Below are 55,308 nucleotides of genomic sequence, written 5' to 3'. Positions count from 1 at the left end.
CGGGCCGTAGGAGCGGCTTCCAGCCGCGATCCCCACCCACCGCCGCATCGCGGCCAGAGGCCGCTCCCACCACCCACAGCCGCAGGAACGGGCCGCAGGAGCGGGCTGTAGGAGCGGCTTCCAGCCGCGATCCCCGCGCCCCCCCACCACCGCATCGCGGCCAGAGGCCGCTCCCACCACCCATCGTCCCTGGCACCCCAGACCGGAACCAATAAAAAAGGGTCCGGGCCTTTGCCAGACCCGGACCCTGCCACACACCTCTGAAACCGGATCAGAAGCCCTTCGACCAGCCCACCCAGGTCTTCAGGTCGTCGGAATTGACCGTTCCCAGGGCGTCGCCCTCATCGATATCGGCATATTCGAAGTTGAGCGAGAACTCGCCAAGATCGCCGGCATCCTTCGCCAGATTCACCGCAAAGTGCGAGTAGCTGGCATCCCCCACATCGGCGCTGCCGTCGTTATCGAAGTCGTAGTATCCCAGGGTTAGCCCGAGCGAGAAGTCCTCGGGAAGCGGGAGGCCCGCGCCGACATAGTAATAGGCATCCCCGGAATCGAACAGACCGTCGTCATTGTCGCTGTTGATGGTGTACGCAAGGCCCGCGTAGAACATCTCATAGCTGAGCTCGCCGTAGATCTCGCCGAAATCGATACTGTCCGGCGCATCGGGGTAGGCATAGTAGACATAGCCCACGTCATAGCCGATGCCATTGGCCACCTCACCCGCGAACCCGAGATAGAGGTCCAGCTCGTAGCTGGTTCCATCGTCGAAGTCGACATTGGAGGTCCAGGCGCCGGCATAGAACCCGGAGGCGTCCTCGAAGTCGACGCCGCCCTGAACGGCTGCGGAGTCGAGGGTCTGCGTCACACCGCGGAAGTAGTAGTTGGAGACCACACCGATATTGGCGGACATCTCCGCGGTGGCGGTGGCGGTCATCGCAAGGCCGCCGGTCGAGACCGCCGCGACGACAGCGGCGGAGAGGGCGGAACGGGTCAGTTTCTTCATGGGTCGTGCTCCTGATGGAAGTGTTGTGCAGTGACCAGTCGGCGGTCGGTTGTCATCTGTCGTTCATCGACGCCCAGACCCCTGCATGAGCTGTGCCAACCAGTACCGGGCCCCGAAAATCGGCTTCTTACAACACATGTCGCCCTGGTACGACACCCTGATGCCCCAAGCCGGGGCGGCTGTCCCGGGAATGCGCACCGTTCCAGTGCATCTGCGCCCGCAGGCCTCGGCTGCGGGCGCCAGACGCCGGATGCGGCCATCCACCCATGCGGCCGTCGCACGCGGCGCCAGACCGATTGTCTCTCGGCCCCTTTTCGCCCAGACTCGAAGCCCTTATGAAGCCAGACGCACGTTCATGAGCGACACTTTGCCCGGCTACGACGAGATCCCCTACGAGAGCTTCCCGATCACCGAGACCCACCCCGACCGGCTGGCCGTGATCGGCCGCCTCTTCGGGCTGGCGGCCCCGGATCCGGCCCGCTCGCGGATCCTGGAACTAGGCTGCGCCGCCGGCGGCAATCTCCTCCCGATCGCCTTCCATCTTCCGGACACCCGCTGCACCGGGGTGGAGCTCTCCCGCGCGCAGGCGCTCGAAGGAGCGGAAACCAGCCGGGCGCTGGGCCTCGATAACGCCGAGATACGGCATCAGGACATCCTGCAGGTCCCGCTGGCGGGCGAGCCGTTCGACTACATCGTCGCGCACGGCGTGTTCTCCTGGGTGCCCACTGCGGTGCAGGAACACATCCTCGCCCTCTGCGGCGCCCGGCTCGCTCCCGGGGGCATCGCCTACGTCAGCTACAATGCGCTGCCCGGCGGACGGCAGCGCAGCATGCTCAGGGACATGCTGCTGCATCACGTGCGCGACATCACCAGTCCGCGCGAGCGCCTGGCCGGTGCGCGCGAGATGCTGGCCTTCCTCGCGACCCCGCTCAGGGACACGCCGCCGGGCCACGACTGGCTGCGCAAGGAGCTGGAGCGACTGCAAGCCGCCCGCGACAGCTATCTCTACCACGAGTACCTGGAGGAGACGAACGAGCCGGTGCTGTTCCGCCAATTCGTGGACCGCGCGGCAGCGCACGGACTCCAGTACCTCGCCGACACCCGTCTGCACACGATGTTTCCGTCCACCCTGGGGGCGGATGCGGAGGCGAGCCTCGCGCGCTTCGATGACCTGACGGTTGCGGAGCAATATGCGGATTTCCTGACGCTGCGCCCGTTCCGCCGGTCCCTGCTGTGCCGGAGTTCGGAACCGCTGACGCGCGAGATCGATCTGGACCCGCTGTTCGCCCTGCCCCTGTACACGGATCTCGCGCCGGACCAGGAGGGGGTCTTTCGCAACGCCGCCGGCCGGTCCTTCCGGGTCGAACCCCCGCTGCTCCGCGCCGTGATCGAGTCGCTGAGCGAGGCCTTTCCGCGCGCACGACTCCTGGAGGAGATCATGCCCGAGGCATCCGAACGGGCGGCCCGGTCCGGACATGCACCGACGTCCGGAGATCTCCGGTCCCTGCCGGAGCAACTCTTCAGTCTTTTCGCGTCCGCCGGCCTGCAGGTCACGCTCTGCCCTCCGGATCCCGTGATCAGCGCGATGCCTGCCGGATCAGGACCCCGGGCCACAGACCTGGCGCGAACGCTCGCGGAACGGGGCGAGCGCCTGATCCCGACCGCCCGGCACCAGTCTCTCCAGCTCGATCCCGTTTCCACCCGCATACTGGCCCGGCTCGACGGAAGCCGCGAGCCGGCGGCACTGGTGGAGGACCTGATCGCGGCCGCCGCGCGTGATCCCGAACTGACGCGGGAACTGGGCGCCGCCACACCGGACCGCCAGCGCGAACGGCTGGAGGCACGCGTGAGCGGCCTGCTGGCGCTGCTGGAGCGTCACGGCCTGCTGGTTGCGCTACGATAGGGGCAGTCGCAGACACGCAAGAGACCTTCCAACCATTATTCAGGGATGGAGACATGACACTATTCGGGCTCCTGGAAGAATACCTGCGCGAAGGAACCCTGAACGTGCAGCTGCCGGACGGTACCCGGCGCCGCTTCGGATCCGGACAACCCGAGGCGGGCATCGTGCTCAACGAGCCCTCGACCCTCCGGCGCATCGCCGCGGATCCCGGCTTCGAGTTCGGCCAGACCTACATGGAGGGCGGCTGGACGCCAGGTGACGAGGGCCTGCGCCCCCTGCTCCACCTGACCATGAGCAACTTCGCGGAGATGTTCGCCCAGCAGCGCCGGCAACCGCTGGGGCTGGTGCGCAAGGTCCTGCAGCAGGGAAACCGGGTGCGCCGGGCCTATCGCAACGTGTCCCATCACTACGATATCGACGAATGGCTCTTCCGCCGCTTCCTCGACGACGGGATGTTCTACTCCTGCGCCTACTTTGCGCAGCCGGACATGAGCCTCGAAGCGGCGCAACAGGCGAAGTGCCGCCACATCGCGCTGAAACTGCGCCTGGAGCCCGGGATGCGGGTGCTGGACATCGGCTGCGGCTGGGGCGGGCTTGCGATGTACCTCGCCTCCGAGTTCGACGTGTCCGTGGACGGGCTGACCCTGTCCCAGGAGCAGCTGCGCGTCGCGCGGGAGGAGTGCGCCCGGCGCGGCCTCGACGACCGGGTCGCGTTCCACTTCCGGGATTACCGTGAACACCGGGAACAGTATGACCGCATCGTCAGCGTCGGCATGTTCGAGCACGTGGGGCAGCCCTATTACGGGGCCTTCTTCCGGCAACTCGGCGAACTGCTGAAGGAGGACGGCGTCGCGCTGTTGCACACCATCGGCCGCACCTGCGGCCCGGGCACCACCAATGCCTGGCTGCGGCGCTACATATTCCCCGGCGGGTACACCCCGGCCCTGTCCGAACTCTCCGCGGCGCTCGAGCAGACCCCGCTGATGGTCACCGACCTGGAGGTCTGGCGATTGCACTACGCGGAGACCCTGGCAGAGTGGTATCGGCGCTTCCAGTCGGTGCGGACGGAGGTCGCCGAGCGCTTCGACGAGCGCTTCTGCCGGATGTGGGAGTTCTATCTCGCCTCCTGCGAGGGCACCTTCCGCTTCTGGGACCAGGTCGTCTTCCACGTCCAGATGGCGAAGCGGCACGACGCGGTGCCGATCACCCGTGATTACCTGTGCCGCCCCTGACCAGGTCGAAGAGATGAACCGGCGGCGAATCGACGAGGGGCTGGTGATCGTTGGGCTGGTGCTGATCGGCATCGGAACCTACGCGCTGTACACCGGCGAGGTCTTCATCAGCCGACTCACCGTCAGCGAGGGACAGAGCCTTGGCGGAATCGGCGCGCTCGCCATCGGCGCGATCTTCATCGCCGCCGGCGTCTACTTCCTGATCCAGTCCCGGAAGTGATGGATGGCGGGGCCCGAACCCGCCGCCTCAGGACCCGGGCCCCGAAGCGGGCTCGCGCCCGGTCAGCAGATCGCGCAGCGTCAGGGAATCCAGGACCTCTGAGCGCCTGCGTTCAATCCGCTCGACCAGGGACTCCACCGTGCCCGGACCCTCCATGCGCCGATAGAGGTAATCGTCTTCCTGGTGGCGCAGAGCGTTCAGGATCTCGTTGACCGGGATCGCGGCCAGATCCCGACCGGGCAGATAGCGCGGATCGTCCTCGCCCGTGACCACCAGCAGTCCCGAACGCTCGAGCGCATCCGCCGGCCCGGCCAGGACCCGGCTGGGCACTTGCAGCCGGTGGGCCAGATCTTCCAGCGCCGGCGCGCTATCTCCCTCCAGGAAGCGATGACCCACCTCGGCCATCAGGTGCATCCCAAGGCGCTCGCGCATCGCGGCCGAGGGCGGCTCGCCGGCGCCGCGTACCCGGATGTACTCGGGATTCTGTATGTAGAAGGCGATCATCGACCCGACCAGCAGGATCAACCAGGCAAGGTAGACCCAGATCAGCAGCATGATCACGATCGCAAAGCCCGAGTAGATCGCGTCATAGCGCGTGGAGCCGGCCACGATCGTGGCGAAGCCCCAGCCCACCGCCTGCCACAGGATCCCGGCGATCAACGCGCCGATCAACGCGGGCATCAACCGCACGCGCGTATTCGGAACGAACATGTAGATGAAGGTGAAGGCACTCACGATCAGCGCGAACGGGAGCAGGGTGGAGGCCGTCTCGAACAGCATGCCGAGCGGCTCGACCGCGGTCACCCGCTGCATCAGCGTCGAGGACATTACCGTCGCCGTGACCCCCAGCGCGGATACCACCAGCAACGGCCCGATCATGATCACCGACAGATAGTTGCTGAAGCGCTGACCGAAACTGCGCATGCCCTCAACGTGCCAGATGCCATTGAAGGCCTGTTCGATCTTCTGCACGAGCGCGATAACGGTGTAGACGAGGAACATCAGGCCAACGAACCCGAGGACTCCGACCCGCATGTTGTCGACGAACTCCAGCACGTTCCGGGTGATCTCCACGCCCTGTGGGCCGAGTGGCTGCAGCAGGTTCAGCATCACGGGCTCCACCGCATTGTGGGCACCGAAGGCCTTCAGGACCGAGAATGACAGCGCCAGTAGCGGCACCATCGACAGCAGCGTGGTGTAGACCAGGCTCATCGCCCGCAGGGTCAACTGGCCTTCCGTGGCCTCGCGCACGATGCCGCCGATTCCGCGCACGACACCGATCGCCAGCGCCTGGCTGCGCGGGAGCGTCGCGAGGTCCGCGCGGTTCAGCAGCTCGTCGGCCCGCTCGCGCCAGCGGCCCAGGCGCCCCGGCTCGGCCTTCCCCCGGCTCACTTCTGACGCCAGTTGCCGTTCCCGTCCTGGTACCAGTATCCGGATGGCGCCTCCTCCACCCACACACGGGCAAAGGTCTCGCGGATCTGGTCCTCCCAGTCCGGACGGTCATTGGCCCGGGCGATCTCCTGGTACAGGGCCCGGCGGTCCGCATTCTCCTCGTTCACCAGCCGCTGAACCCGGGAGCGTTCCCGCAACGGCACGTCGGAGAGATCCCGGACCTCGACGAAACCGTCACGTGCGAACCCGATGGCACCGCTACGCAGGTAGGGGACCAGTTCCGCACTGCGCGAGCGCATGGATGCCCGCAGCCGGTTGATGGCGGGACTCTCCGCGCGCAGGTCGGGCGTCTGCGCGGAGGCCGGCGCGACCAGCCTGTCGAGGCCCCAAGCGACCGCCGGCATGATCAACGGCGTGATGCCGCGGCTCGTCGGCTCGGGCCCGGCATCCGGCTCGTTTGGTGGCTTGGCATCGGGCGCCTCGAGGACATCCCGGACGATGGTCCTGGCGGCCTCCTCGGCGGCAGCGGCGGGGAAGTAGATGTGGATCGTTACGCAGGCGCTGGCCACCAGCACCACCACCAGTATCGCGAACATGCGACTCAGGTCCCTCATTACGCTTCTCCTCTGCGCAGGGCGCAGCCACGGGGGAACTCCCTTTTCTGCGATTACTGTACAACAGCCGTGTGACCTTCTCGAACGGTGTTCAGGCGCCGCATCAGTTCCGGCCAGTCCACCCGCCGGTTGTGGCCGATCACGTCGATTCGCGGCAGTCCCCCGCCCTCCACCAGCACAAAGGTACCGTCCGGGCGCTCCCCGACCCCCGAGGCCAGGCAGACGTCGCCGTCGAGATCGCAGTCGAACCCCAGTCTGCGGTAGGCAAAGGCGTCGAACAGGCGCAGGAAGGTCGCCGCCAGCCTGCCCTGGACCCCACCGCCGATCGCGGTGAGATTCTCGACCGCACGCTGGCTGATCCGGCGGCGTCCCGGATCTTCTTCGGGTGTGGCCAGAGACAGGTGCATCCGGTGCGGCCCCCACTCGACCAGCAACAGGTCCTCGACGGTCCCGGAAAGACGCCCCTCGATCCGGCCGAAGTCCAGGGCGCTCGTCAGAAGATCCAGTTCGAGCCGCCGCACCTGTGCCGAGACCTCCAGTTCGGGGGTCACCCCGAACAGGTTGCGGATGCGCAGACCACTGAGCACGATCTCGCCATCGAAGACCTCCACCAGCAGCTGGCCATCGACGCGCAGGCCGTCGATGTCATAGAACACGCGCGGGACGATGCCGGCCAGCGTGCCGGAAAACCGGGGCCAGCCAACCGCCTCGGTCAGCCGTTCCAGGCTCAGGGCACGGATGCCGCCCTCGAACTCGATCTCCGGCCCCTCGGAGCCCCAATGCAGACGGAAGTGATCCACGCCCGCACCGCCGTCCAGCACCGGAACGAACAGCGGCTCCAGCAGCCGAAGGCCGCGAGGCTCGAGCTGGAAGTCCATCCGGAAGGGGCCGACCGGCAGACCACGGACCTCGCCGGCGGCCACGGCAATCGACGATTCCCGGGCCACCCCCTCATCGCTCCAGGCGACACTGCCGGCGGAACCCGTCAGCCCGAAGCGGCCGAACTCATCCCTCAGTCCCAGGTCCTGCCAGAAGGCCGTCAGCGCCCGGGCACGACCCTCCGATAGGCGCAAGCGGCCGCGGGTCTCGCCCTCGAAACGGCTGCGGCCAAGGACGGTGCCGACAAGCAGTGGTTCAACCAGTATCCTGCCCGCGAGATCCAGGCGTCCGATCTGCCACGCGATCTCGCCACGCTCGAGCCGGTCGCCCGAGTGCACCAGCCCCGTGCCCTGCAGAAGGGTGTGCCCTGCGAGCGCCGCTTCTGCCGAGGCCGCGCGCCACGCCCTGGGGCGCGGATGCCGGGGGACGGGCTGCAATGAAGAAACCGACAAGGCCACCGGTCCTGCCTCTCCGAGATCCAGAAACCAGGGCTCGAAGAATGCCGCGCCCTCCGTGAACCGGGCCTGAACATCGTAGCCTCCCGCGCCGTGGGCCAGTCTCCCGGACCCGGACAGGCCCTCCGCGGCGTGCAGCCCGGCGGGATCACTGAAGCCCAGGCCCGAGACGGACAGATCCAGCTCCACGATCGGCAGCCGCCCGCGGGTATCGATACGGCCGGCAGCCCGCGCGAACCCGGCGTCGATTGCGACCGGCATCTTCAGCGGCAGCAGGCCGGAGTCCGCCAGCATCGGCAGATCCAGCCCGTCCAGGTCGAGGTCCACGCGCAGCCCGGCAGCCCCAGCGACACCGCTGACGTGTCCGTGACCGCGGAACAGGCCCGGCCAGGGTGCCGAAAAGCGCAACGAGTCCGCCTCCCGGTCCCAGTCGAAGTTCAGCCTTGCCGCGTCGAGACGCCACCCGTCTCCCCGTGCGGTCAGGCGGCCATCGGCACAGGCCAGCCGCCTCGCGGTGACCTCCACGCGCGGGCAGTCGAGGCGGAGGCCCTCGACCACACCCACCGGGTCGGCGAGGCGCAGGCGGTCGGCCCGGACCTCGAAGCGGGGCTCAGGCCCGACCCAGGAGACATGGGCACGCAGGTTGCGTGCATCGAAGGCCTCGTGGACCATCGAGCCGATGTCCACCTCCAGCGAGAGGCCGGACTCGGGCCAGCCCGGGGCCGGCACTGCGGCGAACAGCGGAATCGAGGCCAGCACCCCCAGGCGGCGACGGCCGGCTCCGTTGATCATCCCGGATGGGACGAACCGGAGATCCCGACCCCGTCAGCGGTCAGCAGCGTGACGTGCATACCGCCCCCTGCTCCGTCAGCGCCGACCCGATGCGGACCCCGGACGGTGAACCGCAGCATGGCTCGACGCAGAAACGCCCATCTGACCCGTGATCGCAAGGAAGGCGTCCATCAGCCCTGCCGGTCCAGCTCGCAGAGCCGCTCCTTCTCCGGCGGCAGGTTGTCGGGGCAGACGCCGCAGCCCACGTTGCCCGGCAGGGCCCAGTCGATCTTCTTGGGATAGGGCAGATCCATGCCGTCCATGATCTGCACGAACTCCTCCAGGCTCTTGCCCTTGCCCAGCCGGGGATTCCGGAGCTTCTCCTGACCGATCGTGGTGATCTGCCGCTCCTCGTAGTCGTGTGCCGGATACACCAGCGTCTCGTCGGGCAGCGTGAAGAACTTGTCGTGGATGGAGTGATACAGGGTGGTGGCATCACCCGACTGGAAATCGGTACGCCCGCAGGCCTCGATCAGCAGCGCATCGCCCGAAAACAGCATCGGCAGGCCCCCGTGATCCAGCAGATACGCGTGGTGGGCATCGGTGTGCCCCGGGGTGAACAGCGGGTTGAGCACCAGGTTCCCGATGCGCATCGGTTCCCCCTCGCGCAGCCCGATGTCCCGACAGGGCAGTTCGTCCAGTGCCGGACCCGCAAGCTTGCAGCCGGTGTGCTCGCGCAGCATCCGTCCGCCGGTAATGTGATCGGCGTGGATGTGCGTCTCGATCGCGTAATCGAGGTGCAGGCCCAGCTGCTGGAGGGTCTCCAGATCGCGTTCCACCGTCTCGATCACCGGGTCGATCACCGCGGTGATGCCGGTGTCGGGGCAATGGAGCAGGTAGGTGTAGGTCGACGATTCGGGTTCGAACAACTGTCTGAAGATCATTGGCCTGTCTCCTCCGGTGGCAGCTCTACGTGCTTGGGTCCCGCGCGAAGCACCGAGTTCCGCGCAGTACCCGACCAGCCGTGCGCCTGGCTGTGGACGGTAGCCGATTTGGCTATCATGCCGCATCCCGAGACTGTGTACATGGAGACGTCCGATGCAATCGAGCGAAGTCGCCGAAATCATCCGTTCCCGTCTGCCCGAGGCCGAAAAGGTCGAGGTGACCGGCGGCGAAGGCAAGTTCGAGGCCCTGGTGGTCAGCCCGATGTTTGCCGACATGAACGCGGTGAAGAAGCACCAGACGGTCTATGCCACCGTCCGCGACGAGATCGCCAGCGGGGCCGTGCACGCGCTGTCCATCCGCGCGCTGACGCCGGAGGAGTACAGCGCCTCCTGATGGGAACGGCGGACACGTCCGTGACGGATGAGCGGAGTCCCGATGCCGGGCAACCCTCGGCCCGGCATCGCTGCACCCCGGGGCACCTGCCCGCCCTGCAGGAACTGCTGGGAAGGTTCGGGATCGGCCTGGCGGTGCATTCCGAGGATGGCCATCTTCCGGGCAGCTTCTGGGGTGAACCCGAGGCGGGGATCGTCCGCGGCACCCTGCACGTCCGTCCCGACACGCCGGTGCACTCTGCCCTGCACGAGGCCTGCCACCTGATCTGCATGGATCCGGCACGCCGCGCAGGGGTGCATACGGACGCGGGCGGCGACGATCTGGAGGAGTCCGCGGTCTGCCGCCTGCAGGTGCTGCTGGCGGGTCACCTGCCGGGGATCGGACGGGCTGCGCTGATGGATGACATGGACGCCTGGGGCTACAGCTTCCGCCTCGGTTCGACCTCCGCCTGGTTTCACGAGGACAGCGGGGACGCGGACGCCTGGCTGCGCGGCCACGGCCTGGTCGATGCCGACGGCCGGGTCCGCTTCCGCACGCGCGGCCAGCCCTGACGATCGCTCCCGTCACCCGCTTGCGGGACGAATCCGCCGGGATCCGATCTCGAACCGACGAATGCCCGGCCTAACGCGTTCGGGTGGGCGCGCGCCGGTAACCCGACCCGGCGCCCGGAGTCATGCACGGACTGGCGCCGGCTGGCATAGTAGGCGCGCAACGATGCCGGCAGCATCGGCAGAACCGCAGACGGAGCAAGCCATGGAGACCCCGAAACGAGTCCGCCAGGGAGAGAAGATGCGCGCCGAGGAAAAGGTGGCGCGCATTCCCGTGAAGATCACGCCCACCGAGCGGCCGCTGCGCAAGCCGCGCTGGATCCGCGCCCAGAGTCAGGCCGCGCCGGGTGTTCAGCGGATCAAGCGCATCCTTCGCGAGCAGCGGCTGCACACGGTCTGCGAGGAGGCGAGCTGCCCCAACCTGGGTGAATGCTTCGCGCACGGGACCGCGACCTTCATGATCATGGGCGACATCTGCACCCGACGCTGCCCCTTCTGCGACGTGGCACACGGCCGCCCGAACCCCCTGGATCCGGATGAGCCAAGGCATCTGGCCGAGACCATCCGTGCCATGGACCTGCGCTACGTGGTGATCACCTCGGTGGACCGTGACGACCTGCGCGACGGCGGCGCCGCCCACTTCGTGGCCTGCATCCGCACGGTGCGCGAACAGAACCCGGACATCCGCATCGAGATCCTGGTACCGGATTTCCGCGGCCGCGTGGACACCGCCCTGGACATCCTGCGGAAGGCGCCCCCCGACGTCTTCAACCACAACCTGGAGACCATCCCGAGGCTCTATCGCAAGGCCCGGCCGGGCTCCGATTACCGGGCCTCGCTGGAACTGCTGCGGGCCTTCCGCGCGGAGCATCCCGGAGTACCCACGAAATCGGGACTGATGCTCGGCATCGGCGAGACGCGCGAGGAGCTGCTCGAGGTCCTGCGGGATCTCCGCGATCACGGCTGCGAGATGCTGACCCTGGGACAGTATCTGCAGCCCAGCCGGCACCATCTCCCGGTCGAGCGCTATCTGGAACCCGCCGAGTTCGACGAGCTCGCGGACCGTGCACGCGAGATGGGCTTCCGGCAGGTGGCCAGCGGCCCAATGGTGCGCTCCTCCTATCACGCGGACCTGCAGGCCCGGGAAATTGTCGGCGACGCGCCCCTGGCAGCTGGCCAGGACTAACGGTCACGTCCGGGCGAGCACGCGAACCAGCGGTTCGGGCAGCACAGGCGCGGCTTCGGTCGGGCATTCCAGCAATTCCGCCAGCCGCGTCTCCAGCCTCGCCGCGACCCGTTGCGGGTCGGCCTGCACACCGAGGCATTGCATTGAGGTAACGGCCAGCCCCGGATAGCCGCAGGCATCGATGCGCTCGAATGCCGCGAGGCCCGGACCCACGTTCAGCGATAGCCCGTGCATGCTGAATCCGTGCCGCACCCGCAGGCCCAGCGCGGCGATCTTCGCGCCGTCCACGTAGACACCGGGCGCATCCGAGCGGGCCTCGGCCGGAATGCCCAATTCCGCGAGGCTGTCGATCACGACCTGCTGCAGCAGATCCACCAGAGCGCGTACGCCGAGACGATGGCGGCGCAGATCCAGCAGCGTGTACAGCACGATCTGGCCGGGGCCGTGAAAGGTCACCTGCCCGCCCCGGTCCACCCGGATCACCGGTATCGCCCCGGGCGCCCGCAGGTGGCCGGGGCGCGCATTGCGGCCGAGGGTGAAGACGGGCGGGTGCTCCACCCTCCAGAGCTCGTCGGGCGTTGCCTGCGCGCGCTCGTTCAGCTGCAGCTGCATCGCCCGCCATACCGGCACGTACGGCTGCCGGCCGAGCCGGTAACAGCGCAGCGGCGGGCAGGTCACGCGGGCCGGAGGGTCAGACCGAACTTTCCGCATGGGCCACTAGTGGCCCATGCGGAAAGTTCGGTGACTATGGAGCACAGCCAGAAGGGCCGGAGCAAGGAGGGCAAGTGCAGGAATAGTGGGCCTATTTCAAACTTGCCCAACGCAGCGCCGGCGCTTCTGGCGAAGCGATCTGGTACCGAACCTTCCGCATGGCCCACTAGAGCACCATCCGGACGCCGGGACAGGCGCCCAGTGCCCGGTACAGGCCATCCAGCTGCTCCTGGCTGGTTGCGGTCAGGGTGATGGTCACTCCGACGTAGTTGCCGGCCGACGACTCCCGGTGCACCACATCCACCGTGTCGGGTTCCGGCACGTGCCCGGCGATGCAGGCCTCCACCGCCTCGAGGAATTCCTCGTGGGCCTCGCCCATCACCTTGACCGGAAAGCGGCAGGGGAAGTCGAGCAGGGTGTCGCGATCATCCGTCATCGTACGGCTCCGGCATCTTCGATTCCCAGCGATCGGTCGCGGGCGCAGCGAAAGATCTCGAGCGCACGCCGCCAGACCGGACACGGCCGCCCTCCTCCAACCGGCCTGCCGTCGAGCGAGGTCACGGGCACCAGTTCCCGGGTCGAACTGGTGACCCAGATCTCGTCGGCCGAGTGCAGGGCCTCTTGCGGCACGGGCGCCTCGCGGCAGTCCCAGCCCGTATCCCGCAGCGCGTCCAACAGGAATCGACGGGTGATCCCGGGCAGGATCGCGTGTCCGAGGGGTGGCGTGCTGACCGTGTCGCCGTGCACCACGAAGACATTGCTCGCGGCACCCTCGGTGACCCCCCCGTCGCGCAGCAGGATGGCCTCCACGGCCCCGCTCTCCACGGCCTGCTGGCGCGCGAGCACATTGGCCAGCAACGCGACCGACTTGATGTCGCAGCGTCCCCAGCGCTGATCCGGCAGCGTGATCGCGGCGATCCCCGCCTCGCCGGGATCCGCCCGAGTCTGCGCGATCGGGCTGACCATCGCGAACACGGTCGGAGCCGCGCTCGCGGGAAAGGCGTGATCCCGCGGCGCCGCGCCACGACTGACCTGCAGGTAGACCGAGCGGTCGCCGCCGGGATTGCGTTGCAGCAGCCCCTCGAGGATCGGTTCCCAGCCCTCGTCCAGCCCGGGTTCCGGCATGCGGATTCCGCCAAGCGACCGGCGCAGACGCTCGAGGTGCTCATCGAGCAGGAAGAACGCGCCCCGGTAACTCGGAATGACCTCGTAGACCCCGTCAGCGAACAGGAAACCGCGGTCCAGCGGCGAGATCGAGGCCTCCTCGGGGGGCAGGAAGGCACCATTGAGGTAAACGATCACGCCGGTTCAGAACGGCCAGGCGGAACGCAGGCCCAGCGCGGCGCTGTCCCAGACCCAGCGGAACATGCCGCCCGACTCCACCGGCGCCAGGGCCACCAGCGGCTTGCGGTCCAGCATCTCGCCACCCAGCGTCACGATCACCTCGCCCAGCGTCTCACCCGCGTCGATCGGCGCCTGGTGCGGACCCCACAGTTCCATGGTGGCCTCGAGACGCTCGGCCTGCCCCTGTGGCAGCACCACCCAGAGTGGCTCCGCGAGTCCGGCCTGCACCGAGGTGCTGGCCCCCTTGTACACCCGCGGCTCGTTCAGCACGACGCCCTCCTCGAAGAGCTTGCGGGACTCGAAGAAGCGCATGCCCCAGTTGATCAGCGCCTGGGACTCGTTGGCACGGATGATGCCGCCGCGCTGGTGGTTCGGGGCGTCGATCCCCATCACGACCGCGATCAGGCGGCGATCATTGCGTTTGGCGGAAGACACGAGATTGTATCCCGCGCCCGAGGTCCAGCCGGTCTTCAGGCCATCGAAGCTCTCGTCGCGCCACAGCAGCAGATTCCGGTTGGACTGCTCGATGTCGTTGTAGCGGAACGACCGTTCGCTGTAGTAGCCGTAGAGCTCGGGGAAGTCCCGGATCAGTGCCCGGGCCAGACGGGCCATGTCGGCGGGGGTCGTATACTGCGCCTCGTCACTGGGCAGACCATGCGGATTCGTGAAGTAGGATCGGTGCATGCCCAGGGCCCGGGCCTGGGCGTTCATCAGGTCCACGAAGGCCCCTTCCGAGCCGGCCACCAGTTCCGCCAGGGCGGTGGAGGCATCATTCCCGGATTGCACGATCATCCCGCGCAGCAGGTCCTCGACCGGCACCTGGTCCCCCACCTCGATGAACATCCGCGAGGCACCTTCCTTGCCGGTGCGCCAGGCGCGCTCGCTGACGGTCACCAGGTCATCGAGGCCGATCTTGCCCGCCTTGATCTCGCCGAAGACCACGTAGGCCGTCATCAGCTTGGTCAGGCTGGCCGGCTCGCGCTCGAGGTCGGGATCCAGCGCCGCGACCGGCAGGCCGGAATCGAAGTCCAGGAGGATGTAGCTCTTGGCGGTGATATCGGACGGCGGGCGCGGGGTCACGGCCAGCGCCGCGGCACCGTTGGCACCCGCGGTGCCTGGCGTGGGCAGCGTCTGGGCCATCGCCGCCAGCGAGACAAGCGCCAGCAGCAGCGGGCCGGCGAAGCGCAGAACGGATTTCATCATTGGACACTTAACCTGAAGATCGAAGCGGTGAACGGATTGCCGGGATCGCGACTGGCGCGCCACGAAGCGGAGGCCGCGTGACGGGTCCCGGCGCCGGCCATTCTATCCCGAGCGCGCGGTCTCTGCCCGGTTCGGGCGGGATCGGCGCATCACGCCGTTCGTGCCGGTGGACCCGGGCCGCCGCGGTCTCACCTCGCCTCATCGACCACGACGCGGTAATCCTGCAGCGCGGCCTGGTGCAGACGCTCGGCGACCTCCTGAACCGCCGATGCATCCGCCAGGGGCCCGATGCGCACGCGGTGCAGCGGTGCATCCGGGTTACCGGCGACGGTGGTGACGCGCACATCGTCAAAGCCGAGGGCGCGCAGGTCGTTCCCGATCCTTTCCGCAGCGTCGCGGTCGGCAAACGCACCCACCTGCACATAGCTGGCCGAAATCGTCTCGCCGTTGCCCGGCTCGCTCCCGGCCGGCTGCGCAGGGGGCTCGACCTGGGCGACGCGCACCGGCTCCGGAGCCAGGTCGGAAGGCCCCACCGCTCGGATCCGCACCGGCGCCACTCCCTCCTCGATGATCCCCAGGCGATGCGCGGCCGTGTAGGAGAGATCGATGATCCGTCCGCCGACGAACGGACCGCGATCGTTCACGCGCACGATCACGCGCCTGTCGTTGTCCAGGTTCGTCACCTCAACGAAGCTCGGTAGCGGCAGCTGGCGGTGCGCCGCGGTCATCGCGAACATGTCATAGGGTTCGCCACTGGAGGTCCGGCGGCCGTGGAACTTGGTCCCGTACCAGGACGCGAGTCCCCGCTCCTCGAAACCCGCACTGGAGTCGAGTGTCCGGTAGCGGCGCCCGAAGACCTCGTATTCCGGCGGATTCCCGTAACGGCTGCGCGGCTCGGCGCGCGGCACCGCGTCCGGTATCGCGGCCAGATCGACGGGCACTGCCGCGGGGTGGCCATCGGCCACGCGCCGGTCGGGGCTGCTTCCGCAGCCGGCGAGCATCAGGACCAGAAGACCGCCGGCCGTGAGCGGTATCAGCGCGCCGCTCGCGCGGATCATGGGCGCAGCGCCTCCGTCAACTGGTGCACCACCATCGCGTACAGAGGGCTACGGTTGTACCGCGTGATCACGTAGAAATTCGGGTAGCCGAGATAGAACTCGTGTCCATCCCGCCCCTCCAGCCGGATCAGCGAGAAGCGGCCGTCCGCGGGCACGGTCTCGACGGGGCGGACCCCGCGGGCCGCGAGTTCCTCCAGCGAGAACCGTGCCTGGTACCCCCCGCCGAGCAGGGCCTCGTGGGCATCGCCCTCGGCACGGGCCCGGGCCACTACCGGCTTGCCGGACTCCCAGTCGTGTTCGCGGAAGTAGTTCGCGACACTGCCGATCGCATCCGGCCAGGAGTTGATCAAGTCGCGACGGCCGTCGCCGTCGAAATCCACCGCATAGGCCCGGTAGCTCGACGAGATGAACTGTCCCCGTCCCATCGCGCCGGCGTAGGAGCCGCGTGTCTCCTGCAGGTCCAGGGACTCTTCCCGAGCCAGCTCCAGAAAGTGGCCCAGCTCGCTGCGGAAGAAGGTCTGTCGTGGCGGATAATCGAAGCCCAGGGTCACCAGAGCGTCGAGGACCCGGAAGCCACCGAGGTTGCGGCCGTAGTTCGTCTCGACGCCGATGATCGCCGCAATCAGCGCAGGATCGACGCCATAGCTCTCCTCGGCCCGCTTCAGCCAGTCCGCCTGCTCGCGCATGAAGGTCCGGCCGCGCTCGATCCGGAGATCGTTCACGAAGATGGGTCGATAGTCCTTCCAGGGTCGCGCCTCCGCGGGGCGCGAGATCAGGTCGAGGATGCGCTGTTGCGGCTCGACCCCGGCAAACAGCTGTTCCAGCGCGGCGCGCTCCATCCCCGACTCGACTTGTTCGTCGATGAAGGCCATGACCTCGGCGCGTTCGAGGTACGGAGGATCCCCGGCCCGGAACTCGGACTGCGAGACGGCAACGCCGGGCAGCGAACAGGCAGCGAGCAGCGATACGAACAGGCCCGAGATGCCGGCATGGGCCAGCAGACGGCCCGCCCGGGGCGGCGAGATTAGGGTCATCGATTCACCAGTCGCTGTCGGGAATGAACGGCCATCAGAATACCGAAGCCCACCATGAGCGTCACCAGAGAGGTGCCGCCGTAGCTGATCAGCGGGAGCGGGATGCCCACCACCGGCAGCAGGCCCGTCACCATGCCCATGTTGACGACCACGTACACCGCAAAGGTCAGGCTGATGGCGCCGGCGATCAGCCGGCAGAAGCGCTCCTGGGCCATCGCCGCGATCCACAGCCCGCGGCCCACGATCAGGAAGTACAGGGCCATCAGGAGCACCACGCCGAGGAACCCGAACTCCTCGGCGTAGACCGCGAACACGAAGTCGGTGGAGCGTTCCGGCAGGAACTGCAGCTGCGACTGGGTGCCGTTCAGCCACCCCTTTCCATAGAGGCCGCCCGAACCGATCGCGATCTTCGACTGGATGATGTGGTAGCCGGCGCCGAGCGGATCCGATTCCGGGTTCAGCAGGGTCAGTATCCGCTGCCGCTGGTAATCGTGCATCTGCGTCCACAGCAGCGGAATCACCGCCGCGATCGCGAGCCCCAGACCGAGGAACCAGCGCCAGTGGAGACCGGCCAGGAAGATCACCAGCAGGCCCGCCACACCGACCAGCAACGCGGTACCCAGATCCGGCTGACGCATGATCAGCAGCACCGGCACCAGGATCAGCACAGCCACCACCAGCAGGTCCACGAATCGCGGCGGAGCATTGCGCAGCGACAGATACCACGCCACCATCAGCGGCATTGCCAGCTTCATGATCTCCGAGGGCTGGAACCGGATCACGCCGAGATCGAGCCAGCGCCGGGCCCCCTTGCCGACGTCACCGAACAGCACCACCGCAAACAGCAGCCCCAGGCCCGCGAGGAACAGCCACGGAGATAGCGCGCGCAGGGTACTGATCGGGACCCTTGCCATCACGAGCAGCGCCAGCACACCCAGCGCAATGCGACCGATCTGACGCTGCAGCGCCTCCACGCTCTCGCCAGAGGCGCTGAACAGGACCGCAAGGCCGAGCATCAGCAGCACCGTGATCAGCACCAGCAGCGTGCCGTCCAGACGCAGGCTGCGCAACAGCCACTGGGAGGTGGTCAGCTCACGCCCGGTGACGCTGATCATGATCCTTCTCCCGCGGCCGCGACCTGGCCCCGGGACGACAGATAGAAGTCGATCACCTCGCGTGCGATCGGCGCCGCGACACGACCGCCGCTGCCCCCGTGCTCGACCAGCACGGCCACCGCGATCTCCGGAAGATCCGCCGGCGCATAGGCAAGGAACAGGGCATGATCCCAGAGCAGGCGATTCAGTTCCTCCTCCTCGTATTCCTGGTCCGGCGCGAGGCTGAAGACCTGGGCGGTACCGGTCTTGCCGGCGATGCGATATCCCGTGGGCGGGTCGCTGCCAATGCTGCCCCAAGCCGTTCCGTGGCGTGCGTGCACCGACTCGATCATCGCCTCGTGGATCGCGTCCCAGTGGGCGTCCCTCGCGATCACCGGAGCCAGGTGTCGGACGGGCTGGGTCACCGTCTCACCGCTGCTTCCGTCGCGGATCGCCCGAAGCAGCCGCGGCTGCACGCGCTGCCCCCGGTTTGCCAGCGTGCTGGCGACATCCGCGAGCTGCAGGGGCGTCGCCAGCAGGTAACCCTGCCCGATCGCGGTGATCACGGTCTCGCCCGGAAACCAGGGCAGATTCTGCACCGACCGCTTCCACTCCCGGCTCGGCAGAATGCCCGGACGTTCGCCGGTGGCGTCGATGCCGACGCGGCTGCCGATACCGAAGGCACCGAGCATCGGTGCCATGCGGTCGATCCCCAGCTTGTGCCCGAGGTCGTAGAAATACACGTCCGCGGACACCGCGATCGCCCGCGACAGGTCCACCCAGCCGTGGCCACCGCGCTTCCAGTCCCGGTAGCGCCGCCCGTGACCGGGCAGCTGGAAGTATCCGGTGGCAAACATCCTGCGCTCGGCCGTGGTCACTTCCTCTTCCAGACCCGCAAGGCCCACGAGGGGCTTCAGCGTCGAACCCGGCGGGTACTGTCCGCTGAGCGCGCGGTTGAACAGCGGCTCGTGCGGGTCTGACTGCAGTGCGTCGAAGGCCTGATGAGAGATTCCGTTCACGAAGGGATTCGGATCGAAGCCGGGTTTGCTGACCAGCGCCAGCACCTCGCCGGTGGCCGGGTCGAGCATCACCACCGCCCCGTCGTGTGGTGCCAGGGCGTCACGGGCCGCGCGCTGCAGTTCCACGTCAATGCTCAGGGTCAGGTCCTGCCCCGGCACCGGCGGCACAGCGGAGAGTTCGCGGATCACGCGTCCCTCGGCGTTGACCTCCACCTGCTTGTGGCCGGTGTTGCCGTGCAGGATGTTCTCGTAATAGCGTTCGACGCCGGTCTTGCCCGTGTGCGAGGTGCCGGCGTAATTGCGCGCATCCAGGCGCTGCAGGTCCCGCTCGTTGATGCGGCCGACGTAGCCGACCACGTGGGCGAAATCCTCTCCCAGGGGGTAGTGACGAACCGGTCGCGCCTGGATCTCCACACCGGGCAGCTCGGGCCGCGCCACCGCGATCCTCGCCACCGCCTCGTCGTCCAGATTCGCCTTCAGCAGCACCGGCTGGAAGGGCCGTCGCTGCCCCACTGACCCCCGGAAGCGTTCGATCTCCAGCGGCGACAGCTCGACCAGCGCGGACAGACGCCCCAGCAGCTCGTCGAGGTCGCCGGCCTGCTCCACGGTGACCTCCAGCTGGTAGGCCGGCCGGTTCTCCGCCAGCAGCACGCCATTGCGATCGAAGATCAGGCCGCGTGTCGGCGGAACCGGCTCGATGCGCAGGCGGTTGTTCTCGGACAGGGTGGTGAAATGCTCGTGCGCACCGACCTGCAGGGTGAACAGACGCACCCCGAGCGCCATCAGCAGCAGTGACAGGATCAACAGCGAGACGAGGACGCGGACAGAGAAAAGCCGCTGATCCCGCCCTTCCTCGTCGTAGGAATCCTGACGGTCAATCAACATGGGCTAGTGCATTCGCTCCGTCATCACGGGCGCGGATCGGCCGGGCCGCTACGCGGCCCGCGAAGGGAGCCGGGAGGCCCTCAGACCTTGCTCTTCTGGTAGCGCTTGTAGCTGGCCATGATCTCGGCCTTGGCCGCCTCGGCATCCGACCACCCCTCAACCTTGACCCATTTGTTGCGTTCCATCTCCTTGTAATGGCCGAAGAAATGGGTGATCTGATCAAGCAGCTCGCGCTGCACATCCTCCGGACCCTGAACGCGCTCGTACTGGGGATCCAGCTTGGTGACCGGCACGGACAGGACCTTGGAATCCGGACCCGCCTCATCCGCCATCTGCAGGAGCCCAACCGGCCGGCAACGCACCACCACGCCGGGAACCAGCGGGACCGGCGTGATCACCAGCACATCCAGTGGGTCGCCATCCTCGGCCAGCGTGTGCGGAACGAACCCGTAATTGCAGGGATAGAACATGGCCACCGTCATGAAGCGATCGACCATCAGCGCGCCGCTGTCCTTGTCGATCTCGTACTTGACGGGTTGTCCCAGTGCCGGAATCTCGATGACGACATTGAAATCGTTCGGCAAATCCCGACCGGCAACGATTTTGTTCAGATCCATGCCCGCACCCTCGTAGCTGATTTGACGCGCCATTATAACGGCGTTCCCGGCGAGAGGAATCGCCCTTGCGGGTCCTGTTCCCAGCAGGTATAAGTCGGCGGGCGGGAAGGCAGAACCGGGCGAACCCGCGCGCCAATCGGCGCGCCTGGCCGGGGCCGCGGATGTCGCGGTTTTCCGGGCGCCGGATACCCGTCGCGCCTGGCCCCGCGCCGGCCCGCCACAGGAACCCACTGATGCATTGCTCCGGACACAGCGCCCGCAGACCATGACGGCGAAGCGACCGTGCTCCGGAAGGCTCGTCCCGATGGCCGCTGCCATTGCCGTGGCCCTGACCCTGATCCCGGTGACCGGAGATGCGAACTACCTGTCTTCCTGCCGGGCACCCGCCTCCTCGTTCTGGCCGGAACTCCGCTCCCTGCCCCCGGAGGTGGTCGAGATCGAGGCGGATGCGATCGAGGCGATTCCCGGAGAACGGGTCCGCGCCCGTGGCGAGGTCCGCGTGTTCGCTGATGGCCGCCGGCTGGATGCGCAGGCCATTGATTACCGTATTCCCACCCAGACCGTGGAGACCGGGGAACAGACCAGGCTGTTCGACGGCGATTTCCTGGTCGAGGCCGACTCGGGCCGCTACCGGATCGACGACGAGACCGGGGAGTTCAATGACATCGACTACTGGCTGCGGTCGCGCCGGGCACGCGGGAGCGCGGATGATGCCGCCCAGGACGGGCCGGGGCGGGTGCGCCTGCGTGGGGGCAGCTTCACCACCTGCCCGGAGGGGGATGACAGCTGGTGGCTTTACGCGGACCGCATTCGCCTGGACCAGGAGACCGGACGCGGCCACGGCTACAACGTCTCGCTGCGCTTCAAGAATGCGCCGATCTTCTACACCCCCTACATCAATTTCCCGATCGACGACCGTCGCCAGTCGGGCATCCTGACGCCTTCGGCCGGATACAGCTCCCGATCGGGCCTGGATGTTGCCGTCCCATGGTACTGGAACATCGCGCCCAACTACGATGCCACGATCACGCCGCGCGTACTGTCCCAGCGCGGCCTGAAGCTCGAGACCGAGTGGCGCTATCTGCGTCCGCGCATGAGCGGCCAGATCGACCTCTCGGCCCTGCCCGATGACCAGGTGGCCGAAGAAGACCGATACCTCGTTCGCCTGCAGCACCGCGCTTCGATCCGTCCCGGGCTGTCCCTGCGGGTGGATGCCACCGAGGTGTCCGACCAGGACTACTTCCAGGACTTCGGCACCGACGCATTCTCCTCCAGCACCTCGGTGGTGGAACGCCGGGCGGACCTGACCTACAACCGGCCCGGCATTCGGCTGACCGGAAGGGTCCAGGATTTCCAGGTTCTGGATCCTACCCTGGCGCCAGGCCAGGAACCCTATCGCCGCCTGCCGCAGGTGCTGCTGGAAGCGGGTGAATCGAGGGAGAGCGGCCTGTTCTGGGATCTGCGTTCGGAGCTGGTCCGGTTCGACCGGAGCAACTCGGTGACCGGGCTGCGCTTCGACGTGGAACCGGAGATCGGATTCCGTCATGACACCGGGGGCTATTTCGTGGAGCCCCGCGTCGCGCTGCGCTACACGGGTTATGACCTCGACGGAAACCCGCCCGAAGTGGACACGAATCCAACCCGGACGATACCCCGGATGAGCATCGACGGTGGGCTCATCCTGGAACGGTGGCTGGACAGCGGCTCACTGCAGACGCTGGAGCCCCGGGTGTACTACGGCTACGTACCGTTCCGGGACCAGGGGGATATCCCGCGATTCGATACCTCCGAACGCGAGTTCAGCTTCGACAGCCTGTTCACCACCCGGCGCTTCGTGGGGGGGGACCGGGTCGGCGACACTCATCAGGTCACCACCGCGCTGACCAGCCGCATCATCGATCCGGGGACCGGCAGGGAACGCCTGAGCCTGTCTGCCGGACAGATCACCTACCTCGACGACCGCCGGGTCAGCCTGCGGCCAGGTGATCCCGCATTGCCCCGCAATCGCCCGCAACTGGCGGCGGAGGCGGTGGCACGCGTTGGCCGCAGCTGGCAGGCCCAGACCTCGGTGATCTTCGACACCGATCGCGAGCGTACCCGCCTCGCGACGCTGGGCATCGCGTACAATCCGCACGACCGGGCGCGTCTGAATCTCGGTTACCGGCTCCGCGAGGAGCGGATCGAGCAGACCGACATCTCCGGATTCTGGCCCCTGAACGATCGCACCCAGTTCATCGGACGCTGGAACTACAGCCTCTTTGACGAACGCACCATCGAACTCCTGGGTGGAATCGAGTATCGAAGCTGCTGTTACGGTCTGCGCGTGGCCCTGCGCAGGCACCTGACCGATTTCGAGGGCGAGTACAATAACTCGATCTATTTTCAGTTGACGCTGGACGGATTGACGCGCTTCGACACGGGGCTCGAAGATCTTCTGCAAGAGGGAATTGCCGGATATGAGACCAATGATTATCGCTAGCGACACGCGGATCGGGCCGGGACGATCCGGCCGTCCCGACGCGGCGGTTCAGTCACTGCGCCAGGGACCGGAGCGGGATCGATCGCCGCGGCCCCGGGCGCGCGGCAATGATGGCGCGGGCCCTCTCGCTGCCGGCGGGATGATCGCCCTGTTCCTTGCGCTGTGGCTCCTGGCGGCGGGCGGCGCGCAGGCCCAGTTCCAGGAAGAGGATCGGCTGCTGGATCGCATCATCGCAGTCGTGGGCGACGACGTAATCACCGAGAGGGAACTGGTCGAGCGCATGAACCTTGCAGCGCAGGAACTGGCGCAGCGTGGAGTCCGCCCGCCCAGCCAGGCTGCGCTGGCGCGGCAGGTGATGGAGCGGCTGATCGTCGAACGCGTCCAGCTCCAGGAGGCCCGCAGAGTCGGTATCAGCATCGATGAAATCACGCTGAATCGCACGATGGAAGACATCGCCGCGGAAAACGATCTGACCCTGCTGGAGCTCCGCAACGCCCTCGCCGCGGAGGGGATGGAATTCACGGCCTTCCGCCAGCAGATTCGCGACGAACTCACCATCGCCCAGCTGCGTCGCCGGCAGGTGGAGAACCGCCTGCGCGTGGGCGAGCAGGAGATCGACGATCTGATTGCGGCGGAGAGCGGCGCCATCGACCGTGACGTTCGCTACCGGCTGTCGCACATCCTGGTGGCCCTGCCGCAGGGCGCGGACTCGTCCACCATCGCGGAAGCTCGCGAGAAGGCCGAAGAGCTGCGGGCCAGGGCGCGCGCGGACGAGGACTTCGCAGGACTGGCGATCAGCCATTCCGACGCCCCCGATGCGCTGGAGGGTGGCGACATGGGCTGGCGCGGCGCCGCCGACATCCCGACGCTCTATGCGCGTAAGGCGATCCTGATGCGTCCCGGCGAGGTCAGCCAGGTCCTGCGCTCACCCAACGGCTTCCACATCGTGAAACTCGTTGATCGCGAAGCGGGCTCGGGACTTCAGGTGTCGCAGACGCGCGCCCGGCACATCCTGGTCAGTCCCGACGAGATCCGCAGCGAGCGCGACGCCGAGGCCCAGGCCAGGAGCCTGTACAACCGCATCCGCGAGGGGGCACCGTTTGCGGAGCTTGCCAGGGCCCACTCCGACGACAGCGGCTCGGCCGCGCAGGGCGGCGAGCTGGGATGGCTGAGTCCCGGCGAAACGGTCCCCGCCTTCGAGGATGCAATGAACGAACTCGCGGTGGGCGAGATGAGTGCACCGATACAGAGCCAGTTCGGCTGGCACATCATCGAGGTCCTCGAACGGCGCGAAACCGATGCAACCCGAGACCTGCTCAGGGCCCGGGCCCAGGAGGTGCTGCAGAACCGGAAGCTCGAAGAGGAAACCGAACTCTGGCTGCGCAGACTGCGCGACGAGGCCTTCGTCGAGTACCGGGTCGAGGGACTCGACTCCTGACCATGTGGCGGTGTGCAAACCGATGCCCGCAGTAACAGCCCGTCTGGCCTTGACCGTCGGCGAGCCTGCAGGGGCAGGCCCGGACCTGCTGCTGCAGCTCGCCACCCGCCCGAGCGGGGCCCAGCGCGTGGTCATCGGCGATCCTGCGGTCATCGAGCAGCGGGCCCGGCAGCTCCGGCTCGACGTTCGCCTGCGCGAGTTCACGCCCGATGAGCCCCCGCGCCCCACCCCCGCAGGCAGCCTCGAAATCAGTCCGGTGCGGACCCGCAACCCGGTGCTTCCGGGCCGGCTCGATCCGGAGAACGCCGACCACGTGCTGGCGCTCCTGGAGACCGCCGCGGGTGGCTGCATGGAGGGGGTCTTCGATGCCATGGTCACCGGCCCGGTCCACAAGGGCGTGATCAACCAGGGCGGACACGCGTTCACCGGTCACACCGAGTGGCTTGCGGCGCGTGCCGGCATTCGCCGGCCGGTTATGATGCTGACCGGCGGAGGCCTGCGGGTTGCCCTGGCGACCACCCACCTTCCGCTGCGCGCGGTTGCCGATGCGATCACGGCGGAACTGCTGCACGAAGTGCTGACGATTCTCGACCACGACCTGCGCCGGGACTTCGGTTGCGCCAGACCGCGCATCCTGGTCTGTGCACTCAATCCGCATGCCGGCGAGCAGGGCCTGCTGGGAACCGAGGAGCAGACCGTGATCGCACCCGCACTGGATGCACTGAGGGCGCGCGGCCTCGATCTGCGCGGACCGGTACCGGCCGACACCGCATTCACGCCCACCGCGCTCGCCGATGCCGATGCCGTCCTCGCCATGTACCACGACCAGGGGCTGCCGGTGCTCAAGCACGCGGGCTTCGGCGAGGCGGTAAACGTGACCCTGGGCCTGCCGTTCATCCGCACATCCGTGGACCACGGGACCGCACTCGACCTCGCGGGTACCGGGCGTGCCGACGCCGGCAGCTTCCTGGCGGCGGAACGCCTGGCACTGCAGCTTGCGGGCATCCGGCGCGGCGGCCGCGAGGGTACGCCGCCCGATCCCGCCAATGCCCGGGCCCCGACGTGAAACCTCCGCTGGCGCCACGGAAACGCTTTGGACAGAACTTCCTGCACGACCCGGCGGTGCTGGCGCGCATCGTCGCGGCCATTGCCCCCGACAGGCAGGATGCGATGATCGAGATCGGGCCGGGCCGGGGGGCGCTTACCCGCCCGCTGCTCGAGAGGCTCGATCACCTGGAGGTGGTGGAACTCGACCGCGACCTCATCCCGGGGCTGCGCGCACTCGCACCCCCGGAGCGGTTGACCATCCACTGCGCCGACGCGCTGACCTTCGATTTTGCCGCCCGGGCGCCCTCGCAGGGGAAGCTCAGGATCGTCGGCAACCTGCCGTACAACATCTCGACGCCGCTGCTCTTCCATCTGCTCGAGCAGGCCGGCGCAATCCGCGACATGCACTTCCTGTTGCAGAAGGAGGTCGTGGAACGGCTGGTCGCCGTACCGGGAAGCAAACGCTACGGACGCCTTGGCGTGATGCTCGCGGCCCGTTCGGATGCCAAGCAGCTGTTCACGGTCGGACCCGGCGCGTTCCGGCCCGCGCCCAGGGTGGATTCCGCGGTGGTCCGCATCCAGCCACTGACCGCGCCGCGGGTTCCGGAATCCCTGACAGGGCCGTTCCGGCAGGTGGTCAACCAGGCCTTTGCCAACCGTAGAAAGACGTTGCGGCGGGCACTGGCCGGTCTGGTGGAGCCGGCGGATATCGCGGCGTCCGGCATCGACGACGGACTCAGGCCCGAACAGCTGCACATCGCCGACTTCGTGGCACTGGCCCAGGCGGCACAGCAGCGTGCAGAGCGGCAGTCCGGCATCGTATCGCCGGCTCCGGTCGGCGCGCGCCCACCGGACATCAAACAGGCGGAGCGGACATGAACCTGGTCGTTGCGGACGTGGGCGGCACCAAGACACTGGTCGCAGTCGCGCGTGAAGAAGACGGCGTATGGCGGTTCACGCACAGGGAGAGGCTGGTGAGCGGGGACTACGCGAGCCTGCCGGAACTCCTGCGCCAATGGCTCGGCTCGCAATTCCCGGGCAACGGGGAGATCGACGGACTCGGCCTTGCCGTGGCCGGCCCGGTAAACGGGTCCGGACAGGCCGCAACGGCCCGCGTCACCAACCTGGACTGGCCGTCGCTGGATGCCGGGGAACTCGGTCGCCGCTTCGACGCGCCGACGGTGCTGATCAATGACTTCGCCGCGATCGGTGCCGGGCTCGACGCACTGGGGCCCGAAGACACCGTGACCCTGCAGTCCATCGAACCCGACAGTGACGGGCTGCGCCTGGTGGTCGGGGCAGGCACGGGTCTCGGCACCTGTCTGGTGGGTCCGCCGCCGGATTCCCGGATCCATGCCGGCGAAGGCGGTCACGCCGACTTCTCCCCGGCGGATGCATGGCAGTCGGCCCTGGCCGAATGGGTGCGCAAGGCTGAGGGCCGCTGCACCCGCGAGCACCTGCTCAGTGGCCGGGGGATCGCGCGGATGGCCAATTTCCTGAACCGCGAGATCTCCGACCCTGACCTCGAGGCGGCCCTGGAGACGGATGATCCGGCGGCCACGATCGGCCAGCTGGCCGATGACGGACATCATCCGGCCTTGCAGGTGATCCAGCGCTTTGTCAGCATCTACGCCGGTCAGCTCGGAGACCTCGCGCTCACGGCCCTTCCCCGTGGCGGGATCTTCATCGCCGGCGGGATTGCCCCCCGGCTGGTGGAGCATTTTCAGGCCCCTGCCTTTCTCCATGCCTTCCGCGACAAGGTCCCGATGCAAGAACTGATGAAGGGTCTGCCGCTCCACCTGATCGTACACCCTGAACCCGGCCTGCTGGGCGCTGCGGTAACGGCGCACCGGGCCATGGCAACTGCTGGAGAGCGTCCATGAGTTCCTCGGAACATCGCATCGAGATCGAAGTGGCGACCGCCTTCATCGAGGACCAGTCCGACCCGTCCGAGTCCCGGTTCGTCTTCGCCTATCACATCACCATCCGCAACACCGGCGATGCGGCGGTCCAGCTGTTGAACCGTCACTGGATCATTCGCGACGCGCGCGACCAGACCCAGGAGGTCCGCGGCGAGGGCGTGGTCGGAAAGCAGCCCAGAATCCCGCCCGGCGAGGAGTTCGAGTACACGAGCGGTACCGTGCTTGAGACACCGGTCGGAACCATGGAGGGCAGCTACGAGATGCGGGACGATTCCGGGTTCACCTTCAACGCGCCGATACCGCCGTTCACCCTTTCCGTGCCGCGCTCCCTTCATTGACGCAGCACACTGCCCCGAACCGCAATGGCCGTCTACGCGATCGGTGACCTGCAGGGTTGTCTGGGACCCTTCGAGCGACTGCTCGAGCGTGTATCCTTCGAACCCTCCCGCGATCGCCTCTGGCTGGTCGGCGACCTGGTGAACCGGGGTCCGCAATCCGGAGCCTGCCTGCGCCGCGTCCGCGACCTCGGCGAGGCAGCCGTCGTCGTGCTCGGGAACCATGACCTGCACCTCCTGGCCACCGCCGCCGGCTTCCGGTCCCTGCGGCCAAAGGACACCCTCAAGCAGGTCCTCGATCGGGCCGACGCGGCCGAACTGCTGGAGTGGCTTGCCTGTCGCCCACTGATCCACCATGACCCGAAGCTGGGCTGGACCCTGGTGCATGCGGGCATACCCCCGGCATGGAATCTGGAAACCGCCCAGCGGGAGGCGCGCCGCGTGGAGCACGTACTGCGTGATTCCGCCGCCCGGCGGACGTTCTTCGAAGCGATGTACGGCAACACCCCGGATCGCTGGAGTGACACGCTCGACGGCGTGGATCGGCTGCGCTACACGGTCAATGCATTCACCCGGATGCGCTTCCTTCAGCGCAACGGCGCACTGGACTTCGAGGAAAGCGGGCCGCCCGAAGGGGCTCCCGCCCGGCTCTCACCATGGTTCGGGGTGCCCGGCCGGCTCACGGCCGGTCAGCCCATCGTGTTCGGACACTGGTCAGCGCTCGGGTACCGGCACGGCCGGGACTGGCTGTCGCTGGACAGTGGCTGCGTGTGGGGCCGCAGACTCACCATGGCCCGAATCGACGACGCGGGCCCCAGGGACGCACCCGTCTGGCACGAAGACTGCCATTGAACGGTTCCACTGCCGCAGCGGCCACCTGCGAGCACCGGCACCGCAAGCCACGATGCCGCATTCGGGGATCCGGCATTCGGGCGTTACACTGCCGGCGGGACCCCATCGCAGGGGCACTGCATTGATCAATGGAAGGCCGAATGCGAAGAGCTCGCTGCCCCGGCTCCTGGCGGTCGCGGGCCGGCTGTTGCTGCTTCCGGTGGTGGTCGTGTTGCTCGGCTATCTCTGGCTGTCCGTGGCGGGTCGCGCGGAATCACCAGCCTGGATCGGACAGCTGGTCCTGGTGTCGCCGGTGGCCTTCACGGCCTACTGGCTGCTGGGCTGGTCCTCGCAGGCGTATCACCTGCCCCGGCGGATGCTGCTCGGGATCACCGTGCTGCTGATGCTGCCGGCGCTCACCGTGGTCCTGGCCGTGGAGCCCTGGCAGCGTGCGGAGATGCAGCGGCAGCATGCCCTTTATGCCAACCAGACCCACCTGGACACCGCCCTGGAGCGCCATGACTGTCCGAACGGGGACACCCTCGTGGTCGCGCCCTGGTTGTTCGTCATCGAGGGGAAGGAGCTCCGGCGCCTGGTCGAACTGCGGCTCGTCCCCACGGACCGAACCTCATCGTCGCCATTGCTCGTCCGCGCCACTGCGCGCGGCGATCTTGCGCATCGGCAGACAACGGCGGAGGAACAGGAAGCGGCGGTCGCCTGCATCGGCAACGCAGGCGCGCTGGAGGGCCTGGTGCAGCGAATTGCCGAGGGCACCTTCGAGTGAGCGCCGGCGACCATGGCCCGGGGGCCCTCCTTGCCGGATGCAATCACCGGATCCGCGCTTCGATGCTTCCGGAAATCGAGTTGCCTGCAGGGGTGCTGGACCGGCATGCACCGACGGTGACGGCATGAATCGCCTGCTGGTCGAACGCGCGACGTCCGAGCCGCTGTCGGGGGCCGTGGTGGCACCGCATCACCTCGCCGCCCGCGCGGGTGCCGAGGTGCTGGCCGAGGGTGGCAACGCGCTCGAGGCGATGATCGCGGCCGCCGCCAGCATCGCGGTGGTGTACCCCCACATGAACGGCCTCGGCGGCGACGGCTTCTGGCTGCTGCAGGCCCCGGGCGAACCCGCCCGCGCGATCGAGGCCTGCGGATATGCCGGGGCCCGGGCCGATCGCGAGTGGTACCGTGCTCGCGGTCTCGCGGCCATCCCGCATCGGGGCGGCCCGGCCGCCTGCACCGTCGCGGGTACCGTGGCTGGCTGGCAGGTCGCATACGAGTGGTCGCGGCGGCACTGGGGCGGCCGGTTGCCCCTGCACCGGCTGCTTGCGGGCGCGCACGAACAGGCGGTACAGGGATTTGCCGTGAGCGCCTCGCAGTTCCGGACCCTCGAGGACAAGGCCGACGAATTGCGGGGGCGCGCCTCCTTCGACTCGGTCTTCTGCCCGCAAGGCCGCATCCCCGCCGCTGGAACGGTCTTCCGCCAGCCGGACCTGGGCGCAGTACTCGAACGGCTCGGTCGCGCCGGCTGTGGCGACTTCTACCACGGCGAGATCGCCACGACACTGGCCGCGGGCCTGGCGGCCCAGGGGAGCCCGCTGCAGGCCGGAGATCTGGCCGGCTTCACCGCCCGGATGGTCTCTCCCCTGGAGCTGGCCACGCCCGTGGGAACCCTTGTGAACCTGCCGCCCCCGACGCAGGGGATCGCGTCGTTGCTGATCCTCGGCATCTACCAGCAGCTCCTCGCGCAATCGCCCCACCCCGCCGACGGGATCGATTACGTGCACACGCTGGTCGAGGCCACCAAGGCCGCCTTCCGGGTTCGTGACGCCCTGGTCACCGACCCGGACCACCTCCCGGAAGACCCGGCGCGGTATCTCACCGCCGACGCCATCGCCCGCCTGGCGGCCCAGGTGGATCCGTTGCACGCGGCGCCGTGGCCGAGCCCTCCCGCCGGCGGCGACACCGTCTGGCTGGGCGCGATGGACGCCTTCGGCAATCAGGTGAGCTTCATCCAGAGCCTCTATCACGAATTCGGTTCCGGCGTGGTTGCACCGGGAACGGGCATTGTCTGGCAGAACCGCGGGCACGGCTTTTCGCTGGATGCCCGGTCGCTCAATCCGCTGCAGCCGGGGCGGCGGCCCTTCCACACCCTGAATCCGGCGGGCGCCCGGTTGCTGGACGGACGTTCGCTGGTCTACGGCACCATGGGCGGGGAAGGCCAGCCCCAGACACAGGCCGCCATCTTCAGCCGTGTCATCCTCCACGGTCAGGATCCTGCCCACGCGATCGCCTCGCCGCGCTGGCTTCTCGGCCGTACCTGGGGCCGGGGCACGGACTCGCTGAAGGTGGAGGACGATCTGCCCGCCGAGGTGGTCAGCGGTCTGCGCGCCCGCGGCCACACGATCGACCGGGTGCCGGCCCGCAACTCGATGATGGGACACGCAGGCCTGCTGCTGCGCGATCCCGAGGGCCGGGTCAGCGGTGCCTCCGATCCCCGCTGCGACGGTGCGGTGGCCGGAGTCCCGGCGCCGGCCTGACCAATGCGCTGAAGACCCCGCGGCCACCAGAGGTCTGCGGGCGCCTTGCTGTCGAGTGCCGCAGTCCGCCCCGCCGGCGATCTCGCCGCAGGACATCCGCGGGTTCTTCGTCAGCAGCCGCCGGACTCGCGTTTCGATGCGCATCGGTGCAGTCTGGTGAGGCCATGTCGAGACGGTGATCCCGGTTCCGGCCCGGCACAACGCGGCGTACGGACATCCACGGAATCACCAAGGCTCGATCACGCGCTCAACGGCAAATCCCGGAGGTGCGACGAATGCCGGAACTCCCCGACGTACAGGTCTTCAGGGAATATCTCGACGCGACCTCGCTGCACCAGCGCATCGCAGGCGTCGACGTGCGACGCGAGAAGGTGCTGGAGAACCTGTCGGCGCGGGCGCTGCAGCAGCGGCTAGCGGGCCGATCGCTGGAATCGACGCGTCGTCACGGAAAACACCTGTTTGTCCGGGTCGGCGACGACGGCTGGCTCGTGCTGCATTTCGGCATGACGGGGTATCCCGACTATTCGAGCGCGGAGGACCCCCCGCGGCACACCCGCGTGCTCTTGCGGTTCGACAACGGATTCCATCTGGCCTACGTCAGTCAGCGCATGATCGGCAGGCTCGACTGGACGGATGATCCCGGGGAATTCATCGAGCGGCATCGCCTGGGGATCGACGCCCTCGACGACCGCCTCGATGCCGGGCGGTTCCGGGAGGCGATCGGCCGCAAACGCGGGAGCATCAAGTCCGCCCTGATGGATCAGGGAACCATTGCCGGCCTCGGAAACGTCTATACGGATGAGATCCTCTTTCAGGCGGGGGTCCACCCCCGGGCAGCGGCCTCCGACATGGATGCAACGACCTTGACGGAGATCCATCGGCAGATGCGGCGCGTTGTGCAGTCCGCGATCAAGGCGCGGGCGCAGCCAGAGCGAATGCCGAAGGACTTCCTCACTCCGCGCCGCGGTGCCGACGACGCGACGTGTCCCCGTTGTGGAAAACCGCTTGAACGGGAAAAGGTTTCGGGCCGCACCGCGTATTTCTGCCCGACCTGCCAGGCGATGCACTGAGTGGGAGAGAGCAATGCCGATCCACAACAAGCAGGTGGCGGAGCAGTTCAGTCGCCTGGCCGATCTGCTGGAGATCCAGGGGGCGAACACGTTTCGCGTGCGTGCCTACCGCAATGCCGCGCAGACCGTTGAATCGCTGCCGCGCGATGCGCAGGAGATGCTGGATGATGGCGAGGACCTCTCCGAATTGCCTGGAATCGGTGCCGATCTTGCCGGCAAGATCGAGGAAATAATAAAGAACGGGGAACTGGCGCTGCTGCAGGAAACCGAGGAGCAGACCACCGCGGAACTCGGCGAGATGATGAAGCTTCCCGGCGTTGGCCCCAAGAGGGTGAAGGCCATCCACGACGCACTCGGCGTCGAGTCGCTGGGCCAGCTGAAGGAAGCAGCCGAGAAGCGCCAGGTGCGGCAACTCGAGGGGTTCGGAAGGAAGACCGAAGCGATGATCCTGCGGGAGATCGAACGCAGGAAGGACCACGAACAGCGCACCAAGCTGTCCTCCGTCGATCCCATCGCCCGCTCGCTGGAACAATATCTCTCCGGGATCGACGGGGTGAAAAAGGTGGTGGTCGCGGGAAGCTATCGGCGTCGGAAGGAAACGGTCGGCGATCTCGATATCCTGATCACCTGCAAGGACGACTCCCCGGTGATGGACCGCTTCGTCGAGTACGACGAGATCGAGGAGGTGGTGGAGCATGGCAGGACGCGCTCCATGGTGATCCTGCAGTCGGGCCTGCAGGTCGATCTGCGGGTCATGCCGGAGGTCTGCTACGGGGCTGCCCTGTACTACTTCACCGGCTCGAAGGCACACAACATCGCCGTGCGCAGGATTGCCCAGGAAGAGGGCCTGAAGATCAACGAATACGGTGTGTTCAGAGGCGAAGACCGCATTGCCGGCGCAACGGAGGAGGAAGTCTTCCAGCAGGTGGGACTGCCGTTCATACCGCCCGAACTCCGCGAAAACCGCGGCGAAGTGGAGGCCGCGAAGGCCGGCGCACTGCCGCAGCTGATCGCGCTTGGCGATGTGCGCGGCAATCTGCACGCGCACACGAAGGACAGCGACGGCAAATATACGCTGCAGCAGATGGCCCAGGCGGCCAGGCAGGCAGGTCTCGAGTATCTGGCCATCACCGATCATTCCAGGGCCGTCGCGGCGGTCAAGGGACTCGACGCGAAGGGTCTGCGGAAACAGATCGAGCGAATCGATGCGCTCAACGATGAACTGAGCGGCATTCGCATCCTCAAGGGAATCGAGGTGGATATCCTGGAAGACGGTTCACTGGATCTCGACGATCACGTGCTGGGGGAACTGGATCTCGTCGTCGGGTCGATTCACAGCAAGTTCAATCTGCCGAAGAAGAAGCAGACGGAGCGGGTGATCCGGGCCATGGACCATGTCTGCTTCCATATCCTGGGCCATCCGACCGGACGTCTGATCAACGAGCGGGAGCCGTACGAGATCGACATTGAAAGAATCATGGATGCCGCGCTCGACCGGGGGTGCTACATGGAACTCAACGCCCAGCCCGACCGCCTGGACCTCAACGATGCCCACTGCAAGCTGGCCCGGGAAAAGGGACTCAAGGTGGCCATCTCGGTGGATGCACACTCGACAACCGACCTGGAATTCATGCGCTTCGGCATCGATCAGGCGCGCCGCGGCTGGCTGGAGGCGGACGACGTACTGAACACCCGCACATGGGGGGAGCTGAAAGGACTCCTGAAAAGGGACTGAGGCCATGGCCCGAAACCGGGACTTCAAGAAGAACCCGAGCACGCAATTCAGGGACGTGGAGGATCTCGGCAAGCAGGAGGCGAAGGACGAGATCGACGCGCTTCGGGAAGGGATCGAGTTCCACGATCACAAGTATTACGTGGAGAACGATCCGGTCATCTCCGACTCGGTGTACGACCGGCTGTTCCATCGTCTGCAGGAACTGGAAGAGGCCTTTCCGGAATATCGCTCGGAAAACTCCCCCACACGCCGGGTCGGGGCCGAACCGCTGGACGAGCTGAACCGGGTCGAGCACACCGCCCCGCTGCTCAGCCTTCATGCCGCCCTCGAACAGGAGGAATTCGACGAGTTCCACGAGTCCGTCCGGCGACAGCAGAAGAGTGACACCGTCCATTACGTGCTGGAGCCGAAGTTCGACGGCGTCTCGGTCGAGATCATCTACGAGAAGGGCCACTTCAAGGAGGGCTCGACCCGTGGCGACGGGCACCATGGCGAAGACATCTCGGCGAATCTCCGCACCATCGGCTCGGTCCCGTTGACACTGCAAACGCCGGACCGGTGCCCGTCGTTCCTGGCGGTGCGCGGGGAGGTGTTTCTGCCGCGGGAGGGGTTTCAGGCGATGAATCGCGAACGGGTGGAACGCGGCGACAAACCCTACGCCAACCCGCGCAATGCCACGGGCGGGATCCTGCGGCGGCTGGAATCGACGAGCGTCGCCCGTTATCCGCTGGACGTCTTCTTCTATGACGTTCTGAAGGTCGAGGGACACGAATTCGACACGCACTGGGGCGAGCTGGGGCAGCTGCGCGAGTGGGGTCTGAAGATCGATCCGCATGTGGCTCGTGCGTCGTCCAGGAAGGACGTGGCCGCATACCACGACAGGCTGGGCGAGGAACGCGACGATCTTCCCTACGAGATCGACGGCATCGTCATCAAGGTGGACGACAAGGCGCTGTGGGAGCAACTCGGCACTCGCCATCGCAGTCCGCGCTGGGCGCTGGCCTGGAAGTTTGCCTCACGCGAGGAGATCACCACACTGGAGGACGTGGTCGTTCAGGTCGGCCGTACCGGCAAGCTGACACCGGTCGCGTTGCTGCAACCGGTGGATGTGGGTGGCGTCACCGTCAGTCGGGCGACGCTCCACAACGAGGGCGAGGCGCGCCGGAAGGATGTGCGTCCCGGCGACCGGGTGCGCATCGCACGGGCGGGAGACGTGATTCCCGAGGTCATCGAGCGGGTCCCGCAGCCGGGCAAGCAGCGCGCGGAGGCCTTCCGGATGCCTCGAAAGTGCCCGGTCTGCGGCACGGAGATCGTCCGCGAGGGTGCCTACCACGTCTGCCCGAACGGGCTGCGCTGCCAGCCGCAGCTGATCGGCCGAATCTTCCATTACGGTTCGCGATCGGCGATGGACATCGAGGGCCTTGGCGAGGAGACCGCCCGCGACCTGGTCGCAGAAGGGCTGGTGACCGATCTCGCCGACCTCTACGCGCTCTCCGTCGATGACCTCTTGAATCTGGAGGGCATCGCCGAAAAGACCGCGAGGAATCTGCACCAGGCCATACAGGAGACGAAGAAACCGCGGCTCGATCGCTTCCTCTATGCACTCGGCATCCGGCATGTCGGCGAGCGCGTCGCCACGATGCTCGCACGGGAGTTCCAGAGTCTTGACCGCTTGCGCAAGGCCAGCCTGGGCGATCTGAAGAAAATGCCCGACATCGGGCCGGAGATCGCACAGAGCGTGCACACCTTCTTCCAGGAAGAGGAGAACGTGAAGATTCTGCAACGAATGCAACGGCTCGGCGTCAGCGTGCAGGACATGCCGGACGCGCCGGAGCGGCAACCACTTCAGGGGAAGAGGTTCGTCTTCACCGGCGGCCTCGAAAACTACACCCGTAGCGAAGCGGAACAGGCGGTCGAACGGCTCGGGGGCCGTGCGACCTCGAGAGTCAGCGGAGAGACCGACTACGTCGTCGCCGGCGAGGATCCCGGCAGCAAGCTCGACGACGCGAAGACGGAAGGCGTCGAGATCCTGGACGAGAGGCAATTCCAGGAACTGCTTTCCGGATAGTGATGGTTGCCGCGACTCCGCCGCGGGCGAGATGGGTGGAGGCCGCTCAAAACATCCAGGAGACGCTTACGGCGCCAAAGTCATCCCGCTCGCCCTGGTTCCTGAACTCGGGCGTCCGGAACACATGGGTATAGGCCAGGCGCAACCGCCCCAGGCCCAGCACAGCGCCCACCTGGGCATCGGCCACGAGAGGGCGGCGATCCACGCTCGGGCTGTCGCGCCAGGTGTTTCCGTCCAGGAACACGTTCCACGCCACCAGCCGGGCATCCACGCCGGCGAACAGGTACCAGCCGCGTTGCCGGCGCGGTACGAACAGACCGGACCCGGGCAGTGCGGGCTGGATACGCGGTGGGCCGTAGTCATGGGGGAGATTCCGGCCGATGCGCAGGGTGAGCCCTGAGTTGACCAGGCTGAACGGGGTGCCGAGGGTACCACCCCAGTGGGGGATGACATCGATGCGAAGGTCATGGTCGGTGGCTGTCGTCAGGGAACGCCACTGACGCTCGTAGCTCACCATCAGGGTCGGCTCGTTGTCCAGCTGATGATCCCAACCCTGGGGGATCGGGGCGCCCATCAGCTCGTGAACGGTCTTCTGGGTCTCTTGCGCGAGCGACGCGGGACCCACGATGCCCAGGGTCAGTTGCAGACGGTCCAGGCGATCACCGGTTTCCTCGAGCAGACCCCCGCTCGCGTACAGCCAGCCCGCATAGGGACGCTCGCCGGGATCGGGCACGGCCGCCTCGATGTCCTCGGGTGTGTACATGTTCTGGCCGATGGACCAGGAGGCCTTGATATCTCCGCGCCCCGGGAAGAAGGGGATCATCGTGCCCAGATCCCTGAGCAGACCGGGAACCCGGGCGCTCGGGGTGATCCAGCTGGCACGCACACCGCTGGTGTAGTACCGGTCCTCGCCAGTGAACAGATCATTCTCGTATTCCAGCACCAGGATGCCCTGTTCCGGCTCGACCGAGGTAGCCTGAAGCTGCGGCGACACCAGCCCCAGCAGCAACGCCACCAGAACCCAGCGGGGTCGGACCAACCCAACCCATTGATTAATCGAGCGATCAGGTCGCAAAACAGCCCTCTCAAAGCCCTTGAAGGCCCATTTTTGGGGTCAAAAACGCGCCCATAGCCGCGCCCGGGCCGCAGACCCCCTGCCGGACGTTCACGCAATCCCGGTTGGGGGGCGGCCTCGATCCCCGTCGCCTAGGTCGCCGTTTCCTGTACTGAAAACGGCCGCCGAAGCCCCTGGAAGGCAGGTATTTTCGGCCCTTTTTACTTTCCGGACAATCGCTTGCGTTGGTCCGACCCGGGAGTATCTTCGTCAGGTGCGGTTCAGTCGCCAGTCATAGGGCTCGTACTTCACCCGCAGCTCTGCGGCGTTCTGCTCAAGGAACTGCCGATCCTCGTCACGGTAGAGGTAGGGGGCGACGAAGCGCAGGTGCTCCTCATCGGTCTCGCCGAAGTCTTCACCATACCACTGGAAGATCTTCGGCAGCCGGACGATCCGTCCTTGCCGGTCGATCCGGACACCGCCGGAGTTGAGGAAGGTCTTGCCCGAGACCTCCAGATCGTGATCCAGGGTCTCGGCGCTGTAGATCTCGATCGGCGGACACGAGGCGGATGCGCAGACCAGGGCAAAGTGTATGCGCGGATCAAGGGGCTCGATCATCAGATCCCGGCGAGGGTCCTCGCTGCCGAAGGGGTGCAGGATCGAGTGCGGATAGCAATGATTGGCCCGCAGGATGCCATGCTCGACATCGTCAGCGCTGAACTCCAACTCGCCCACCCTGTAGCAGATGCGCCGGAAGAACCGGGACACCTCCTTGACCGAGTCGCGAATCCCGAGGGCGACGACGCCGTGCACCACCATCACGTTGAAGAGATTGATCCAGAGAGCGATGCGTTCCTCTCGATCCCGGGAAAGAGACGGATGGATGTGCTGCAGCTGCCGGCTGCACTCCACGTAGTCCCAGAAGAGAGAGGATTCCGCCATCTCCTCGTAGGCGACGCGACCCTCGGCGGTGCGAAAGAAGGCGCCGCGCAGGGTGTTCATCTTGTGTTTCAGATCACCGACGACCTGTTCCGGCGTTCCCTTGGCTTCCACGGAACCCGCATTGAGCAGAAAGCGCTGGGTCAGCAGCAGTTTCTGCGACACGGTGTCACCCACTGTCCTTGCGGGTGCCCTCTTCCGGGGTTGGCGGGCGCGGCACAGGGCAAAGACGCTGTTGATGTAGCCAATGTGCGAGAAGGCCTGGGGATAGTTGCCCAGAAGCTCGTCCCAGGCTGGATCGTACTGTTCGGCGAATAGACCCAGCTGGTTGGCGCTCTTCTCCAGCCGTAGCAACTGGACCATCGCCTCCTCGAGGCGCCCCTGGCCGATCAGATTGTCGACCAGCCAGAAGCTGCACACCAGAAAGATCCCCTCCGTTCCCGCCAGGTGGTCCTCGGAGCGATAGCGGTAGACGAAGCCATCCACGGTCAACTCCCTTTGGATCGCCTCCACGGTGGACAACATCCGCGGATCTTCGTAGGAGAGAAAGCCGTAGAAGGGGAAGAGGAGATTGGCGGCATCAAGGGCATCCGTCTCGTAGTGCTGCACGAAGGCCTGCTTTTTCTGACTCCATCCCCGTTCCAGGACCTCTCGTCGGATCGACTCCCGGCAGGCCGTCCAGCGCTCGAAATCCCCGGGAAAGCCATACCTGCGCGCGATGGTCAGGCCCCGGTCCAGGGCCACCCAGCACATGACCTTGGAATAGACGAAGTGATACGGGCCGCCCCGCACCTCCCAGATCCCGGAATCCTTTTCGCGCCAGACCCGGACCACGGTTTCGCAAATGGAGCGGAAGAAGGGCCACATGGAGAATTCGATCTTTCCGGCGTAATTCGACAGCCGCAGGGCCGCATCCATGATCTCGCCGTAGATATCGAGCTGCTTCTGCGCGTAGGCCGCGTTGCCGACGCGCACCGGCCGCGATCCCTTGTACCCGGAGAGGTGCGTCAGCACTCCTTCGGTCAGTTCGGTCTCCCCGCGCAGGCCGTAGAGGACTTGCAGTGCCTCCTGCCTTTCGCAGATGAATCGTTCCAGCCACCTCAGGTACTTCTCCAGCTCGGAGAGGTGGCCGATATTGAACAGCGCCTCGACCGTCATGGCCGCGTCGCGAATCCAGGAAAAGCGGTAATCCCAGTTGCGTTCTCCGCCGATCTCCTCGGGCAGGGAGGTCGTGGCTGCTGCGGCCATGGCGCCCGTGGGGGCGAACTCCAGGAGCTTGAGGACGAGACTTGAGCGCTCCATCATCTCCCGAAACGGGCCGAAGTCGAAGTCCTCTCCTGTTTCACTGAGCGCCAGCCAACGGTGCCAATAGCGCTCGGTGCACGCAAGCGCTTCCTCGGCCGCCGCGGCATGAAGCACCACCGGCCGATCGTCTCCGGAGCAAAGCAGAAACCAGAGCTTCTGACCCGCGGTCAGGTGCCATCGACCACTGGCGGTCCCGCCGTCAACCTCCATACCCAACCGGGAGGCAAGAAGGGCCAGTCTCTGCCCCTCGCCCACCGCGATGACAGCGCCGTCAGCGGCGTTCAGGCAGGGCGCTTCCCGCGCGTAATCGAAGCGCGGCTCGAAGCGCGCGATCACTTCCATCTCGCCCTGGAGCACCTCGGCGCATCGGTAGAGGCGTGTCCCTTCACCGCGCCGGGTTTCGCCGCCCGATGCCGATGCAGCCAGGAAATCGTCAAGCTGCAGCCTTCCCTGCGGCGTCCGGAAGGTGGTGGTCAGGATGTTCGTGCCCGCCCGATAGAGGGACGTCGAATCGAAGGGCGAGACGGGAGAGACAGAGAAGTGCCCGCCCTTGTCCTCATCAAGCAGTGCCGCGAAGACGCTGGGAGAGTCGAGAAACGGAAGGCAGAGCCAATCAATGCTGCCGTCGTTACCGACCAGAGCCGCGGTGCGGGAGTCGCCGATGATTCCGTAATCGCCGATGCGCTTGTTCATCGTTTCTGCTCCTTCCCGCAGTCTCCGAACTCGATCGATCCCGCTGCAGACCGGGGTTCAGAGAGCTACTGCTCTTCTGAAGGCATGGTGGCCTTCGTTCCGGTCGGGAAACCGCTGCGGCGACACCGTGCGCGGAAGCTGGTGGAAGGGACCCGGACGCGCCAGCGACGGTCGCTCCCGATGGTGCGGCCAGAGGGCCCCAGCGTGGTCCGAACCCGACTGCAGCGGACGGCGGATCGCTCCGTGGAAGGCATGCCCCGGCCCGACGGTCTGAGTCCAGTTCATCACCTACCTGCCGCGAAGACCCTACGTAGCAATGCCTAGTGGGCCATGCGGAGACTCACCCAACCGCCTACCGATACCCCGCACCTGTCCATGATGTTCATCCTCACGGATCGGGAGGCAAGAGGCCCAGCAGTGGGGAGGACACCCGCGAGCCGTTGCAGCTTCAAACCCCCGGGGCCATGAAAGCCCCCGAACCGGGTGTTGTCCCGAGGTTGGGGGAACCCGGCTATGAATACATCACCGGCCGGGTTAACGTGATCATGGGGTTGATTGCCGGTCACTCCGCATGCGGCATGAATGGAGGCCCATGCTTCCGACGACACAGGAGTCCGACATGATCATTGGTGAGCTTTCGATGCACAGCATTCCCGTGCTGCCGCCAGAAGCGACGCTGGTGGAGGCGGGCCGCGCTCTCCAGGCCGCGGCAACGCCGGTTCTGGCGGTGATTCAGGATGGCGCGCTGCTGGGGACGATCAGCGAACGCGATCTGGCTGTGAAGGGTTGCGGCGCTGGATTGAAGCCCGAGGACGTCAACGTAGCGGCGATCTGTGAGCGCAGACCGGCCGTTTGCCCGAGTGCCACAAGGCTCTCACAGGCCTTGGGAATGATGCAGAAACGGAGCCAGCCATGGCTCCTCGTCCTCGACGGAGAGGAGCGACTCGCCGGTGTCGTATCGCTGAACGCACTGATCTCCGTGCTCGCTGACCTGGTGCCGGAAGAGGGATCCGGGCCCGAGCCCGGCTATGTTCGGCGGGTGCGCGGTGGCACCTGGAGCGACTGAGCCGGTCCTGACCGAAGGGTAATCGCCGGGTGTCGCTTGCCTCCTCGCGATTCGGTCTGCGTCCGGACCTCCGGAAGTGACGGGGCCGGCGTCCGGGAATGCGCCGCCCTGGCTATGCCTTCAGACCTGCCTCGAGACCCTGGCGCCAGTCGTCCACGAATTCCTCGATGGTCTCGATGAAGTCCGGGTCGTGCTCCTGGCGGTTGATGGTGCAGTGGATCACGACGGCGCCCGGATCGGGCGGCAACCCGGTGGTGATGGTCCAGGCCAGGGCGTTCGGGCAGCCCGGAAGGCTAAAGCGAACTCCCCCGCGGATCGTCTCGCGGCTCACCGCGAACTCGCCCCACACGCAGTAAATACGGCCGCTTTCATCCGACAGTTCCAGCACGGTGTCGATGGAGGCACACCACTCGGGCAGACGTTCCACCGTGACCTGCCTCTGCAGCACGCCGGCGTCAGCGCCAATGGGGACCGTGGCAAAGAATTCCATCGCAGACTCCTCGGGTGGACGTCGACCCTCCCGGGGCCTGAAGAGCCCGCCCCCGGGACGGAAACCGGAAAGTATAAGGGCATCAGGGGGTCGCACCAGGCCAACCCGTTCACCCGCCGAACAATCGACCTGCAAGATCACCTCAGCAGAGCGATTGCAAGGCCCCTTTACGGCTCAAGAACGGCCTGGGATCGACTCCGCGCGGGAGGCGGTTCCGAACTTTGGCAACCCGGTGATTGGCTGGCGATCTCGACCCCATCGCCTCAGCAGTCGGTCATGGCACCGGGAATGGCCGTGCAGCACCCGAACGCGCTGGTGTTTTGGGCTTTTTTCCTTTTACCATAAAGCATTGGGGAGATCCGAACCCAGAGTGATGCGAAGTCCCCACTGCCCCCGGCTCACTCTGAGCTTGCATACGCCTTTCTACCGCATGTGAGGTTGCGCATCATCACAAGATTGCCGAGGCTGGTGGTGGCCCCGCTGTTGGTCCTGGCCCTCTGTGCCTGCAGCACCCTGCCTGACAAGGGTCCCCTGCTCGCAGAGAGTGCGCTGGGGATCGGTCATGCGACGGCACTCGACAACATCGTCGGTGCAGCGGAAAGGGAAAACCCGGATCGATCCGGGTTGCGGCTCGTGAGCCACGGTCCGGAGGCGCTCGCGGTGCGGGTCCACACCGCAGAACTCGCCGAACGCAGCATCGATGTACAGACCTACATCTGGAATCCGGACCTCACCGGACTCTTTCTCGCACACACCCTGCTCGAGGCCGCCCAGGGCGGAGTACGGGTGCGCCTGCTCCTGGATGACTTCGATGCGCGAGCCAAGAACTACGCCCTTGCCGCCCTGGACCGGCATCCCAACATCTCCGTGCGCCTGTTCAATCCGGTCGCCGCGCGGCAGGGTGCGCTGCCGTTGATCGGCGAATGGATCACCGATGGCCGTCGTTTGAACCGCCGCATGCACAACAAGATCTGGATCGTCGATAACCGTATCGCGATCGGCGGCGGCCGCAACCTGGGTAATGAATATTTTGGCGCCAGCGACGGCCCCAATTTCGTCGACCTCGACCTGGCCATGGTAGGGCCAGTGGTGCGACAGGCCTCCGTTTCCTTCGACGATTACTGGAATGCGGGCGCCAGCTACCCCGTTTCCCTGCTGAACCCGGAGGCCATCAGCGAACACTCGCTCCAGGATCTCCGCAGGCGTCTTGCCGAAGCGGCAATGGAAGCATGGACCAGCGAGTACGCCAGCGCGGTGCGAGGCAACAACGCCGTTCAGCGTCTGGTTCAGGGAGACTGGACCCTGGAATGGACCAACAACTACCGGTTTGTCTCCGATGATCCGGACAAGGTCTCTCGAAGACCTTCACCCGAAATCTCCAACGTCCTTGCCGCCCTGCTCCCGGTGCTGGATGCCGCCGAGGACTCCATCAAGCTCATTTCCCCGTATTTCGTGCCCGGTTCGGAGGGCACGGACCGCCTGGTCGACTATGCAGGCCAGATCGGGCACGTGGGCATTCTGACAAACTCGCTGGCCTCGAACGACGTCGTGGCCGTGCACGGCGGTTACTCAAAATACCGGGCGGACCTGCTCCGCGGCGGTGTGCAGCTCTGGGAGCTGAAGCCCGTACCCGGGGTGGACGCCAGCTGGTTCGGTTCGAGCGGGGCCAGTCTGCACACGAAGGCCCTCACCGTGGATGGCCAGCAGCTGTTCGTGGGCAGCTACAATCTCGATCCGCGGTCCACATCGCTGAACACGGAACAAGGGGTACTCGTGCGGAGCGAGATTCTGAGCGCCGAATTCGAGGACCTGTTCGCCGCTCAGACCTCGGGCCATCACGCCTGGGAGGTCACGCTGGACGATGACGGGCTGCGGTGGAGTGACGGCAGCGAGCGTTTTGAACGGGATCCTCAAGCGTCCGCCGGCAAGCGTTTCATGGCGTGGCTGACCCGCTGGCTCCCGGTCGAGCGGCAACTTTGAGCTCTGCGCCGGCAGCTTCGCCGCGCCAGTCCCGAACAGGATATGAGCCTGCCCCCCCATGGACCCGCAGCCGAACGCTCTTCACGGTGAAACTCCCCGTCTCGAGCGCAAAACCGGGCTCAGTACCCCGCTTCTTCGCCCATAGGCTTCGCGAGCATCGACCGCGACATGAACCCTGCCCGTCCAGGAGCCGACTTCGGGGGCCATTTCTCGCATCGAAAATGGCGCTCCAGGCCCTCGGGGAGCCCATTTCGGGCCCTTTTTTCTCATTCTAACAAGGGGTTGCGTTGGTCCGACCCCGCTCGGTGCTCAGGACTCGGGCAAACGCGCCTGGAGCGGCACTTCGGGCTGGTGATCGGCATACCGGATCGAGCCCGGAGCCGATGCGAGGCAGCGGTCCAGCGACGCCGCCAGGCGGAGATTGGGGTCATTCGGGTGCACGCTGATGCGCGGCGGCAGGCCATTTCGCCACGCCTGCAGTAACTGCAGGCGGTTCCAGAGCGCCAGGAAGCCGGAACGCACCCGGGTATCGGCCTCGAAGCCCAGGAGCGGCAACGGCGCCAGGCGTCCGGTGCGCGGATCCAGCAACCCCCGCATCACCTCGATGCGCCGGAACGGAAGCTCCGCGAGGACGTCACGCGGCACACGTCCCAGGGCCCACGCCGGGGGCACGTAGGTGGAGGGCGTCTGCAGCCCCTGGCGCCCGAACCATTCAGCGGAGGCCCGCATGCGGTCGCCGATGCCGCGGGCATCGAGGGCGAGATGCTCGGCAGCCCGGCGCGAGATCAACGCCGCGTGCAGGCGGTGACGGATGCCACGGAGCCGCTCGGCACGGTGCGACCAGCCATGCGCCGCCAGTTCCAGGCCGCCCTGCTGCCACGCGTGAAGCTGATCGATCTCGGCCGGGTGCCAGTCGCGGCCCGGGACCACCAGCAGGGTGATCCATCGGTGTCGATGGCGCCGAAGCTGCGCCAGCAGTCCGCGCACCTGCGGCAATGTGGCGGGCATCACGTCATGGATGGAGATCAGCGAGTACAGGGTGTCAGTGCCGTTACCGGTGCGCATGACGCTGCAGCACCTCCAGCCACTGTGAGATCGTGGCGCCATGGAATGTCTCGGCCGCCCGGCGAGCCGAAGCGGCGGTAGCGGCGAGGGTTTCCGGTCCGTATCCGTGGAGGCGGCCAAGGGCCGTGCTCAGGCTCTCTTCGGCCCCCAGCCGGAACAACCCCGGCCTCAGCTGAGGCCATTCGTGGATACCCGCGTTCGCCGACACCAGGACCGGGCGGGCACGGGCCATCGCCTCCAGTGCCACGGAGCCAAAGGTCTCCGCATGCGACGGCAGAACCAGCAGGCTGGAGGCATCGATGACGCCGCGCAGGTCCCGGCGCCGCAACCAGCCCACGTAGCGCAGATTCGGATGCTGTCTGGCCGCCGCTTCGACCTGTCCGCGCAGGGGTCCCTCGCCGCCGATCACGAACCGCAGTGTGGGCCAGTCGCGGACCGCGTCCAGGATTGTGTCGATATTCTTCTCGGCAGCCAGGCGCCCGGCGAAACAGACGGTATCGATCCGCGTCGGGGGCGGCGGCGGCGGTTCCAGAAAAGCGGCGTCGAGAGGGGTTCCGACCACCTCGCAGTTTCGCGCCCCCAGCTCCCGGACCGTGACCTCCAGGGCGCAGTTATTGATCAGCACCGCTGAGCTGCGCCGAAACAGATAGCGGTTTGCGGCCTGCAGCGGGGCATTCACCAGGCGCCGCCGCAGGGGTCCCCAGTACAACGCCGCAAGCCCCGCGAAGTGGGTGTGATAGGCGGTGACGAACGGGACGTCCATGCGCCGGGCCGCGCGCTGTCCGAGCAACCCGAAGGCCCCCGGCGTGACACTCACGATCAGGTGCGGATTCAGCTCGCGCAGAGCCCGATCGACCCGGCGCAGATCGGGAATCACCAGACGCTGGGTTGGGTCTCCGGGCATGGGGATGGAGAGAAAGTCGAAGCGCCCGCGCGGGCGCGGCTGCAGGACACGCACCTCGCCCAGATACCGGCCAAGATGCGCCACCAGATCATGGTAGTAGGCACCCGTGCCGTTGCGCTCCGGCAATGAGTCGGACAGGAAGGCCACCCGCAGGTTGCTCGCATCGGAGGAAATTCCCGTCGCTGTTGAGGGCATCATGCTCGAGTCTGCGGCGCCAATGCCAGGAGCCGCTGATAGGCGGGTAGCAGGCGGGCACGGATTCGGTCCGGGTGCAGCCGCAGTGTCGTCGCCACATCGTGCGTGACGGGCGTGTCAGCGGCGGTTTCGAGGGTTTCGAGATGAGCCTCCAGGGTGGCATCCGCGCCCGCCTCGATGCGCGCGAGCGCGGCCCTCAACACGGCGGCCGGCTCCCGTTGCAGATCTTCCATGTGGATGACGGCATAGCGATCCGGCCGCAGCCGGGGAAGGGTGCAGCTCAAGTGTTCGAGACTCGCCGACAGCGTATCCAGAAAAATCCCCTGAACGGACTCGTGGTCAACCCGGGCACCCGTAATCTGGCGGGCGGACTGGATGGCGCGGATCTGCGACGCGAGGGCCTGCTCGGGCTCGCGGATGCAGACGAGAAAACGCGCCGACGGCAGCCACCGGGCGAGGTCCGCGGTCCAGGTACCGAAGGCGGCGTTCTTCGAGAGCAGAATGCGGCTCTGACCGCGGGCATACAGATGGCGCTGCAGGTTGCGGTAATGGAAGCGCAGCAGCCGCTCGCGCCGCCGCGAAGAAATACCGGACGGGAAGTGTCCCAGACCCCGCAGCCCGGGAGCCCCCGGAAAGGCCAGCAGCATGATCAGACAGCCGGCGGCAGGCAGCAGGGCAAGGTAGTCCTCCTCGGCTGCCTCCAGGCGCACACGGTGCACCGCCTCGAGATCGCGCCCCAGCCACTCCACTCCAGCCTCCAGACCCCGACGCAGTGGACTGCCCAGGCGCCGGTCGAGGCGTTCACCGAACTCGATCAGCCGTCGCTGGGTAATGGACGGTGCCAGCAACGCCTCCCAGGTCTCGAATGTGGTGTACCGGTTGCTGTATTCGGTCAGGGTGCGGTGCAGATACGTGGTCCCGCTTCGCGGGATGCCGGTGATGAAGACGGCCTTGTCCAGCCGGGTGGAGCGATACCGTGGAAACAGCCACTCGTCGAGAAGCAGGAATACGCCGTGCCCGGCCTGAACCACCAGAAACAGCGGCATGCCCGCAAGCAGCAGGAGCCAGCGCCGCGGCCCAAAGACAACCGCAGGGTCTCGCCAGCCGCCCAGGGCGCGAAGCCACCACAGCAGATACAGCCCCTGTGCCTCGAACAATATGCGAAGCGTGTTCATCAGCGATCGAACACCAGTTGCCGGCTCAGCATGAAATTGGCACTGACCCCGACCACCCCACCCAACCAGATCGCGAGCAGGAGCAAACCAGCATGTCCCGCCGGCTGGAGCCCGATCTCGCGGAATCCCTCCAGCAACCCGACGAAGACGGCGTAATTGATGGCATTACCCAGGGCGTGCGCCCCGTAAAAGCGCGCGACATCGTGAACGGTGTGGCGACAGCGTGGGCAGTGGCGGAAGTTGTAACGGCGATTCAACAGGTAGCTGGCGCCGATGGCGGCGGTGAAGGAGAAAACCCGCGCTGCGTAGAGGTGCATGCCGGCCAAACTGTGCAGCAGGAGAAGCAGACCCATGTCGATCATCGCGACACTGGCGCCGATACCCAGGAAGCGGAAAAAGCTTGCTTCGGCGCGTAGTGCTTGCGGGAGGCGGAACATCGCGGGCCGGTCGCCGTGATTCATGCCGCAAGTAGACAACAACTGTGTTACAGGCATCTTGCAGTGACCCTGGAGGGAGGCGCCCAGGGCAGGCCGGCCACGCTGACGACAAGGGCCGGCTCGATCCTGTTACAGGCATGCAACCCGGGGCCGATCTCCCGTGACCTCCGGGAGGCGTTTCCAGGCACTACCGGGCATGAAAAAGCCCACCGATTAAGGTGGGCTAAGTCTCTGCCTATTCAGGCTTTTTCTGGTCGGGGCGGAGGGATTTGAACCCCCGACCACCTGCACCCCATGCAGGTGCGCTACCAGGCTGCGCTACGCCCCGAGCTCTTCGATTCTAGCGGATCGGGCCCTTCCGGGAAAGACTGACGGACTGCATGTTCCGCGAGACCGGCCTCGCCTCAGCTGCGCAGGATGCGCAGGATGCCCTCCAGTTCGGCAATGGTGTCCTGTACCAGCTGCTGGGTCTGGCTCATATCGCCCCTGGCCTCCTCGCCGCTGAGCTTCTGGCGGGCGCCGTGAATCGTGTATCCCTGCTCGTAGAGCAATGCCCGGATCTGCCGGATCAGCAACACGTCGTGCCGCTGGTAGTAGCGCCGGTTGCCGCGCCTTTTCACCGGGGACAGCATCGGAAACTCCTGCTCCCAGTAACGCAGCACGTGGGGCTTCACCTGGCAGAGTTCCGCGACCTCACCGATCGTGAAATAGCGCTTGCCGGGAATCGCCGGCAGTTCCTGACGTTCACTCGCCTCCAGCATAGGCCTCCACCCTCTCCCTGAGCTTCTGTCCCGGCCGGAAGGTCACCACGCGGCGCGCCGAGACCGGAATCTCTTCTCCGGTCTTCGGGTTCCGCCCGGGCCGTTCACTCTTGTCGCGCAACACGAAGTTGCCGAATCCCGACAGCTTGACGCTGTCCCCCCGTTCCAGGGCCATGCGCATCTCCTCGAAGAAGAGCTCCACCAGCTCCTTCGCCTCGCGCTTGTTCAGCCCCAATTCCTCGTGCAATGCGGTCGCCAGTTCCGCCTTGGTAACAGCTGCCATGCTCAGTATCTCGGTTTCGCGCCAAATCGGGCTGAAAGTTGGTCCACGACCGCCTTCGTCACGGAATCGACGTCGCCTTCGCCAAGGGTGCGATCAAAAGCCCTTAAAATCAAGCCCAAAGCGATGCTTTTCTCATTTTCTTCTAAGCCCTGGCCGCGATAGACGTCGAAGAGACGGGTCTCCTGCAGTACCGGAAGGCCCAGTTCAGCCACCGCCGCGAGCATTTCTCCGGCCGGGACAGCCTCGTCAACCACCAGAGCGATATCACGTCGAATGGCAGGAAAAGCCGACAGGTCCTTGAAAGCTGGAACCCGGACCTCGGCAACAATCCCGGCATCCAGTTCGAACAGGAAGAGCTCCGGAACATCGAAGCGCTCGCGCAACGACGGATGGAGCGCGCCCACCCAACCGATACCCCGGCCATCCAGCCGCACCTGCGCGGACTGACCATCGTGCAGCCCGGGGTGGACCGCCGGCACGAACCGCAGCGTCCCCGCAGACTGAGCGCACAGGGACTCCACGACCCCCTTCGCGTCGAAGAAGTCCACCGGCCGACGCGCGGCCTGCCAGTGCTCGGGTTCGGCTCTCCCGCAGAGCAGGCCCGCCAGACGCGATTCCTGCCGCAGGCCCGAGGCATCGGGAACGAAGCGCAGCCCGTGCTCGAACAGGCGCAGGTCTCCGCGTTGCCGCGCGACATTGTGCGCGGCCGTGCGCACCAGCCCCGGCCAGAGCCCGGGCCGCATCACTGCGAGTTCCGATGAAATCGGGTTCGCAAGCGCCAGGCCGCTCACCTCCGGATAGAAGGCCCCGGCCCAGTCGGTGCCGATGAAACTGAAGCTGATCACCTCATGGAATCCCATGTCCGCGAGTTCGCGTTTGCGGGCGCCGATCGCATCCTGCGTTGCCGAGGTCACCGGGGCGGTCGCGTGCGGCAGGGTCTGGGGCAGGCGTTCGTAGCCATGAACCCGGGCCAGTTCCTCGATCAGGTCCTCCTCGCGAACGAGATCGAAGCGGGCGCGCAGCGGAAGCACCTGCCAGCCGCCCTCGACCGCGGTCACCCGACAGCCCAGCCCGCTGAGGATGCGCTCGACCTCGCTGGGCGCAAGCGCCACGCCGAGGACCCGAACGATCCGCTCCCGGCGCAACCCGATCGGGACCTCCGCATGCGCAGCCGGGAGCGTTCCCGCGTGCACCACCGGACCCGCCGTTCCACCCGCGATCTGCAGGATCATTGCGGTGGCCCGCTCCATCGCGTAGAGCGGGATGGTCGGATCCACGCCCCGCTCGAAGCGGTGCGAGGCATCGGTGTGCAGTCCGTGGGCCCGCGCCCGGCCGGCCAGCGCCCGGGGGCTGAAGTGGGCGCTCTCGAGCACGATGCGCGTGGTAGAGGATCCGACCGCACTCTGCTCGCCGCCCATGATGCCGGCGAGTGCCAGCGGCCCGCCCTGCCCCGCGACCAGCAGGTCCGCCGGGCCGGGCTCGATGTCGGTGCCGTTCAGCAGTCGCAGACGGTCGCCGGCCCCGCCGAAGCGCACGGTGAGGGCCGGCCCGGCCGCGTCGGCGGCAAAGGCGTGCATCGGCTGACCGAGTTCCAGCATCACATAGTTGGTCACGTCCACTACCGGATGCAGCGGCCGCAGCCCGCAACGCCGGAGACGTTCGCGGATCCACAGCGGTGTTTGCGCGTGCGGATCCAGCCCCTCGATCACCCGCGCCGCATAGATCGGGCAGGCCTCTGCGTCTGTCACCCGCACCTCGACCGCGGATTCCGTTGCGGCGGGGACGGTCTCGATTACCGGGCCGCCAACGGGCTGTTCCAGAAGCGCGCCTGCCTCCCGTGCGACACCGAGCATGCCGAGACAATCCGCCCGGTTCGGGGTCAGATCCACCTCGAGGATCGCGTCATCAAGCCCCAGCCACTCGCGGAGATCGACGCCCACCGGAGCGTCCGCGGGCAGTTCCATCAAGCCATCCGAGGACTCTGCCAATCCCAGCTCCACCGCCGAGCACAGCATGCCCTGCGATTCCACGCCCCGCAGCCTGGAGCGCTTGATGCGGAAATCACCGGGCAGCACGGCTCCGAGGCAGGCCACCGGGGCCCGCATCCCCGCGACCGCGTTCGGCGCCCCGCAGACGATGTTCAGGGTCTCCCCGGTGCCGGCATCCACCTGGCAGACGCGCAACCGGTCCGCGTCGGGATGCGGCGCGACCGCGAGGACCAACCCGATGCGTACTCCGCTGAAGGCGGGTGCCGCGGCCTCGATCGCGTCCAGCTCCAGCCCCGCCATGGTCAGGCGGTGGCCGAACTGCTCGGCCGACTCCTCCACCGACACCCATTCGCGCAACCATTCCATGCTGATCCGCATCGCCGCTACCCCGCCCGCGCGAACTGTTCGATAAAGCGAACGTCATTCTCAAAAAACAGACGCAAATCATTGACTCCAAAGCGCAGCATCGCCATGCGCTCGACCCCGAGACCAAAGGCGAAACCGGTGAAACGCTCGCAATCGATGCCCACGTGCGCAAACACGTTCGGGTGCACCATCCCGCATCCCATCACCTCCAGCCAGCCCGTCTGCTTGCACACCCGGCAGCCCGCGCCACCACAGTGCACGCACTGGATGTCCACTTCGGCGGAAGGCTCGGTGAAGGGGAAATAGGACGGGCGGAAGCGCGTCTGCAGGTCCTCGCGCTCGAAGAAGGACTGGAGGAAGCTGCTGAGCACCCCCCGCAGATCCGCGAAGGTCACCCCGGAATCCACGTACAGCCCCTCCACCTGGTGGAACATCGGGCTGTGGGTCAGGTCGGAATCGCAGCGGTAGACACGCCCGGGCGCGATGATGCGCAACGGCGGCTTCTGCTGTTCCATGGTACGGATCTGCACCGGCGAGGTATGGGTCCGCAGCACCCGGTGTGCATCGAAGTAGAAGGTGTCGTGCATCGCCCGCGCGGGATGCTCCTCGGGAATGTTCAGCGCCTCGAAGTTGTGGAAGTCGTCCTCGACTTCAGGCCCTTCCGCGATCGCATAGCCCATCCCGGCAAAGAAGGACTCGATCCGGTCGATGGTCTGGGTGATCGGGTGCAGCCCGCCGACTGCAGGACGTCGGCCCGGCAGGCTCACATCCACGCGCTCCTCCCGCAGCTTTCTGGCCACCTCCGCACGGGCCAGTTCCGCCTGCCGCTCCTCGATCAGTGTCGACAGGGCCTGCTTGGCGGCATTGACCTCCTGCCCGGCCCGGGGCCGCTCCTCCGGCGGCAGCCGCCCGAGTTCCTTCAGCAGCCCGGTGAGCACGCCCTTCTTGCCCAGGTAGCGCACGCGCAGGCGATCGAGGTCGGCAAGGCCGGACGCTTCCCGGATCTCCTCGGCCGCCTGCGCCGCCAGCTTGTCCACTTGTTCCACTTCGATTCCCTCCACGGCCCATCGTCGACCGGCACCACCGGTCGGAAGGGCCAGTCACACGGTCTGCTGCAAAACGAAAAGGGAGGGGTCGAAGCAACCCCTCCCTCTACTGATCACCGGCGTACCCGCTCCGCTGCCGCCCGCGCCGGACCCGGGTCAAAGCGACCCGCGGGGCCGGCCGGAGCAGCGGGGCCCGACGCCGTACAGCCTGCCGGGGGCGGGCACCGGCACACGCGACCGCCTATGCGGCCAGTGCCGTCTTCGCCCTTTCGGCGACCTTCCCGAAGGCGGCGATATCGTGCACCGCCAGGTCCGCGAGCACCTTGCGATCGATCTCGACCCCGGCCTTGTTCAGCCCGTCGATCAGGCGGCTGTAGGACAGATCGAACTGCCGGGCCGCCGCGTTAATGCGGACGATCCACAATGCCCGGAACTGCCGCTTCTTCTGCCGGCGATCGCGGTAGGCATACTGCCCGGCCTTGGTGACGGCCTGATTCGCAACCCGGAAGACCTTCCGGCGAGCGCCGTAGTAGCCCTTGGCCTGGTCGAGAACCTTCTTGTGGCGTGCGTGAGCGGTCACGCCGCGCTTGACTCGTGGCATCTTCGTTCTCCCCGATCAGCTGTGCGGCAGCATCTGGCGAACGGCCGCGACATCGCTGTCGTGGATCATCGCCGCACCACGAAGGTTGCGCTTACGCTTGGTGGATTTCTTGGTCAGGATGTGGCTGCGGTGCGACTGCGCCCGCTTGAACCCACCCGAACCGGTCTTGGCGAAGCGCTTGGCGGCGCCCCGGTTGGTCTTCAGTTTCGGCATTTTCCTCTCCAGACAGGGATCGTTGCACGGGGCACGATCATTCATGAAAGGCCGGCGGGTATACCGGGACCCGCCGGCCCTTGTAGTACCCGGAGCGACTCCGGGGCGATCACTTCTTCTTTCCGGACATCACCATGACCATCTGACGCCCTTCCATCTTGGGTCGCTGTTCCACCACCGCAATGTCGGCGAGGTCCGCCTCGATGCGGTCCAGCAGCTCGCCACCAAGTTCCTGGTGACGCATCTCGCGCCCACGGAAGCGTATGGTCACCTTGCCCTTGTCGCCGGCCTCGAGGAAGCGCTTCAGGTTGCGCAGCTTCACGTCGTAGTCGGCTTCGTCGGTGCCGGGACGGAATTTCACCTCCTTCACCTGCACCTGCTTCTGGTTCTTCTTCGCGGCCTGTGCCTTCTTGGCCTGTTCGAACTTGAACTTGCCGTAATCCATGATCCGGCATACCGGCGGATCGGCGTTCGGTGAGATCTCGACCAGATCGAGTCCCTGATCCACCGCCGTCCTCAGCGCCTCTTCCGTATTCACGATCCCGCGGTTTTCACCCTCGGCGTCGATCAGGCGGACGGTCGGGCAGATGATCTGCTCGTTCAGTCGAACATTCTTGGCTCCGCTAATAGCGTTATTCTCCAGTCAGTGGTGATGGGATGCTCACGGAGAGCGGCTCGCAATCTCCGCGTCGAGTCGGGCGCCAAGGGCCTCGAGCCCCATGCTTCCCAGATCCTCGCCGGCGCGGGTGCGCACCGCCACGGTCTCCGTTTCCATTTCCCGGTCTCCGAGGACCAGCAGATACGGAACCCGCTTGAGCGTGTGCTCGCGAATCTTAAAGCCGATCTTTTCGTTTCTCAAGTCGGCTTCCACGCGCAGGCCCTTCTCCTGCAAGGCTTTCACCACCTGCTGCGCATACGCGTCCTGGCGCTCGGTAATCGTGAGGACCGCGACCTGCACCGGCGCGAGCCAGAGCGGGAAGAGGCCCGCATAATGCTCGATCAGGACCCCGAAGAAGCGCTCCAGCGATCCGAACAGCGCCCGGTGGATCATGATCGGTCGCTTGCGCTCGTTTCCCTCCGACACGTACTCCATGTCGAAGCGCTCGGGCAGGTTGAAGTCGAGCTGCACCGTCGAGCACTGCCACTGCCGACCGATCGCGTCCCGGATCTTGATGTCGATCTTCGGGCCGTAGAAGGCGCCGCCACCCTCGTCCAGCGAGTAGTCCAGCCCCTTCTTCTCGATCGCCGAGCGCAGCGCCCCGGTGGCGTGCTCCCAGATCCGGTCGGACCCGACCGCATCTTCCGGCTTCGTGGAAAGATTGATATCGAACTCCTTGAAACCAAAAGCATTCAGGAGCTCCAGAGTCAGCTCCAGCACGCCGATGATCTCGGACTCGATCTGGTCCTCGCGGCAGAAGATATGGGCGTCGTCCTGGGTGAAGCCGCGCACCCGCATCAGGCCGTGCAGTGCCCCCGACATCTCGCGCCGGTAGACCGTGCCCATCTCGCCCCAGCGCAGCGGCAGGTCCCGGTAGGACCGCAGGCGATCCTTGTACACCAGCACGTGGAACGGACAATTCATCGGCTTCAGCTGGAAGGCCTGGTTCTCGTCCTCCATCGGCTCGTACATCGACTCCGCGTAGAAGTCCGCGTGTCCCGAGGTCTTCCAGAGCTCCAGGTTGGCGATGTGCGGCGTCACCACGAAGTCGTAACCTGCGCGCTCGTGCAGATCGAACCAGAACTGCTCGATCACGCGACGGATCCGCGTCCCCTTCGGATGCCAGAAGACCAGCCCGCCGCCGGCGTCGTCCTGGATCGAGAACAGGTCCAGCTCCGCGCCGATACGGCGGTGGTCGCGCCGCTCCGCCTCGCGCAGCTGTTCGAGGTAGGCGTTCAGCTGTTCCTTGTTCGGCCATGCCGTGCCATAGATGCGCTGCAGCATCTCGTTGTTCGAGTCGCCCCGCCAGTACGCCCCCGCGACCTTGGTCAGCTTGAAGGCCCTGAGGCGGCCGGTCGACGGAATGTGCGGCCCGCGGCACAGGTCGACGAAGTCGCCCTGACGGTACAGGGAGATCTCCTGTTCCTCCGGAATGCTCGCGATGATCTCCGCCTTGTACTCCTCGCCCATGTTGCGGAAGTACACGACGGCCTCGTCGCGCTCCATCACCGAGCGTTCGACCGGAAGATCGGCCTTCGCAAGCTCCTTCATCCGCTTTTCAATCTTTTCAAGATCTTCCGGCGTAAAGGCGCGCTCGAACGCGAAGTCGTAGTAGAAGCCGGTGTCGATCACCGGGCCAATGGTCACCTGGGCGTTCGGGAACAGCTCCTTCACCGCCTGCGCGAGCAGGTGAGCGGTGGAATGCCGGATGATCTCGACGCCCTCCGGGTCGCGATCGGTGACGATCGCCAGATCCGCGTCATCGCTGATCTCGTGTCGGACATCCACCAGCTGCCCGTCGACCTTGCCGGCCAGTGCGGCCTTCGCGAGACCGGGCCCGATGTCGCGGGCAACATCCAGCACGGAGACCGGCGCGTCGTATTCGCGGCGGCTGCCGTCGGGAAGAGAAACGGAGGGCATTGCAGAACTCCTTCGCCGACCTGTACGCGGGGTCGAGCAATCCGGGATAGACAGTCGCGGAAAGATACCAGACCACCCCCGCAGGGACCACCACAAACACAATTGAAGGGGTCGATCACGGCAGTCATCCCACCCCGGACAAGGGCACCCCACCCACCCCCGCATCGCGGCCAGAGGCCGCTCCCACCAACCCCCCCG

The 55,308-nt window shown here is 66.6% G+C and carries 49 protein-coding genes and 1 tRNA gene; 20 read left to right on the top strand and 30 right to left on the bottom strand.

Annotation, left to right across the window (positions count from 1 at the left end; all coding sequences use genetic code 11):
* Positions 1-271: 271 nt before the first annotated feature.
* A complete protein-coding gene (locus tag ACESMN_RS01300) occupies positions 272-1,003 on the bottom strand; it encodes a TorF family putative porin (protein WP_373051772.1) in 732 nt (243 codons plus the stop codon).
* 355 nt (positions 1,004-1,358) lie between these two features.
* Here ACESMN_RS01300 and ACESMN_RS01295 point away from each other — a divergent pair, with 355 nt between their 5' ends.
* From ACESMN_RS01295 to ACESMN_RS01285, 3 genes are read left to right on the top strand one after another with little or no spacing between them, the layout of a single operon-like run.
* Positions 1,359-2,906: a methyltransferase regulatory domain-containing protein gene (locus ACESMN_RS01295; protein WP_373051771.1), complete on the top strand. Its 1,548-nt coding sequence runs from the start codon at positions 1,359-1,361 to the stop codon at positions 2,904-2,906.
* A gap of 53 nt (positions 2,907-2,959) precedes the next feature.
* Positions 2,960-4,138: a class I SAM-dependent methyltransferase gene (locus tag ACESMN_RS01290; protein ID WP_373051770.1), complete on the top strand. Its 1,179-nt coding sequence runs from the start codon at positions 2,960-2,962 to the stop codon at positions 4,136-4,138.
* A 13-nt stretch (positions 4,139-4,151) separates the two neighbouring features.
* Positions 4,152-4,358 carry a hypothetical protein gene (locus tag ACESMN_RS01285; protein ID WP_373051769.1) on the top strand — a complete coding sequence of 69 codons (207 nt, stop codon included), beginning with the start codon at positions 4,152-4,154 and terminating at the stop codon, positions 4,356-4,358.
* A gap of 27 nt (positions 4,359-4,385) precedes the next feature.
* Here ACESMN_RS01285 and ACESMN_RS01280 read toward each other — a convergent pair whose 3' ends face one another.
* The 4 genes from ACESMN_RS01280 to ACESMN_RS01265 all read right to left on the bottom strand — a co-directional run bounded on the left by ACESMN_RS01280 (position 4,386) and on the right by ACESMN_RS01265 (position 9,413).
* Positions 4,386-5,750 carry a YihY/virulence factor BrkB family protein gene (locus ACESMN_RS01280; protein WP_373051768.1) on the bottom strand — a complete coding sequence of 455 codons (1,365 nt, stop codon included), beginning with the start codon at positions 5,748-5,750 and terminating at the stop codon, positions 4,386-4,388.
* Positions 5,747-6,346: a YdbL family protein gene (locus ACESMN_RS01275; RefSeq protein ID WP_373051796.1), complete on the bottom strand. Its 600-nt coding sequence runs from the start codon at positions 6,344-6,346 to the stop codon at positions 5,747-5,749. The genes ACESMN_RS01280 and ACESMN_RS01275 overlap by 4 nt, the downstream gene beginning before the upstream one ends.
* Before the next feature lie 71 nt (positions 6,347-6,417).
* On the bottom strand, positions 6,418-8,490 hold the full coding sequence (locus ACESMN_RS01270; RefSeq protein ID WP_373051767.1) for a hypothetical protein: 2,073 nt from the start codon (positions 8,488-8,490) through the stop codon (positions 6,418-6,420).
* Positions 8,491-8,660: 170 nt separating this feature from the next.
* Complete coding sequence (locus tag ACESMN_RS01265) at positions 8,661-9,413, bottom strand: MBL fold metallo-hydrolase (RefSeq protein WP_373051766.1); 753 nt, start codon at positions 9,411-9,413, stop codon at positions 8,661-8,663.
* A 154-nt stretch (positions 9,414-9,567) separates the two neighbouring features.
* On the opposite strand from ACESMN_RS01265, the gene ACESMN_RS01260 reads away from it, so the two are divergent.
* From ACESMN_RS01260 to lipA, 3 genes are all read left to right on the top strand, one after another.
* Positions 9,568-9,807, top strand: a complete 240-nt coding sequence (locus ACESMN_RS01260) for a BolA family protein (RefSeq protein WP_373051765.1) — start codon at positions 9,568-9,570, stop codon at positions 9,805-9,807.
* Between the two features lie 86 nt (positions 9,808-9,893).
* Complete coding sequence (locus tag ACESMN_RS01255) at positions 9,894-10,358, top strand: hypothetical protein (RefSeq protein WP_373051795.1); 465 nt, start codon at positions 9,894-9,896, stop codon at positions 10,356-10,358.
* A gap of 202 nt (positions 10,359-10,560) precedes the next feature.
* A complete protein-coding gene (gene lipA, locus ACESMN_RS01250; protein ID WP_373051764.1) occupies positions 10,561-11,541 on the top strand; it encodes a lipoyl synthase in 981 nt (326 codons plus the stop codon).
* 3 nt (positions 11,542-11,544) lie between these two features.
* On the opposite strand, the gene lipB is transcribed toward lipA, so the two are convergent.
* The 9 genes from lipB to ppa form a co-directional block, all read right to left on the bottom strand.
* Positions 11,545-12,219: a lipoyl(octanoyl) transferase LipB gene (gene lipB / locus ACESMN_RS01245; protein ID WP_373051794.1), complete on the bottom strand. Its 675-nt coding sequence runs from the start codon at positions 12,217-12,219 to the stop codon at positions 11,545-11,547.
* Between the two features lie 199 nt (positions 12,220-12,418).
* The gene (locus ACESMN_RS01240; protein WP_373051763.1) at positions 12,419-12,688 is read right to left on the bottom strand and encodes a YbeD family protein; all 270 of its coding nucleotides are present in this window, start codon (positions 12,686-12,688) and stop codon (positions 12,419-12,421) included.
* Entirely contained in the window at positions 12,685-13,554 is an 870-nt protein-coding gene (locus ACESMN_RS01235; protein WP_373051762.1) for a D-amino acid aminotransferase, read from the bottom strand. Before ACESMN_RS01235 ends, ACESMN_RS01240 begins: the two co-directional genes overlap by 4 nt.
* Before the next feature lie 6 nt (positions 13,555-13,560).
* The gene (locus ACESMN_RS01230; protein ID WP_373051761.1) at positions 13,561-14,799 is read right to left on the bottom strand and encodes a D-alanyl-D-alanine carboxypeptidase family protein; all 1,239 of its coding nucleotides are present in this window, start codon (positions 14,797-14,799) and stop codon (positions 13,561-13,563) included.
* A 188-nt stretch (positions 14,800-14,987) separates the two neighbouring features.
* Entirely contained in the window at positions 14,988-15,857 is an 870-nt protein-coding gene (locus ACESMN_RS01225) for a septal ring lytic transglycosylase RlpA family protein (RefSeq protein WP_373051760.1), read from the bottom strand.
* Entirely contained in the window at positions 15,854-16,891 is a 1,038-nt protein-coding gene (gene mltB / locus ACESMN_RS01220) for a lytic murein transglycosylase B (protein ID WP_373051759.1), read from the bottom strand. Before mltB ends, ACESMN_RS01225 begins: the two co-directional genes overlap by 4 nt.
* The gene (rodA, locus tag ACESMN_RS01215; protein ID WP_373051758.1) at positions 16,888-18,006 is read right to left on the bottom strand and encodes a rod shape-determining protein RodA; all 1,119 of its coding nucleotides are present in this window, start codon (positions 18,004-18,006) and stop codon (positions 16,888-16,890) included. Before rodA ends, mltB begins: the two co-directional genes overlap by 4 nt.
* Positions 18,003-19,889, bottom strand: a complete 1,887-nt coding sequence (gene mrdA, locus ACESMN_RS01210; protein WP_373051757.1) for a penicillin-binding protein 2 — start codon at positions 19,887-19,889, stop codon at positions 18,003-18,005. The genes rodA and mrdA overlap by 4 nt, the downstream gene beginning before the upstream one ends.
* An 80-nt stretch (positions 19,890-19,969) precedes the next feature.
* Positions 19,970-20,506 carry an inorganic diphosphatase gene (gene ppa, locus ACESMN_RS01205; RefSeq protein ID WP_373051756.1) on the bottom strand — a complete coding sequence of 179 codons (537 nt, stop codon included), beginning with the start codon at positions 20,504-20,506 and terminating at the stop codon, positions 19,970-19,972.
* A gap of 304 nt (positions 20,507-20,810) precedes the next feature.
* Between ppa and ACESMN_RS01200 the strand changes: the two genes are divergently transcribed.
* The 12 genes from ACESMN_RS01200 to ligA all read left to right on the top strand — a co-directional run bounded on the left by ACESMN_RS01200 (position 20,811) and on the right by ligA (position 35,971).
* Complete coding sequence (locus ACESMN_RS01200) at positions 20,811-22,985, top strand: LPS-assembly protein LptD (protein WP_373051755.1); 2,175 nt, start codon at positions 20,811-20,813, stop codon at positions 22,983-22,985.
* A 139-nt stretch (positions 22,986-23,124) separates the two neighbouring features.
* The gene (locus ACESMN_RS01195; protein ID WP_373051793.1) at positions 23,125-24,423 is read left to right on the top strand and encodes a peptidylprolyl isomerase; all 1,299 of its coding nucleotides are present in this window, start codon (positions 23,125-23,127) and stop codon (positions 24,421-24,423) included.
* A 22-nt stretch (positions 24,424-24,445) separates the two neighbouring features.
* Positions 24,446-25,489 (top strand): 4-hydroxythreonine-4-phosphate dehydrogenase PdxA, encoded by a 1,044-nt coding sequence (pdxA, locus tag ACESMN_RS01190; protein ID WP_373051754.1) that lies wholly within the window; start codon positions 24,446-24,448, stop codon positions 25,487-25,489.
* Entirely contained in the window at positions 25,486-26,349 is an 864-nt protein-coding gene (gene rsmA / locus ACESMN_RS01185; protein ID WP_373051753.1) for a 16S rRNA (adenine(1518)-N(6)/adenine(1519)-N(6))-dimethyltransferase RsmA, read from the top strand. The genes pdxA and rsmA overlap by 4 nt, the downstream gene beginning before the upstream one ends.
* The gene (locus tag ACESMN_RS01180; protein WP_373051752.1) at positions 26,346-27,353 is read left to right on the top strand and encodes an ROK family protein; all 1,008 of its coding nucleotides are present in this window, start codon (positions 26,346-26,348) and stop codon (positions 27,351-27,353) included. The genes rsmA and ACESMN_RS01180 overlap by 4 nt, the downstream gene beginning before the upstream one ends.
* Positions 27,350-27,730 carry a Co2+/Mg2+ efflux protein ApaG gene (apaG, locus tag ACESMN_RS01175; RefSeq protein WP_373051751.1) on the top strand — a complete coding sequence of 127 codons (381 nt, stop codon included), beginning with the start codon at positions 27,350-27,352 and terminating at the stop codon, positions 27,728-27,730. The genes ACESMN_RS01180 and apaG overlap by 4 nt, the downstream gene beginning before the upstream one ends.
* A gap of 24 nt (positions 27,731-27,754) precedes the next feature.
* Positions 27,755-28,579 carry a symmetrical bis(5'-nucleosyl)-tetraphosphatase gene (locus ACESMN_RS01170; RefSeq protein WP_373051750.1) on the top strand — a complete coding sequence of 275 codons (825 nt, stop codon included), beginning with the start codon at positions 27,755-27,757 and terminating at the stop codon, positions 28,577-28,579.
* A gap of 121 nt (positions 28,580-28,700) precedes the next feature.
* The gene (locus tag ACESMN_RS01165; protein ID WP_373051749.1) at positions 28,701-29,342 is read left to right on the top strand and encodes a hypothetical protein; all 642 of its coding nucleotides are present in this window, start codon (positions 28,701-28,703) and stop codon (positions 29,340-29,342) included.
* 124 nt (positions 29,343-29,466) lie between these two features.
* A complete protein-coding gene (locus ACESMN_RS01160; protein WP_373051748.1) occupies positions 29,467-31,098 on the top strand; it encodes a gamma-glutamyltransferase family protein in 1,632 nt (543 codons plus the stop codon).
* A gap of 275 nt (positions 31,099-31,373) precedes the next feature.
* Positions 31,374-32,168, top strand: a complete 795-nt coding sequence (locus ACESMN_RS01155) for an Fpg/Nei family DNA glycosylase (protein WP_373051747.1) — start codon at positions 31,374-31,376, stop codon at positions 32,166-32,168.
* Between the two features lie 13 nt (positions 32,169-32,181).
* A complete protein-coding gene (polX, locus tag ACESMN_RS01150) occupies positions 32,182-33,903 on the top strand; it encodes a DNA polymerase/3'-5' exonuclease PolX (protein WP_373051746.1) in 1,722 nt (573 codons plus the stop codon).
* 4 nt (positions 33,904-33,907) lie between these two features.
* Entirely contained in the window at positions 33,908-35,971 is a 2,064-nt protein-coding gene (gene ligA / locus ACESMN_RS01145; protein ID WP_373051745.1) for an NAD-dependent DNA ligase LigA, read from the top strand.
* Between the two features lie 46 nt (positions 35,972-36,017).
* On the opposite strand, the gene ACESMN_RS01140 is transcribed toward ligA, so the two are convergent.
* Together ACESMN_RS01140 and ACESMN_RS01135 are read right to left on the bottom strand one after the other, a co-directional pair.
* Complete coding sequence (locus ACESMN_RS01140; protein ID WP_373051744.1) at positions 36,018-37,010, bottom strand: lipid A deacylase LpxR family protein; 993 nt, start codon at positions 37,008-37,010, stop codon at positions 36,018-36,020.
* Between the two features lie 285 nt (positions 37,011-37,295).
* Entirely contained in the window at positions 37,296-39,962 is a 2,667-nt protein-coding gene (locus tag ACESMN_RS01135; protein WP_373051743.1) for a glycoside hydrolase family 15 protein, read from the bottom strand.
* A 619-nt stretch (positions 39,963-40,581) separates the two neighbouring features.
* Here ACESMN_RS01135 and ACESMN_RS01130 point away from each other — a divergent pair.
* On the top strand, positions 40,582-41,028 hold the full coding sequence (locus ACESMN_RS01130; protein WP_373051742.1) for a CBS domain-containing protein: 447 nt from the start codon (positions 40,582-40,584) through the stop codon (positions 41,026-41,028).
* A gap of 112 nt (positions 41,029-41,140) precedes the next feature.
* Here ACESMN_RS01130 and ACESMN_RS01125 read toward each other — a convergent pair whose 3' ends face one another.
* Positions 41,141-41,518, bottom strand: coding sequence for a hypothetical protein (locus ACESMN_RS01125; RefSeq protein ID WP_373051741.1), 378 nt, complete (start codon positions 41,516-41,518; stop codon positions 41,141-41,143).
* Positions 41,519-41,989: 471 nt separating this feature from the next.
* Here ACESMN_RS01125 and ACESMN_RS01120 point away from each other — a divergent pair, with 471 nt between their 5' ends.
* Positions 41,990-43,498: a phospholipase D family protein gene (locus ACESMN_RS01120; RefSeq protein WP_373051740.1), complete on the top strand. Its 1,509-nt coding sequence runs from the start codon at positions 41,990-41,992 to the stop codon at positions 43,496-43,498.
* 309 nt (positions 43,499-43,807) lie between these two features.
* On the opposite strand, the gene ACESMN_RS01115 is transcribed toward ACESMN_RS01120, so the two are convergent.
* The 13 genes from ACESMN_RS01115 to thrS all read right to left on the bottom strand — a co-directional run bounded on the left by ACESMN_RS01115 (position 43,808) and on the right by thrS (position 55,110).
* Entirely contained in the window at positions 43,808-44,563 is a 756-nt protein-coding gene (locus tag ACESMN_RS01115) for a polysaccharide deacetylase family protein (protein ID WP_373051739.1), read from the bottom strand.
* Positions 44,550-45,665 (bottom strand): glycosyltransferase, encoded by a 1,116-nt coding sequence (locus ACESMN_RS01110; protein ID WP_373051738.1) that lies wholly within the window; start codon positions 45,663-45,665, stop codon positions 44,550-44,552. The genes ACESMN_RS01115 and ACESMN_RS01110 overlap by 14 nt, the downstream gene beginning before the upstream one ends.
* Entirely contained in the window at positions 45,662-46,837 is a 1,176-nt protein-coding gene (locus ACESMN_RS01105; RefSeq protein WP_373051737.1) for a sulfotransferase, read from the bottom strand. Before ACESMN_RS01105 ends, ACESMN_RS01110 begins: the two co-directional genes overlap by 4 nt.
* Complete coding sequence (locus tag ACESMN_RS01100) at positions 46,837-47,331, bottom strand: GtrA family protein (protein ID WP_373051736.1); 495 nt, start codon at positions 47,329-47,331, stop codon at positions 46,837-46,839. Before ACESMN_RS01100 ends, ACESMN_RS01105 begins: the two co-directional genes overlap by 1 nt.
* A 194-nt stretch (positions 47,332-47,525) precedes the next feature.
* Positions 47,526-47,602 (bottom strand) — tRNA-Pro (locus tag ACESMN_RS01095).
* Positions 47,603-47,678: 76 nt separating this feature from the next.
* On the bottom strand, positions 47,679-48,035 hold the full coding sequence (locus ACESMN_RS01090) for a MerR family transcriptional regulator (RefSeq protein ID WP_373051735.1): 357 nt from the start codon (positions 48,033-48,035) through the stop codon (positions 47,679-47,681).
* On the bottom strand, positions 48,019-48,318 hold the full coding sequence (gene ihfA, locus ACESMN_RS01085) for an integration host factor subunit alpha (protein WP_296751583.1): 300 nt from the start codon (positions 48,316-48,318) through the stop codon (positions 48,019-48,021). Before ihfA ends, ACESMN_RS01090 begins: the two co-directional genes overlap by 17 nt.
* 2 nt (positions 48,319-48,320) lie before the next feature.
* Complete coding sequence (gene pheT, locus ACESMN_RS01080; RefSeq protein WP_373051734.1) at positions 48,321-50,684, bottom strand: phenylalanine--tRNA ligase subunit beta; 2,364 nt, start codon at positions 50,682-50,684, stop codon at positions 48,321-48,323.
* A 5-nt stretch (positions 50,685-50,689) separates the two neighbouring features.
* Complete coding sequence (gene pheS, locus ACESMN_RS01075) at positions 50,690-51,709, bottom strand: phenylalanine--tRNA ligase subunit alpha (protein ID WP_373051792.1); 1,020 nt, start codon at positions 51,707-51,709, stop codon at positions 50,690-50,692.
* A gap of 250 nt (positions 51,710-51,959) precedes the next feature.
* On the bottom strand, positions 51,960-52,319 hold the full coding sequence (rplT, locus tag ACESMN_RS01070; RefSeq protein WP_373051733.1) for a 50S ribosomal protein L20: 360 nt from the start codon (positions 52,317-52,319) through the stop codon (positions 51,960-51,962).
* Between the two features lie 15 nt (positions 52,320-52,334).
* Positions 52,335-52,532: a 50S ribosomal protein L35 gene (rpmI, locus tag ACESMN_RS01065; RefSeq protein ID WP_373051732.1), complete on the bottom strand. Its 198-nt coding sequence runs from the start codon at positions 52,530-52,532 to the stop codon at positions 52,335-52,337.
* 109 nt (positions 52,533-52,641) lie between these two features.
* A complete protein-coding gene (gene infC / locus ACESMN_RS01060; RefSeq protein WP_373051791.1) occupies positions 52,642-53,160 on the bottom strand; it encodes a translation initiation factor IF-3 in 519 nt (172 codons plus the stop codon).
* A 33-nt stretch (positions 53,161-53,193) separates the two neighbouring features.
* On the bottom strand, positions 53,194-55,110 hold the full coding sequence (gene thrS, locus ACESMN_RS01055) for a threonine--tRNA ligase (RefSeq protein WP_373051731.1): 1,917 nt from the start codon (positions 55,108-55,110) through the stop codon (positions 53,194-53,196).
* Between the last annotated feature and the right edge of the window lie 198 nt (positions 55,111-55,308).

Origin of the sequence: Thioalkalivibrio sp., from assembly GCF_041690275.1 — a bacterium.
Lineage (GTDB): Bacteria > Pseudomonadota > Gammaproteobacteria > Ectothiorhodospirales > Ectothiorhodospiraceae > Thioalkalivibrio.
The sequence above is the reverse complement of the archived record's forward strand: the minus strand, read 5'-3'. Positions and strand labels throughout refer to the sequence as shown.

Bases quoted from the DNA above. Each gene is read 5' to 3' on its own strand.
- ACESMN_RS01300 (WP_373051772.1), bottom strand. From the start codon at position 1,003: ATGAAGAAACTGACCCGTTCCGCCCTCTCCGCCGCTGTCGTCGCGGCG.
- ACESMN_RS01295 (WP_373051771.1), top strand. From the start codon at position 1,359: ATGAGCGACACTTTGCCCGGCTACGACGAGATCCCCTACGAGAGCTTC.
- ACESMN_RS01290 (WP_373051770.1), top strand. From the start codon at position 2,960: ATGACACTATTCGGGCTCCTGGAAGAATACCTGCGCGAAGGAACCCTG.
- ACESMN_RS01285 (WP_373051769.1), top strand. From the start codon at position 4,152: ATGAACCGGCGGCGAATCGACGAGGGGCTGGTGATCGTTGGGCTGGTG.
- ACESMN_RS01275 (WP_373051796.1), bottom strand. From the start codon at position 6,346: ATGTTCGCGATACTGGTGGTGGTGCTGGTGGCCAGCGCCTGCGTAACG.
- ACESMN_RS01270 (WP_373051767.1), bottom strand. From the start codon at position 8,490: ATGATCAACGGAGCCGGCCGTCGCCGCCTGGGGGTGCTGGCCTCGATT.
- ACESMN_RS01265 (WP_373051766.1), bottom strand. From the start codon at position 9,413: ATGATCTTCAGACAGTTGTTCGAACCCGAATCGTCGACCTACACCTAC.
- ACESMN_RS01260 (WP_373051765.1), top strand. From the start codon at position 9,568: ATGCAATCGAGCGAAGTCGCCGAAATCATCCGTTCCCGTCTGCCCGAG.
- lipA (WP_373051764.1), top strand. From the start codon at position 10,561: ATGGAGACCCCGAAACGAGTCCGCCAGGGAGAGAAGATGCGCGCCGAG.
- ACESMN_RS01240 (WP_373051763.1), bottom strand. From the start codon at position 12,688: ATGACGGATGATCGCGACACCCTGCTCGACTTCCCCTGCCGCTTTCCG.
- ACESMN_RS01230 (WP_373051761.1), bottom strand. From the start codon at position 14,799: ATGATGAAATCCGTTCTGCGCTTCGCCGGCCCGCTGCTGCTGGCGCTT.
- ACESMN_RS01225 (WP_373051760.1), bottom strand. From the start codon at position 15,857: ATGATCCGCGCGAGCGGCGCGCTGATACCGCTCACGGCCGGCGGTCTT.
- mltB (WP_373051759.1), bottom strand. From the start codon at position 16,891: ATGACCCTAATCTCGCCGCCCCGGGCGGGCCGTCTGCTGGCCCATGCC.
- rodA (WP_373051758.1), bottom strand. From the start codon at position 18,006: ATGATCAGCGTCACCGGGCGTGAGCTGACCACCTCCCAGTGGCTGTTG.
- mrdA (WP_373051757.1), bottom strand. From the start codon at position 19,889: ATGTTGATTGACCGTCAGGATTCCTACGACGAGGAAGGGCGGGATCAG.
- ppa (WP_373051756.1), bottom strand. From the start codon at position 20,506: ATGGATCTGAACAAAATCGTTGCCGGTCGGGATTTGCCGAACGATTTC.
- ACESMN_RS01200 (WP_373051755.1), top strand. From the start codon at position 20,811: ATGGCCGCTGCCATTGCCGTGGCCCTGACCCTGATCCCGGTGACCGGA.
- ACESMN_RS01195 (WP_373051793.1), top strand. From the start codon at position 23,125: ATGATCGCCCTGTTCCTTGCGCTGTGGCTCCTGGCGGCGGGCGGCGCG.
- pdxA (WP_373051754.1), top strand. From the start codon at position 24,446: ATGCCCGCAGTAACAGCCCGTCTGGCCTTGACCGTCGGCGAGCCTGCA.
- ACESMN_RS01180 (WP_373051752.1), top strand. From the start codon at position 26,346: ATGAACCTGGTCGTTGCGGACGTGGGCGGCACCAAGACACTGGTCGCA.
- apaG (WP_373051751.1), top strand. From the start codon at position 27,350: ATGAGTTCCTCGGAACATCGCATCGAGATCGAAGTGGCGACCGCCTTC.
- ACESMN_RS01170 (WP_373051750.1), top strand. From the start codon at position 27,755: ATGGCCGTCTACGCGATCGGTGACCTGCAGGGTTGTCTGGGACCCTTC.
- ACESMN_RS01160 (WP_373051748.1), top strand. From the start codon at position 29,467: ATGAATCGCCTGCTGGTCGAACGCGCGACGTCCGAGCCGCTGTCGGGG.
- ACESMN_RS01155 (WP_373051747.1), top strand. From the start codon at position 31,374: ATGCCGGAACTCCCCGACGTACAGGTCTTCAGGGAATATCTCGACGCG.
- polX (WP_373051746.1), top strand. From the start codon at position 32,182: ATGCCGATCCACAACAAGCAGGTGGCGGAGCAGTTCAGTCGCCTGGCC.
- ligA (WP_373051745.1), top strand. From the start codon at position 33,908: ATGGCCCGAAACCGGGACTTCAAGAAGAACCCGAGCACGCAATTCAGG.
- ACESMN_RS01135 (WP_373051743.1), bottom strand. From the start codon at position 39,962: ATGAACAAGCGCATCGGCGATTACGGAATCATCGGCGACTCCCGCACC.
- ACESMN_RS01130 (WP_373051742.1), top strand. From the start codon at position 40,582: ATGATCATTGGTGAGCTTTCGATGCACAGCATTCCCGTGCTGCCGCCA.
- ACESMN_RS01125 (WP_373051741.1), bottom strand. From the start codon at position 41,518: ATGGAATTCTTTGCCACGGTCCCCATTGGCGCTGACGCCGGCGTGCTG.
- ACESMN_RS01115 (WP_373051739.1), bottom strand. From the start codon at position 44,563: ATGCGCACCGGTAACGGCACTGACACCCTGTACTCGCTGATCTCCATC.
- ACESMN_RS01110 (WP_373051738.1), bottom strand. From the start codon at position 45,665: ATGATGCCCTCAACAGCGACGGGAATTTCCTCCGATGCGAGCAACCTG.
- ACESMN_RS01105 (WP_373051737.1), bottom strand. From the start codon at position 46,837: ATGAACACGCTTCGCATATTGTTCGAGGCACAGGGGCTGTATCTGCTG.
- ACESMN_RS01100 (WP_373051736.1), bottom strand. From the start codon at position 47,331: ATGCCTGTAACACAGTTGTTGTCTACTTGCGGCATGAATCACGGCGAC.
- ACESMN_RS01090 (WP_373051735.1), bottom strand. From the start codon at position 48,035: ATGCTGGAGGCGAGTGAACGTCAGGAACTGCCGGCGATTCCCGGCAAG.
- ihfA (WP_296751583.1), bottom strand. From the start codon at position 48,318: ATGGCAGCTGTTACCAAGGCGGAACTGGCGACCGCATTGCACGAGGAA.
- pheT (WP_373051734.1), bottom strand. From the start codon at position 50,684: ATGCGGATCAGCATGGAATGGTTGCGCGAATGGGTGTCGGTGGAGGAG.
- rplT (WP_373051733.1), bottom strand. From the start codon at position 52,319: ATGCCACGAGTCAAGCGCGGCGTGACCGCTCACGCACGCCACAAGAAG.
- rpmI (WP_373051732.1), bottom strand. From the start codon at position 52,532: ATGCCGAAACTGAAGACCAACCGGGGCGCCGCCAAGCGCTTCGCCAAG.
- thrS (WP_373051731.1), bottom strand. From the start codon at position 55,110: ATGCCCTCCGTTTCTCTTCCCGACGGCAGCCGCCGCGAATACGACGCG.